Source organism: Xanthomonas dyei (genome assembly GCF_002939865.1).
Classification (GTDB): Bacteria; Pseudomonadota; Gammaproteobacteria; order Xanthomonadales; family Xanthomonadaceae; genus Xanthomonas; species Xanthomonas dyei.
The window spans coordinates 1-57,671 of sequence record NZ_MDEE01000018.1 but is presented as its reverse complement, the minus strand read 5'-3'; the positions used below and the strand labels follow the sequence as shown (position 1 = coordinate 57,671).

Below are 57,671 nucleotides of genomic sequence, written 5' to 3'. Positions count from 1 at the left end.
AGGCTCTGCTCGGGGGCGAGCACGCGCACTTGCGGCGGGCGGTCCGGCAGCACGTCCAGCCGGTGCAGTTGGCGGTCGGCGGGCGTGCCGTCGATGAGAATGCGGTACAGGTTGGCGCGCGTGGCGATCCATTGGCCCTGCCACTGGTCGCTGCTGCCCTGCCGGGTCAGCGGGATGAGGCGGCCGTCGGTGAGCCGCAACGCGACGTTGCGCGGGGCCGGGCTGACCTGCAGTTGCCAGTCCAGCCGGGTGCCGGCGGGCACGCGCGCATCCAGGCCGGGCAGCCGCGCGGCGGGCAGGCCAGTATAGGCCGGCGGTGTGCTGCGCAGCTGCGCCTGACGCAGCGTCGCGGCGCCGCTGCTGGCACGGGCAGCGGCCACGCGGTCGGCGGGGGCGGCCGGCGGCAGCGCCCGCGGTGGCCACAGCAGCAGCGCGCTGCAGGCGACCAGGCCGAGCAGGCTCCAGGGCCATGCGCGACGCCATGGCCAGGCCGGGCGCAGATCGCGCGGAGTGCTGCGCAGGCGCTGCTCCAGCCGCTGACGTTGCAGTGCCTGCAGCGGGCCCAGTTGCGTGGCCGGTGCGAACAGCAGGTCGCTGCTGTCGTCCAGGTCCGGTTCGCGATCCAGCCGGCGGATCAGCCAGGTCTGGTCCAGCTGCCGCGCCGCGTGCAGCGCGATGGCGGCCAGTATCGCGACGCCCAGCAGCAGCAGCGGCACCACCGCGGCGTGTACGCCCATGCGCCAGGCACCCGCGCCCGGCAGCAGCGCCAGCGGCCACCCGAACACCAGCACCCCGGCAGCGCGACGTCGGCGTGCGGCCTGCCAGGCGCGCTGCAGTGCGGGCATGCTCATGCCGCGCTGCTCCGGCGTGGCGCGGTGGCCAGCCAACGCTCGAGCGCAAACAGCAGCAACACCGCACCGATCAGCCACGGTGCCAGCGGCCACGGTGGTGTGGTCAGCCGGATCGCGCCGCCGCGCTGCGGCTGGAGGGTCTGCGCCAGGGCGCGTTGCGGGATGGCGGGTGGCTGCAATGCGGCGTGCAGACGGGTGGGGAACTCGGCGTCCAGCAGCGCCGGCAGCTGCTGCGGTTGCAATGGCGCGGCCCAGCGCAGCAGGCGCCCACGCCCGAATGCGGCGGCGTCGAGTAACGGCTGCTCGTGGAGTTCAAGTGCAGGTTGCAGCGCGGCGGCGAGTGCCGGCGGCACCGGCGTGCGCGCATCCAGCAGCAACTGGCCACCGGCCGCCACCCAGTCCAGCACCGGCGCGGGCGGGGCGGTGGACGACAGCCATGCCACCACCGTGCCGGGTGCCCAGCGCGCCGGCACGGCATCGGCGGGCGTGCCCACCGGCAAGCTGCCCGGCAGTGCCCAGGCGGCATGCACCGCGCGTAGATAACGCAGGGCCGGTGCAGCGCTGTCGTCGGCAATTGCCTGCAAGCGCAGCGGTACGCTGGCAGGCGTGGCGGCCACCGGCGATGCACCGGGCAGCACCTGCCACTGCACCGCACGCGACAGCTGCACCCGTTGCGCATCCACCACGCCCCACTGCGCGGGTACGATCACGCTGAGCGGCGCGTCTGCAGGCAAGCTGGCATCGAGTTCGCGCAGCAGGCTGCTAACCGGTTGTGGCCTGTCGGCCTGCGCACCATTGCTGGTGGCGACATCTGCCTTGGCATCGATCGGTGCAAAGCCCGGCGCCAGCCACACCCATTGCGCATCCTTGGGCTGCGGCAGCGCGCGTGCTGCGGCCAGGTCCACACCCGGGCTCACTGCGATACGCGGGCGTGAATCCTGCTGCGCACGCAACGCCGGTTCTGCCAGCAGCAGCGCCAACGCGGCAAGCAAGAGCAGGCGCACCAGCAGCAACGGCAGCTCGTCCAGGCGCACGCGGTGGCGCGGGCGCGGCACTGCACGCAACCAGCGCAGCGCCGCGAAATCGGTGGGCCGGTGCTCGCTACGCCGCGCCAGATGGATCAGCAGCGGCAGCAGCAACGCGGCCAATGCCGCGAGCCCGGCGGGGAACAGCAACAGCAGGTTCATGCCCCTGCCTCTGCGCTGACGCTGGGTGCGAGCGCATGCATGGTGCTGCCGGTGTGCGGGTGGCTGTGGGTAGGGTGGGTTTGCTGGCTCAGCGGCAGCAGTTGTAGCCGTAACTGCGACTCCAACTGCAATCGCAGCCGCAGCCGCAAGCCGCGCACGCGCGCGACGGTGGTCGGCGTTGTACGGATGCGAAGACGTCGCCTAGGCGACTGCAGTGGCCTGCAGAGTTGCATGGCGTGCACGTGCTCGACGTTGGTCAGCGTTGCACCCATGCAAAGACCTCGCCTAGGTAACTGCCCCCACAACTGCGATTGCAATCGCAACAGCGGTGGCATGCGCAGTTGCATGGCGTGCGCATGCGCAACGTTGGTCTGCACTGCACTCATGTGCAGGCGTCGCCCGGGTGATGCAGATACATCGCGCATGGCGCTGTACGCCGCGCTGGTATCGACATGCCACGCGCGATGCTACCCGGCACGCATGGCTGCCTCTGCGTACGTTGCCCGCTGACTGCAGGACGCGTTTGCCGCTGTGGTGGCTGCTGTACCGCCACTGCCGACAGCGAGACCGATCGCGCGCTGGAATGCGCCGTCGTCGCCCCGCGCAGGCACACGCTCATCGAGCCGTACCCTGGCCGAACAGCTGGCGCAGCGCGGCATCGGCCGGCGCGTCCAGGTAATGCACGGCATGCGCGATGCCGGCCGCGGCCCAGCGCGCCTGCCGTGCACGCTGGGCCGCGGCGAAGCGTTGCAGGTAGTCGTTGCGCATCGCCGCGCCGTCGCCGAGCCGTTCTTCGCCGGTTTCCGGGTCGCGGAAGCGGTGCCCACCGCTGAATTGAAAATCGCGTTCGTCGCAGGTGAGGACCTGCAGCTGCAGTACTTCACGGCGCGCGGCGGCGAATTTTTCCAATGCGCTCGCCAGTTCTTCATCGAACCCATCGCCGATGGACAGCAGCAGATCGTGCGCGGCGATGCGTTCCCACAACGGCCGCAGCGCTTCCAGTCCGGACCAGCGGCCGCCGGCGCGCAGGCCGTGCAGGGCCAGCCACAGCCGGTCGCGCTGACGGCTGCCGACACCGGCCGGCACCGCAACCAGGCCGCCGCCATGCAAAGCATACAGGCCGACACGGTCGCCTTGCTGCAGCGCCACTTCGGCCGCGCAGGCGGCAAGCGTCGCCATCGTCTGCAGGCGGGTGTGCTGCGGCCGCGCGCTGTCGGTCTGCCCGGCCGACGCGGTGGCATCGAGCAGCAACCAGAGCGTCAGCGGGCTTTCGCGCTCGGCTTCGCGCACGAAAAACCGGTCCGAGCGCGCGTAGAGCTTCCAGTCGATCTGGCGCAGCGCATCGCCCGGCTCGTAGGCGCGGTATTGCGCAAATTCCAGCCCGGCGCCGCGGCTGCGGCTGGCGTGCTGGCCGATCCCGTGCCCGCCCTGCGCCTGACGCGCACGCAGCTGCAAGCCGCGCAAACGGCTGCGCATATCGGCGGGAATCAGGGCCGGCAGCGGTGGATGCATGGCGCTGCGCTCAGCTCGGGAACGGCACCGCGCGCAGCAGCGCGGCGACCACATCATCGGCACTGCGTTGTTCGGCTTCGGCAGCGAAGGACAGCAGCAACCGATGTCGCATCACCGGCGCCGCAAGCGCCAGCACATCGTCGCGCGTGGCGGCCAGCCGGCCATGCAGCAACGCGCGCGCCTTGGACGCCAGCACCAGCGACTGCCCCGCACGCGGGCCGGCGCCCCATTTGATCCATTGCCGCACGTCATCGCTGGCCTGCGGGCCGGGACGGCTTGCCCGCACCAGGCGATTGATCCAGGTCAGCAGATCCGCGCCCACATGCACCTGCCGCACTTGCCGCTGCAGCGCCTGCACGCTGGCCGCATCCATCACCCTGGGCACCTGCGCGCTTGCGCTGCCGGTGGTCTGGCTGAGGATGTCGCGCTCTTCCTGCTCGCTGGGGTACTCCACGCGCACATGCAGTAAAAAGCGGTCCAGCTGCGCTTCCGGCAGCGGGTAGGTGCCGGCCTGCTCGATCGGGTTCTGCGTGGCCAGCACGAAGAATGGATCCGGCAACGCATAGGTGGTGCCGGCATAGCTGACGGTACGCTCGCTCATCGCTTCCAGCAGCGCGGCCTGTGTCTTGGGCGGGGTGCGATTGAGTTCGTCGGCGAGCAGCAGGTTGGTGAAGATCGGCCCCTGCTGAAAGCGGAAATGCCGGTGCCCGGTACCGTGGTCTTCTTCCAGCAGCTCGGTGCCCAGGATGTCGCTGGGCATCAGATCGGGGGTGAACTGCACGCGGCGGAATTGCAGTTCCAATGCCTGGCCGAGCGAGCGCACCAGCAGCGTCTTGCCCAGCCCGGGCGCGCCTTCCAGCAGGCAGTGGCCACCGGCGAGCAAGCCGATCAGCAACTGCTCCACCACCGCGGCCTGGCCCACCACGGCCTGGGCCAAAGCGGCGCGCAGCGCGCCAAGTTGCGAGAGCTGTGCAGTGAGTCTGTCTTCGTCGGGGGAGGTCATGCGGAGTCTCTGGTGATGTGGCGGCGTGCGGACGGCGGTTTGGCGCGTGCTGCGGTGTTACTGGTGGAGCTGCATTGCGTGCGCTTCCATCAAGGCAGTGCTGGTACCTGCATGCCGATGACGGTTCACGGCGGAACATGCCTTGCGTAGGAGCGTGCCCGCGCGCGAAGCTTTTTCGGTGGGCCGCATCGTGCGCTGCGCAGCATGTCAGTTAGTCAACGCATACATCACGATATTGACCGCGAATTTGGTGTTGTCTTCGGCCAGAAAACGTTTGTTGCGCCAGTCGTAATCCCATTCGCAGCCGTAATCCTTGTTGCTGTAGAGCACACCCAATCTTCCATCGATGCTGATGCCCTTGAGATAGTCGTGCACCAGATCATCGCCCCAGCCATTGAGCTCGAAGCTGGTGGCGGGCGGGCCGTCCGGGAACTTGAAGAATGCGCTGTAAAGACGATGGTTCTTCGGTAATTTCTGCAGCGCGCTCTTGCCGAACAGCGCGGTCATCTGCGCCTCGAACGAGGTAGCGAACAAGCCATCGATATCGTGGTTGCAATCGTCCACAAACACGAAGCCGCCGTTACGCACGTACTGTTCGAAATTGCGCCGCTCGGCCGGATTGAATTCCACCAGCTTGTGCCCGGACAGATAGCAGAACGGCGCTTGCAACATGCGCGGATCGGCCAGGTCGATAACGTGTTCTTCCGGGTCCACCCGCAGCTGCGTGTAGTCGATCAACGAGGTGATCAGGTTGGATGGCATGCGCGCATCCACATCCCAATCGCCGGAGTCGTAGCGCAGCCGCGTAAACCAGAAGTCGTAAGCGCCGGCCGCACGCGCCGGCCATGGCAGCGCCAAACCGGCGGCGCTGCCAAGCAACAGTTGCAGGAAATGGCGGCGCGATGTCGGAGCCGGGAGGGAATCGGGAACCGGAAGCACTCGTGAACACTCAGGTTGAGAGAAGCCGCTCTTGCTCTCCCATTCCCGATTCCCGACTCCCGATTCCCGGCTTCTACTCACACCGCATCCGACAACGAGGTAAACGTGAAATCACGCAGCCGCATCGGCGGGATCATCATCACGTAGCTGGATTCATCGCCGGCCACGCGCACCGGCTTGCCCAGTTCGTCGATGTTGTTGAGCATGATGATCGGCGATTCGTTGAAGCGGAAATTCTTCACCGGGTATTTGATCTGCCCGTTCTCGATGTAAAAGGTGCCATCGCGGGTCAGCCCGGTCAGCAGCACCGTCTGCGGATCAACCATGCGGATGTACCAGGTGCGCGTGACCAGGATGCCTTTCTCGGTGCCGCGCACCAGCTCGGCGATGTTCTTGTCGCCGCCGGCCATCAGCAGATTGCCCGGCTCGCCGATCGCACGCTTGCCGTTCTTCTGCGCCCAATAGCGCGAATACTGCAGGTTGGCGACCTTGCCGTTTTCGACGATTGACATCTTCTCGCGTGGCAGGCCTTCTTCGTCCCACGGCATCACCGCAGCACGCGCATCCCACGGGTCGGCGGTGATGTTGACGCGCGGGTCGTACACCTGCTCGCCCAGTTTGTTGCCGCCGCCCTTCTTGGACAGGAAGCTGCGGCCCTCGTCGGCTATGCGCGCATCGAAGTAGCGCATCATGAACGAGATCAAGCCGGCCGCTGCTGCCGGCTCCAGAATCACAGTGTATTTGCCCGGTTCCAGCGCCTTGGCTTCGGCCGAGTCGCTGGCCTTGCGCATCGCGATGCGGACGTCCTGCTCGGCCTTGAAGTCGGACGCGTCTTTCAGATTGCGCCCCACCCAGCCCGAGCCGCGGCCGTCTTCGGTGCGCACGGTGCAGGTGTAGTCGAAGCGTGCGTCGCGCTGATAGCCGAAGTTGCCCTTGCTGTTGGCAAAGGCGGTAAAGCTCTGGCCGTCTTCCAGGAAGCCGGCGGCGATCAATCCCTTGCCCTTGCATGGGGCGATCGAATCGGCGGCCACCTGCGCGCGGAACGCCGGGTCGATGGCGGCGGTGGATTCGCTGAAGGTGGGGCTGGCTTTGTAGGTCTGCTTGTCGACGGCCGGCATGAACTCGGGGTTTTCCGGTGCCAGCTTTGCCAGATCTTCGGCGCGGCGTACTACGCGTTCCAGCGATGCATCGTCGAACTCGTTGATGGTGGCGATGCCCACGCGCTTGCCGAACGCCACCTGCACCTGCAGATCGGTATTGTCGACAATGCCGCTGGTGGACACGTTGTTGAGCGCAAAACGGATGTTGCCGTCGATGGCGCCAGTGAGCGTGGCGGTGCACTCATCGGCCTTGGACAATTTGATGACCTTGTCCAGGATGGCCTTGGCCTGCGCTTCGGTAAGGATGCTCATGTGGGTTTCTCCTGTCAGCCGAGCGAGCGGGCGGTGTTGATGACGTTGATGCCGTCGAAACGGGCAGTGGACGAGCCGTGCGAGACCGCCGAGGACTGGCTGGGCTGGCCCTTGCCGTCGAAGAACGAACCGCCCAGGCGGTAGTCGCGCTGATCGGCCACCGCGCTGCAGGCATTCCAGAATTCTGGCGTGCGGATCTGGTAGGCCACGTCTTCGAGCATGCGGGTGATGGCGCCATTCTTGATCTCGTAGAACAGCTGGCCACCGAACTGCGCGTTGTAGCGCTGTTGGTCGATGGAGAACGAGCCATCGCCGATGATGTAGATGCCGTTTTCCACGTTCTTGATCAAATCGCTCACGCTCAGCGGCGTCTTGCCGGCAGCCAGCGACACATTGGCCATGCGCTGGAACTGCACGCTCGACCACGAGTCGGCATAGCAGCAGCCATCGGAGGCGGTCTTGCCGAGGATATGCGCCTGATCGCGGATGGCCTGGTAGTCCACCAGCTTGCCGTCGCGGATCAGATCCCACTGCTTGGTCTTGACGCCTTCATCGTCGTAACCCACCGCGCCCAGGCTGCCGGGCTGGGTCTTGTCGGCGAGGATATGCACCTTGTCGCTGCCGTACTGGAAACCGGCCTTGAGCTTGTCCAGCGTGGCGAAACTGGTGCCGGCGTAGTTGGCCTCGTAGCCGAGCACGCGGTCCAGCTCCAGCGGGTGGCCCACCGATTCGTGGATGGTGAGCCAGGTGTGCGACGGGTCCAGCACCAGGTCGTACTTGCCCGGCTTCACCGACGGCGCCTTGAGTTTTTCCTGCGCCTGCTTGGCGGCGGCGATGGCATCTTCCTTCATGTCGTAGGACAGGCCGTAGTTCACCACGCCATTGGGCGAGACGAACTTGCCCGAGGCTGCGCCATCCAGATATTCGTAGCCCAGTCCCATCGGCGCGGACAGCCCCTCGCGGGTGCGGAACTTGCCGCTGGCCTTGTCGATGGCGGTGACGGTCAGCGGCGCCCAGATGCGATGCACATCCTGGTCGATGTAGGAGCCATCGGTACTGGCAAAATACTTTTGTTCGTTGACCACGAACAGCATCGAGTTGACGAAGCTGGCGCCGGCCGCGGTGGCGGCGGCATTCACGCCCAACAGCAGGTCCACCTTGTCCTTGATCGGCACCTCCATCGCGTTCTTGGTGATCGGCGTCTTCCAGCTGACCTCGCCAACACCGGGCGTGGGTGCCAGCTGCACCGGCGTGCCCTGCACCTTGGCATTGGCCTTGGCGATGGCAGCCGCTTGCGCAGCGGCCTTGGCCACGCCCTGCTCGGTCAGATCGTTGGTGGCAGCAAAGCCCCACGCACCGCCCAAGATCACGCGGATCCCGGCACCGATGGATTCGGTGTTGACCACGTTCTGCACCTTGTCTTCGCGGGTGATCACGAACTGGCGCAGATAGCGGCCGATGCGCACATCGCAATAACTGGCCCCGGCCTGACGCGCGGCAGTGAGCCCGGCATCGGCCAGGCGCTTCTTGCGGCCCACATCGAAGGGCGTCAACAACTGTTCGGCGGCAATCGCCTTGCCGAAGTAGGCCGGCACGATCAGCCCGCCCATGGTCAGCCCGGTCAGGGCCAGGAAATCACGTCGCTGCACGGCAACTCCCCAATAGTCCCGCGCGGCGCGCAGGTGGTGTGGTGACGCGCAGACGGCTCTGCACGCGGTATCTCCGATTCTTGCCGGGCGAAGAATGCGGCGTCAAATGACTTTCGGCAGGGGGGTGTGGGTAAGCGATGTCCCACATGACGTCAGTGACGCGGCGGATCTGTCTTGAAACGTGGCGAACACGACTGGCTGCACATGCGTGCTACATCATCGCCGCGACACGCGGTTGATCGATGCCGCACGCGTTTGTCCTGTTGACGATCGCGCCTTCCGTGAAGATCGCAGCGTTGTGCGCAGTAGTTGTCTTACATGTTCCAAACAGCTTGAACACGCAGTGGGTATTCCAGTCGCGCAGTGATAGGGCTGCGCTTTGGCTGCAGGGCCCTTGCCCGCCTACCATCGCGGGACACGCTGCAAGTACGTCCATGTAAGCTCTTTGGCGGCATCCATGCCGCCAAAGGTCCCGCGACGGTAGGCGGGCAAGGACCAGTGAAGAGGGTCGGTGTGTTGGTTTTCAACAAGCGATCGATCAACGTGCCGGTGCGGTGTCCTTACCGCTTGCGGGACCCTGTGGCGGCATGGATGCCGCTACGGAGCGTCCATGGACGGATTTACAGCGTGTCCCGCGAGCGGTGAGGGCACCGCATCCCCGACGCACCAGGCATTTGACGGCATCCAAGATGCGGTATGTCTCGACGTCTCTGTGCTTCTGAGCCTAGTGACCACAGTGAATGTCTCAGTCGCGCACTGCTACGGCTGCGGTTTCGCTGCATGGTCCTTGCCCGCCTACCATCGCGGGACACGCTGCAAGTACGCCCATGTAAGCTCTTTGGCGGCATCCATGCCGCCAAAGGTCCCGCGACGGTAGACGGGCAAGGACCAGTGAAGAGGGTCGGTGTGTTGGGTTTTCAACAAGCGACCGACCACCGTGCTGGTGCGGTGTTCTTACCGCTTGCGGGACCCTATGGCGGCATGGATGCCACCACGGAGCGTCCAAGGATGGATTTACAGCGTGTCCCGCGTGCGGTGAGGGCACCGCGCCCTCGACGAACTGTGTCGGTTTGGGTGCCCAACGGAACCATCGAGCGATGGAGGCACGCCGTGTTTCGTAAGATCTGAGGGCGGCACACCAAGCCCAACAAAAAATCCGTGCCGTCAACTGCTTTCAGTCCCACACGTTCAGCCCAACGAACGCGCGGTATTGATCACGTTGATGCCATCGAAGCGTGCGGTGGCCGAACCATGCGACACCGCCGACACCTGGCTCGGTTGCCCCTTGCCATCGAAGAACGAGCCGCCTAGGCGGAAGTCGCGCGCGTCGCAGACCGCGCTGCAGGCGTTCCAGAATTCGGGTGTACGGATTTGGTAGGCGCCGTCTTCCACCAGCCGCGTGACCTGGCCGTTTTCGATCTCGTAGAACAGCTGCCCACCGAATTGCGCGTTGTAGCGCTGCTGATCGATCGAGTATGAGCCGCGGCCATGGATGTAGAGCCCGCGCTCGACGTTCTTGATCATGTCCGCCACTGCCAGTGGCGTCTTGCCTGCGGCCAGCGACACGTTGGGCATGCGCTGGAACTGCACGTTGGACCACGAATCGGCGTAGCTGCAGCCGTCGGAAGCGGTCTTGCCGAGCAGATGCGCCTGATCGCGCGTGCATTGGTAATCGACCAGGATGCCGTCCTTCACCAGGTCCCACTGCTTGGTCTTGACGCCCTCATCGTCGTAGCCCACTGCACCCAGGCTGCCTGGCTGCGTCTTGTCGGCGACAAAGGTCACCGCGTCGCTGCCCCAACGGAACTTCGCATCGCGCTTGTCCAGCGTGGCGAAACTGGTGCCGGCGTAATTGGCCTCATAGCCCAGCACACGATCGAGCTCGAGCGGGTGGCCCACCGACTCGTGGATGGTGAGAAACAGATTGCTCGGGTCAATCACCAGATCGTACTTGCCGGCCTTCACCGAGGGCGCGGTGAGCTTGGCGCGCGCCTGCTTTGCGGCGGCAATGGCGTCTTCGCGCGCATCGTAGCTTTTCCCATAACCGACCAGTCCGCCAGGCAGTGCGTGCTTCTCGCGCGCATCGCCGTCCAGATACTCATACCCCATGCCCATCGGCGAAGACAGCCCGTCGCGGGTACGGAATTTGCCGCTGGCCTTGTCCACGGCGGTCACGGTGAAGGGCAGCCACAGCCGGTGCACGTCCTGATCGATATAAGAGCCATCGCTGCTGGCGAAATACTTCTGCTCGTTGATCGCGAACATGCGCGAGGCCACGAAGGTGGCACCGGCGTTGAGCGCAGCCGCATTGACGTCCATCAGCAGCGCGACCTTATCTTGCAGCGGCACTTCCATCGCGTTTTTCTTGATCGGCGTCTTCCAACTGACCTGCCCGGCCGGCGTCACCGGCGCCAGCTGCACCGGCGTGCCGCCCAGCCGCGCATTGGCCTTGGCAATCGCCACCGCTTGCCGCGTGGCGGCGGCCACACCATCGCTGGTCAGTGTGTTGGTCGCGGCAAACCCCCAGGCGCCATCAGCCAGCACGCGCACGCCAACGCCACTGGATTCGGCGTTGACCACGTTCTCCACCTGCGCCTCGCGCGTGATCACGAACTGGCGCAGATACCGGCCCACGCGCACATCGCAATAGCTGGCACCGGCGGCCTTGGCGGTGGTCAATGCGGTATCGGACAAGCGGCGGTTGCGCGCCGCATCCACCGGGCTGAGCAATTGTTCGGCAGCGATCAGGCGCGTATGCGGCAGCAGCAGCCCGGCGGCCCCGATGCTAGACAGGGTGAGGAAGGTACGACGGTCCACGGCGGTTCTCCATTGAAGGCGCGCGACACGACCCCCGCCGTGCCAGCCCACGAGACTGGCCGCTGTGGGCGTTGGCGGTCAAGGGGGCAGCGCAGGCACCGCGCCTGGCAGCTTCACCTGCAGCGCCGTCATGTCCGCCGCGTACCCCATGGTGTTGGGAGCGTGCCAGGGTATTCTCAGGAGCTTGTGACCAACCCCCACAACGACGAGACATCGAATCTATGGGGGGGGGCGTCAGCTCTTGGCGCCGGCCTACGGGCAATGCCGCCTGGCGGCAGCCAAGACCACTAAAAAAACCGCAGAAATCGCATCGTGCGCAATCACGTCGTGGGTCGTTGATACGCAGCAGGTTGGAAGTGAGACGTTGGGTGCATTGCTGGCCTTCCCTGGCCGCGATAACGCTCGCTCAATGCAAAGCGGATACACCGGCACCGTCAGCATGGCGGGGGTACCAAGGCGTTGCGGGCATGTGAGACTCGGTAGCCGTTACCGAAGAGACCGAAAGGTTGTTTGCAGATGATCGATAAAGGCCAGTGGGTTCTCCATCGCAGCAAAATGTCCGCCACGCTCCGCTTCTCCGAAAAAGCGTAGATCCGCAAAGCGTCGCTCTGCCCAGCGCCGGGAAACGCGCACCTGCTCGCCCGCAAACATGCTGATGCCAGTCGGCGTTGGCATTGGATGCGAAGGCATCTGCGTCCTGGCTTCATGCGCGGCTTCCCAATACAGACGTGCAGAGCTGGGTCCTGCGTTGGGGAGCCAATACAGCATGATGTCATCGATGAGGTGGTCCAAGGCGAACACGTTCTCCGGTTCGCCGTCGCTTTGGGAGACGTCCTGGAAGAGTGCATAGATCCATGCAGCCAGGCCCACCGGAGAGTCCGCCAAGCTGAAGCCTACCGACTGCGGTCGGGTGCTTTGCAGCGTCATGTAGCCGGAAAATTCGGTGTAGTAGCGTTTGGCGTCGTCGAGCATCTTCTGCTCAGCCGGTGTGGCGTGTGCGATCTCCTCCTCGCTAGGCGCGAACATCAGCATGTTCAGATGGATACCCACCAGGCCGGGTGGCTGCATGAATCCAAGCGCTGTGGTGATCGCACTGCCCCAATCGCCGCCCTGTGCGGCCCACCGCTCGCCATAACCCAAACGGCGCATCAGCTCGACCCATGCCGCAGCCGTGCGACCGACTCCCCAACCACGGGTCGTTGGCTTTGCGGAGAAACCAAAACCCGGCAAGGATGGGATGATGAGATGAAAGGCGTCCGACGCCTGCCCGCCATGGGCGACCGGGTCACTCAACGGGCCGATGACCTCGCGGAATTCGAGCACCGATCCTGGCCACCCGTGCGTCAGGAGCAAAGGAAGCGCGTTTGGCTCCGGCGAGCGCACATGCAGGAACTGGATCTCCAGCCCATCAATCGTCGTGCGGCTGCTGTTCCAGCCGTTCAATAACCGCTCTGTCGCACGCCAGTCGTAGCCGGACTGCCAGCGCTCCACCAGGCGCCGGATGGGCTCGCTCTGTGGGCCTTGGCTGTGGTCCTCGACTGTTTCCCTGCTTGGCCAACGCGTTTGCTCAAGGCGCTGTGTGAGGTCATCCAGCTGTGATTGGGCAACCTGGATGTGAAACGGTGCAATGACATCGCTCATCTCACGACTCCCGTACATACGTTTTGGCCAGTGTCTGGCGGGCTGTTTGCCAGGAGCGCGCACCGTAGCGATCGTTATCCAACGGGACCAATTTGCCGCGTCCGCTCATCATGTCGCGTAGATACTGCATGCCCTGCCAGGGAGGGAAAGGAGCATCGCTGGCGGGCGTGAGCGCACGCACCGCACCAATGATTGCCGACATCGTCCCGAGCCCGCCGGGTCTGAGCGTGCGATAGCGCTCGCCGGTGAGTTGGGTGAGCAGTTGCGCGATGTCGTTCGGCGAAATGCTGTTGCCGGCAATGCGCAGGTCGCGTGGTGCAGTGGAATCCAGTGCGGCCGCCGCGGTGTAACTGGCGACGTCATCTTTGGCGGTGAAATCCAGCTGCTGGTGTGCGTCGCCAAAATGCATGACACGACGGCCCGGTACCACGAGGCGCGCACTGCCCTCAAGCAGTTCCAGAAAACCGCCGCACAGCACCGAGGTGGCCGCGATCGGTGTGGCATCCAGTTGGTCTCTGAACCGGCGCCGCAAATCCAGGTTTCGATTATCGCCCGGCCGTGTCTTCGTATAGTCCAGTGAGAAATCAGACGGGATGAAGCGAGGGACGCCTGCGCTGACCGCTGCATGCAACAGCTTTCCCTGTTGACCCAGCATGACGTCTTCCAGACCGTTGAGCGCAGAAACAACGCACGCCGCATTCTCGAGCGCTTCTCGTAACGCGCTGGCGTCGTCTATCTCGACGTATTGAACCTTGATGTTCCTGTCTTGCAACGCCGCAACACGGTCCTTCCCGGCACCTTGCCGAACAAGCGCAACCACAGTGGCCCCCTGTTCTTTCAGGGCAAAAGCGATGCGGCAACCAAGGTCGCCGGTGGCGCCTGCAACAACGATTTGGGATGTCACCTCTGTCTTCACCATTTGCCTCTCGCTTGGGTCTTTTTGCGCCAACAACGGCAACGAAAACTGCGACAGAAGCAGAAGGCTTTCTGTCACGCAGCACCTGCGCCATTCGCCTGTTTGGCAGACCATGCAGCGAATAACTGAACGATAGCGTTCAGTTGATGGGAATGCAAGCGACGTGTAACTTTTCGTCCATGAACGCGGTCAAGCAAAAATCAAAAGGCGGACGGCCGCCGCTCGATAAGGCCGGCGATGTCCAGCGGCGCTTACTCGATGCGGCACTGACACTGTTCCTGGAGCGCGGCTTCGAGGACACCTCGTGTGAGGACATCGCGCGACTGGCAGGCGCGGGCAAGGCAAGCTTTTACGCGCGCTACGCCAATAAAGACGCCATTTTTGAAGCGGTCATCCGTCGCGATGTCGACACCCAGCCACTGCCCGCCGCAGCCGGTGTGCCCATGGGTCTGGAGGGGCGCCTGAGACACGCAGGCCAGGGGATGCTTGCGCATGCGTTACACCCCCAGACGGTGGCCATGATGCGTTTGGTCGTCGGCACCTCCATTCGGGCGCCAGCGCTTGCCGCTGACGTCAACCGGATTGGCTGGGAGGGTGGGGTGCGGCGCGTGCATCTGGCGATCCTCGACGGCCCGGATCAACCTGCCAATCCGTCTGCGTTGGCAAGCCACTTCGTCGATCTGGTCTTTGCCCCGCATCAACTGCGCGCGCTGCTCGGCGAGCACCCGGACAGCCTGATCGCTACCGCATCGGACCGTGTGGAGTGGGCGCTTGCGCTACTCAAAGATGCCGGTCAGCTGGAGACCGGACGTGCTTAGCGACACCTTTGAAATCGCAGGAAGCTCCCCGACCGAACCACCAGAACTGCGCGACCTCCCCGACGTGTATTGAGGGGCAACGTCACTGATATCCGGTGACGCCGAGGGTCTGGGCAAACGCCAGCAGGCCCACCGTGAGAGCGGCAAATCCGCGGTTTCATCATGTGCTGCGCAATCTGCCGTTGGCATAAACGCAGACACCCGCACGAGGCGGGTGTCTTGCATGGATCAGTGTTGCGTGTGGCCTGGGCCGGAACGTCAGCCCTGCACCTGATCCGCATCCAGGTGATACCGCGTGGCCTGCGCCACTTCATTCTTCGAGCCCAGGAACACCGGCACGCGCTGATGCAGTTGCGTGGGCTGGATGTCCAGGATGCGTTCGCGCCCGGTGGTGGCCGCACCGCCGGCTTGTTCCACCAGCATGCTCATCGGGTTGGCTTCGTACATCAGGCGCAGCTTGCCGGGCTTGGACGCGTCCTTCTTGTCCCAGGGGTAGATGAAGATGCCGCCGCGGGTAAGGATGCGGTGCACGTCGGCGACCATGCTGGCGATCCAGCGCATGTTGAAGTCCTTGCCGCGCGTGCCGTCCTTACCGGCCAGCAAATCGCCCACATAAGCCTGCATCGCCGGCTCCCAGTGGCGCTGGTTGGACATGTTGATGGCGTATTCGGCGGTGTCTTCGGGCACGCGCATATCGGCCTGGGTCAGCAGGAAGCTGCCTTCTTCGCGCTCCAGGGTGAAGGCGTGGGTGCCGTGGCCGAGCGTGAGTACCAGCATGGTGCTGGGGCCGTAGATACAGTAGCCGGCGGCAACCTGCTGGGTGCCCGGCTGCAGGAAGTGTTCGTCGCCGGGCTTTTCGGTGCCCTTGGGCGCGCGCAACACCGAGAAGATGGTGCCCACCGAGACGTTGACGTCGATGTTGGAGCTGCCATCGAGCGGATCGAACAGCAGCAGGAAATCGCCGCTGGGATATTGGTCGGGCACCGGCTGGCTGTGGTCCATTTCTTCGGAGGCGCACGCGGCCAGATGGCCGCCCCAGGCATTGGCTTCGAGCAGGATGTCGTTGCTCAGCACGTCGAGCTTTTTCTGCGCCTCGCCCTGCACGTTGCCGGTGCCGGCATCGCCGAGCACGCCGCCCAGCGCGCCCTTGCTCACGGCGATGGAAATGCGCTTGCAGGCGCGCGAGACGATGGTGATCAGCTGGCGCAATTCCGCATCGATACGGCCGGCGTGTTGTTCTTCGATCAGGAAGCGGGTCAGCGAGGGGCGCGACATGGGGGCGGGCAGCCTGTGCAGGAAGTGGGCCGCCATTGTCGCCATTGCGCCGTTAGATTTCGATCACTTGCTGCGCGTTCTGTAGCGTGGTTGATCGAATATGTGCGAAGTGAAGGCCGGTGTTGGATGGGCGTGCTGGCCCCCATCCGCCCTTCGGGCACCTTCCCCCGCAGGCGGGGGAAGGCAGCGGCGTCTGCGGGCATAAAAAAACCGGGAGGCGTGTGCGCTCCCGGTGCTTGGTTTGTGCGGGTCGACCGATGCGGTCAACCGCATCGTTGGCCGCTTACGTCCGGCTGACGGTGGCCACGGCCTGGGCCACGTAGTCCAGATTGCGCTGGCTCAGCGCGGCCACGCAGATGCGGCCGGTGCCCACGGCGTAGATGGCGAACTCGTCGCGCAGGCGGTCCACTTGCGACTTGGTCAGGCCCGAGTACGAGAACATGCCGGCCTGGCGCTGGATGAACTCAAATTCCGGCGAGCCCAGCGTGGCCAGCCGCTCGACCAGGCCGGCACGCAGGGAATGGATGCGCTCGCGCATCTCGGTCAATTCCTGCTCCCATACATCGCGCAGTTCCGGGCTGGTCAGCACGCCGGCCACCAGGGCGGCGCCGTGCGTGGACGGGCTGGAATAGATGGTGCGGATGATGCGCTTGACCTGCGATTGCACGGCCTTGGCTTCGGCCGCGGTGGCCGAGACCACCGACAACGCGCCCACGCGCTCGCCATACAGCGAGAACGACTTGGAATACGAGCTGGCCACCACGTAGCTGTCGATGCCTTCGGCAGCGAGCAGGCGCACCGCGTAGGCATCGGCCTCGATGCCCTTGTCGAAGCCCTGGTAGGCGATGTCCACGAACGGGAACAGGTTGCGCTCTTTCAGCAGGCCGGCGACCTGCTTCCACTGGTCCTTGGTCAGGTCCGCGCCAGTGGGGTTGTGGCAGCAGGCGTGCAGCAGCACCACTGTGCCCGGTGCGAGTTTTGCCAGATCGGCCAGCATGCCGTCGAAATTCAGACCGTGGGTCATCGCGTCGAAGTAGGTGTAATCCACCACCTCGAAGCCGGCCGCGCCGAACACCGCGCGGTGGTTTTCCCAGCTCGGGTTGCTGATGGCGATGGTGGAGGTGGGCAGCAGCTTCTTGAGCAGGTCCGCGCCCACGCGCAGCGCACCGCTGCCGCCGACGGTCTGCGAGGTCGCCACGCGCCCGGAGGCCACCAGCGCCGATTCGGCACCGAACAGCAGCTCCTGGGTGGCCTTGTCGTAGGCAGCCAGGCCGTCGATCGGCAGATAGCCGCGCGGTTTGGCGTCCTGCGCGAGCTGCTGCTCGATCTTGTGCACGGCGCGCAACAGCGGGATGCGCCCGTTTTCGTCGTAATAGATGCCCACGCCCAGATTGACCTTATTGGGGCGGCTATCGGCGTTGTAGGCCTCGGTCAGGCCCAGGATGGGGTCGCCTGGAACCTGTTCTACGTTTGCAAAGAAGGACACGGCATGACTCACTGAAGGACGAAAGAGTGGGGTACTTCCGGATCGTTGGCCGCTGCTGGGCCAAACCACTTCATCGTAGCAGGGCGTGGCGGGCGTAGCATGCTTGGTTCCGCACGCAATGATACGGCCACAGGATCGATGAGGGACACTACGCACATGCCCAGACTCACTTTGTTGGCCGCCGCGTGCGGCTTGTTCGTTGCGAGCGCCGTCGCGCCCGCCCTGGCCGCCGAGCCCGCGCCCCAGCTGCTGCCGGCCGTGCAGGTGGATGCCGCGCGCGTGCACGGGGTGGACGACTTCGACTTGCCTGCCTCGTTCACCGTGGTGTCGGCCGACGACGACAACCGCCGCGGCGCGCAGGTGTCCGAGCTGCTGGACGGCATCCCCGGGCTGGTGGCGCGCGACCGCCAGAACTACGCGCAGGACACCCAGCTGTCGATCCGCGGCTTCGGTGCGCGCTCCACCTTCGGCGTACGCGGCGTGCGCCTGCTGGTGGACGGCATCCCGGCCAGCATGCCCGATGGTCAGGGCCAGTTGTCGCACTTCAACGTGCTGGGCGCCGAGCGGGTGGAAGTGCTGCGCGGGCCGTTTTCGGCGCTGTACGGCAACTCTTCCGGCGGCGTGCTGCAGCTATGGAGCGCCGACGGCAAGCCGGATGATCCATGGCGGCTGCGTGCCACCTACGGCAGCAATGCCACCGTCAATGTGGGCGCGCAGTTGCTCGGCCAGCAGGGCGCGGTGCACTACAACCTGGCCGCCAATCACTTCGAAACCGACGGCTTCCGCGACCATAGCCGCGCCAAGCGCGACTCGGTCAACGCCAAGCTCGGTTTCGATCTGGCGCCCGGCAGCCGGCTGGATCTGGTGCTCAATTATCTCGACGCGCCCGATGCACAGGACCCGCTGGGTCTGACCCGCGCGCAATTCAATGCCGACCCGCGCCAGGCCACGTCGGTGGCCACGCAATTCAATACCCGCAAATCGGTGCGCCAATCGCAGGCCGGGGCGATCTTCACCCAGCAATTGGACAGCCAGACGCTGCGGCTGATGGCCTATGGCGGGCAGCGCAGCGTGGAGCAGTTTCTGGCGGCGCCGGTGGCGGTGCAGCGCAACCCGCTGCACGCCGGTGGCGTGATCGATCTGGACAGCAATTACGAAGGCGCCGACGCGCGCTGGGCGTGGCAGGGACAGGCGCTGGGCCGGCCGCTGCAGCTCACCGTGGGCGCCAATGTCGATCGCCAACGGCAGCACCGCACCGGCTACGAAAACTTCGTTGGCGCCACGTTGGGCGTGCAGGGCGCGCTGCGCCGCAATCAGCGCGATCAGGTCGAAAACGTGGACCAGTTCGCGCAAGCCTGGTGGCAGTGGAGCGACCGCTGGTCGGCATTGCTGGGCGTGCGGCATAGCCAGGTGCGTTTCAAGTCGGACGATCACTACATCGTGGGCCGCAATCCCGACGATAGCGGGCGGCGCGATTATTCGGCGACCACGCCGGTGGGCGGTATCGTGTTCCGCGCCACCGACGATCTGCGTTTTTACGCCTCGGCCGGACGCGGCTTCGAAACGCCTACCTTCAACGAGCTGGGCTATCGCAACGATGGCGGCGCCGGTCTGGCGCTGGATCTGGGCTCGGCCACGAGCCGCAACTACGAAGTCGGCAGCAAGTGGCGCGCGCAGAGCGGCGCGGCGCTGCAGGTGGCGTTGTTTCGCGCCGACACCGACGACGAACTGGCGGTGGCCAGCAACACCAACGGCCGCAGTACCTTCCGCAACATCGGCGCCACCCGCCGCCAGGGCGCCGAGCTCAGTTGGCAGCAACCGCTGGGCGCCACCCAGCAGGTGCAGCTGGCTTACACGTTTGTCGACGCCACCGTGCGCGATGGCTATCTCACCTGCGCCAGCAGCGGTTGCGCCACGCCCACCGCACCGGTGGCCAGCGGCTCGCGCCTGCCCGGCGTGCCGCGCCAGCAATTGTTCGCGCGTTGGCAGTGGCAGCCGGCGCAGTGGCAATTCGCCGCCGAAGCGGTGGCCTCCGACGCCACCGTGGCCAACGATCTGGCTACCGAACGTGCGCCCGGCTATGCGTTGGTCAATCTGGAAGCCTCGCGCCGCTGGACCACTGCGCGAGGTGCGGTGCGTACGTTTGCGCGCATCGACAACGCGCTGGACCGGCAGTACGTGGGCTCGGTGATCGTCAACGACGGCAACGGCCGCTATTACGAGCCGGGTCCGGATCGCACCTATACGGTGGGGCTGCAGTGGGATTTTGGTGGCTGAGCAGGCCGCAGGCGGTGCGCGTCCAACAACGCGCCCGCCCCCCGTAGGAGCGCACCCGGGCGCGACGAAGCCGTCTCGCTAACGCACGGGTTGCCATCGACACGCCACACCTGTGCCCACCACACCAGGCCACGCCATGCGCGTCATCGATCACGCCCCCGCAGACTGGTTTCTCCTGCGCGAGGACAACCATTACTGGCTGGACATCAACTGCACGATGTCGGCCACCGGCTTCTCGATCCTGCTGTCGTTGAACGCAACAGAGCGCGCAGATGTGTTGGCAGACGCGCGCACCGCCTGCACGCAACTGGCGGCCCAGGTACAAGCCAGACCACACGCCTATGCCGTGCGCGATAGCAGCGCGCTGCATGGCAACCGCGTGCTTGCGGCAGTGCAGGCATGGCGCGCCGCAGGCGGTACGGCGGCGGCTTGACGCAGCGTCGCGCTAAGCGAAGAAGGCTGTCGTCACTCCCCACACGCGTGATAGCGTTGTTTACTCAACCACTGCATGGAGCGCAACGATGACGGCCTGGAAGCAAGCCTTGGTGTTTTCGGCGACGGTGGCGTGTGTGCTGGCCTGCAATGTGGCCAGGGCAGACCATATGGACATGCGCATCGTGCACGACTACCCCGCCGGTGCCCCGGCCATCGCACAGATCCATGCCTGGCTGCTGCAGCAACCCAGGCCGAGTGATCAAACCAGGCAGATGCCGCCGCCAGCCGCTGCCGATTTGGGCACTGTTCGCGTCAGCACCGTCCTTTTCGACAGGCCCGTGGGCACACGCATCGATGCAGGCACCGCGGCAGTGCCTTTGCCGTCGCAAGGCCGCCCGCGCGATGAAGTCACTATCGATGCATGCAACGCCGGTCAGCGGCATCGCTGGGTCTATGTGTGGCAGCAGACGCCGGCTGCCGCATGGCAGCTGCGCACCTATCAGATGAAAACCGTTGCCGACTGTGCTGCACCGCCGGATGCGGCGATGCCGCTCACATCAGCTGCAAAGACCCCCTGATTCCCCGGCAGTGGCTTAACAATCATCGGGTCAGGCACCAGGAGCATGGCCGTACCGCACCACAGGTAGCGTGCAGACCAAACCGGGCAGCGATCTCGCGATCTGGCGGCGATGTCAGTCACGCCGATGCCGGCCGGTGAGGGCGTCCTGCCGCGCGCCGGTATCGTCCAACCGCGACCGCTTGCCGTCCACTGCAACACGGCATGAGGTGATGTCCCATCACTCGTGCGATGACGCGCTGCAGCGCATTTCAAAGGTAATGCGTTTCTCGCTGACCGTTTTTCGGATGACGCAGCGCAACAGTTTCTACGCCCACATTGCGCTAGCACCGCGGCAGGTATACACGTGGCATCGATCTCTCAGCAGGAGCCCACGATGAACGCGCAATCTGCAACCAAACCGCTCAATACCGACCCGCAGTCCATCTTCAAATCGCGTTACGACAACTACATCGGCGGCGCGTGGGTTGCGCCGCACGGCGGCCAATATTTCGACAACACCACGCCGATCAGCGGCAAGGTGTTTACCTCGATTGCGCGCTCCACCGCGCCGGATATCGAAGCGGCGCTGGATGCTGCGCATGCGGCAAAAGAGGCCTGGGGCAAGACCTCCACCACCGATCGCTCCAATGTGCTGCTCAAGATCGCCGACCGCATCGATCAGAATCTGGAATTGCTGGCCTATGCCGAAACCTGGGACAACGGCAAACCGGTGCGCGAAACGCTCAATGCCGACGTACCGCTGTGCGTGGATCACTTCCGTTATTTTGCCGGTGCGATTCGTGCGCAGGAAGGCGGCATTTCCGAGATCGACAGCGACACCATCGCCTACCATTTCCACGAGCCGCTCGGCGTGGTGGGGCAGATCATTCCGTGGAATTTCCCGTTGCTGATGGCGTGCTGGAAACTGGCACCTGCACTGGCCGCCGGTAACTGCGTGGTGATGAAGCCGGCCGAACAGACGCCAGCGTCGATCCTGGTGTTGATGGAGGTCATCGGCGATCTGCTGCCGCCCGGCGTGCTCAACGTGGTCAACGGGTTTGGGCTGGAGGCCGGCAAGCCGCTGGCCAGCAACCCGCGCATCGCCAAGATCGCCTTCACCGGCGAAACCACCACCGGCCGGCTGATCATGCAGTACGCCAGCCAGAATCTGATTCCGGTGACGCTGGAGCTGGGCGGTAAATCGCCCAACATCTTCTTTGCCGATGTGATGGCCGAAGACGATGATTTTCTCGACAAGGCGGTAGAAGGTTTTGTGCTGTTTGCCTTCAACCAGGGCGAGGTGTGCACTTGCCCGTCGCGCGCGCTGATCCAGGAATCAATCTACGACACGTTCATGGAAAAAGCGCTCAAGCGCGTGGCCGCGATCAAGCAGGGAAATCCGCTCGATCCCAACACCATGGTCGGGGCGCAGGCATCGAGCGAGCAGCTGGAAAAGATCCTGTCGTACATCGACATCGGCAGGCAGGAAGGCGCGCAAGTGTTGATCGGTGGCGAGCGCAATATGCTCGATGGCGACTTGGCCGAAGGCTTCTACGTCAAGCCCACGGTGTTCAAGGGCCACAACAAGATGCGCGTGTTCCAGGAAGAAATCTTCGGCCCAGTGGTGTCGGTCACCACCTTCAAGGACGAAGCCGAGGCGCTGGCGATTGCCAACGACACGCTCTACGGCCTGGGCGCTGGTGTGTGGAGCCGCGATGCGTCGCGGTTGTACCGCATGGGCCGCGCGATCCAGGCCGGGCGGGTGTGGACCAACTGCTATCACGCCTATCCCGCGCATGCCGCGTTCGGTGGCTACAAGCAGTCGGGTATCGGCCGCGAAAACCACAAGATGATGCTCGACCATTACCAGCAGACCAAGAACCTGCTGGTGAGCTATTCGCCGAAGGCACTGGGGTTCTTCTGAGCCATCCGGGCGCACAGGCAGCGCGACTTGCCTGTGCGTCAGCTGTACGCGACACACGGCGCGTGCAACACGGCACGAAGGCTGCCGAATTGTTGGACGCCGCCAACCGTGTCATGCGTGCATGCGCCCCTGTTTCATCGAGGGGCGCATTGCGCCCGGGATGGCGGCCCGAGGTCATTATGGGAGAGAAACGATGCAAGCTGCTGCCGAAACCGACTTGCCATTGCAAGTCATGGCCACGCTGCCAGCATTACAGTTGATCGATACGCTGCGTGCGCGGCACGGCGATCTGCTGTTCCATCAATCCGGTGGGTGTTGCGATGGCTCGTCGCCGATGTGCTTTGCGGTAGGCGACTTCATCGTTGGCGATCGCGACGTGCTGCTGGGCGAGATCGGCGGCGCATCGTTCTACATCAGCGCGCCGCAATTCGAGTACTGGAAGCACACCCAGCTGATCATCGATGTGGTGCCGGGCCGTGGCGGCATGTTCTCGCTGGAAAATGGCGAAGGCGTGCGCTTTCTGGTGCGCTCGCGGCTCTTCAGCGATGACGAATTCTGCCGTCTGCAGGCGGCGGGGCGGGCCTAGCGTCGCCAGACTCGCCCCGCGACCGCGCCGGTGTCAGCGCTCGGGTGCCGGTGTGCTGCCCGGGGTCTTGGCAGGGGTATCGTCATCGGCCGGGATCAAGCGGCCTGGTGCATCGCCTGCACCGCGATCCTCATACTGCTCGGCATCGCGCTTGCCGTGCTGTTCGCCCGGTTGGGTGGGTTGGTCGCGTAAGGGGTCGCGGGACATGGCGCCGCTCCTGGTGTCTGGATGGGCTGCCAGTTCAGCGCGTGCGCGGTGAAGGGCACGCAAATCGCACGATATAAGCGGATTTCTCACGTCTGGATCACGGCAGCGGCGCTACTGATGTGGGCCATCAATGCTGCACCGTGGAGCAGACCATGCGCCCCCAGGACCGCCGTCCCGACCGTCGCCTGTTCAGTGCACAGGTGGAGCCTGCAGCGCCCAAGCGGACCCATCGCAAGCGACCGCCGCTTGATGCCGTCGGTGTGGCGCAGGACTTCCAGTGCTACAGCCTGGCCGATTACCAGCGCCGCCGCCGGCGGGGCGGGCCGACCTGGCGCGATCTGTCGCCGGCCTATGCGTTCGCCCGCCTCACCCACGCTGCAGACTGGCCGCGCGGCAACGATGCGTACTGCGAGCAGGCGCTGGCGGCGCAGTGGGACAGCATGCGCGGCAACTCGCGCCTGGACTGGCCGCATGCGCGCACCATCGTCGAAGACGCGTGGCTGGCGCTGGACCATATTCCCGAGGCAGCCATCCACGGAGCGGCGCACTGATGGCACGACCGATCTGGACCGGAACCCTCTCGTTCGGCCTGCTCAACGTGCCGGTGGCGTTGATGTCCGGCGAGCGCAAGGTGGACCTGCACTTCCGCATGCTCGACTCGCGCGACAAGAAGCCGATCCGCTTCGAGCGCGTCAACGCCGATACCGGCGATGAAGTGCCGTGGAAGGAGATCGTCAAGGCGTTCGAGTACGACAAGGGCAGCTACGTCATCGTCGAAGAGCAGGACATCCGTTCGGCGTCGCCGGAAAGCCACGAGACGGTGGAGGTGGAAACCTTTGTCGATGCGGCCGACATCGACCCGCGCTATTTCGAGAAGCCCTACATCCTGGTGCCAGGCAAGAAGGCCGAAAAAGGCTATGTGTTGTTGCGCGAAACGCTGCGCGACACCGGCAAGGTAGGTATTGCCAAAGTGGTGATCCGCACCCGCGAATACCTGGCCGCGGTGATGCCGCAGGGTGATGCGTTGATCCTGTTGCTGCTGCGCTATCAACAGGAAGTGGTAGACCCGCAGGACTTCAAATTGCCGGCCGGTGCGGTGGGCGAGTACCGCATCACGCCCAAGGAACAGGAGATGGCCAGGCAGCTGATCGAGTCGATGTCCGGCACCTGGCAGCCGGAGGACTATCACGACGAATTCCGCGGCAAGCTCGAGAAGATCCTGCGCAAGCGCATCCAGGACAAGGGCGGCACCACGCAGGTGGATGTGGAGCCCACCCAGCATGAAGACGCCACCACCAATGTGGTGGATTTCATGTCCTTGCTGCAGAAAAGCCTGCAGGCCAATACGCGCACACCGGCCAAGAAGACCAGCAACGCTGGCTCGAATGCAGTACCGGCCAAAAAGGCTGCAACCAAGAAGGTCGCCAAGAAAGCCACCCAGAAGACGGCGAGCAAGGCGACCAAGAAAACCGCTGCAAAAGCCGCACCGCGCCGCAAGGCCGGCTAGCCGATGGGCCGGCACGATAACGCCACCAAGCGCAGCCCAACGCAGTCCACTTGGCGCACGCGTGCACTGGAGTTGGATGGCGCACGCGCTGCGCGGTGTCCGACAGACTTGCGTGCGCAGCTCACGCTGTTGCGCGAGCAGGCCCCAGACGGCGATGGATGGCTGCACGAAATCAAATGGGATGGATATCGCCTGCTGGCCGACCTGGTCGATGGCCGTGTGCAACTGCGCTCGCGTAACGACCAGGCATGGACCGACCGCTTCCCGCAGGTAGTGAGCGCGCTGCAGGCGTTGCCGGTGCGCGACGCGCGGCTGGATGGCGAGCTGGTGGTACTGGATGCGCAGGGGCGTAGCGATTTCTCCGCATTGCAACGGGCGCTGGATGGCAGCGCGCGGCAACCCCTGCGCTATCTCGTGTTCGATCTGCTCGGTGTGGCCGGCGTCGATCTACGCGATACGCCGCTGCTGCAGCGCAAACAGCTGCTACGCGCATTGCTAGGCAACACACCGGGCACGTTGGCTTACAGCGACCATGTGATCGGGCGCGGGCCGGAGGTGTTCGCGGCCAGTGCCGACAAGGGCTGGGAAGGCATCGTCAGCAAGCGTAGCGATGCGGCGTATCGCGGCGGCCGCGGTGCGGATTGGGTCAAGACCAAGCACGAAGACAGCGACGAGTTTGTGGTGGTGGGATACACAGATCCCAAGGGCGCACGCAGTGGCTTCGGTGCGTTGCTGCTTGCACAACCGGACGGCAAGGCGCTGCGTTACGTGGGCCGCGTGGGCGCCGGTTTCGATGACGCATTGCTGGACAAGATCACCACGCAACTGCGTGCGTTGCACAGCGACACCGCCACGTTGGAACTGCCATCGCATCTGCCGGGCCGTCCGCGCGACGTGCACTGGGTGCGGCCGGCGCTGATCGCCGAAGTGGCATTCCGTGGCTGGGCCAAGCAAGGGTTGTTGCGGCAGGCTGCGTTCAAGCGGCTACGGCAGGACAAACCGATGATCGATCTGGGTGGCGACCGCGCTGCACCCACCAAGCGCGCGACCAAGACACGCGCTTCAGCAGCGACATCGAGCGTGGCGACGCGGGAGACCGCGAGCAAAAAAGTCTCCACGACCACGAGCAGCGTTGCGAGCACACGCACACGCGCTGACGAGACAGCGTCCAAGAGCAGGACATCCGTGGCATCGAGCGTCACCACCACTGCATCGGCCACGTCGAAGAAGACAGCGGCGGCGCTGTCCACCGACGGTGTCACCATCACCCATCCCGAGCGCGTGGTGTTTCCTGCGCTGGGCATCAGCAAGGGCGAGGTGGCGGCCTACTACCGCGCCGTGGCGCCGCTGGTGTTGCCGGAGGTTGCGCGCCGGCCACTGTCCTTGCTGCGCTGCCCCGATGGCGTGGGCGGCGACTGTTTCTTCCAGAAGCACCAGGGCCGGCAACTGGGCGCGCATATCGAGGCGATTGCGCTCAAGCAGAAAAGCGGCACTGAGGATTATTTGTATATCGAGGATGCGGCCGGCTTGCTCGAGCTGGTGCAGATGAACACGCTGGAGCTGCATCCGTGGGGGGCGTGCGTCGACGACCCGGAGCATCCGGACCGCCTGGTATTCGACCTGGATCCGGGCGAACAGGTCGCCTGGTCCGCCGTGGTGGCCGCCGCGCGCGACATCCGCACCAAGCTGCGCGCGGCGGGACTGGAAAGCGCAGTGCGCTTATCCGGCGGCAAGGGGCTGCATGTCGTCGTGCCGGTCGTGCCCGATGTCAGCTGGGAGCAGGCGCGCGATTTCTGCGAGGCATTCGCGCAGGCGCTGGCCACGCAGGCACCGGAGCGTTACGTGGCCACCATGAGCAAGGCCAAGCGGCATGGGGTGATCTTTGTCGACTGGCTCCGCAACGGCCGCGGCAACACCAGCGTGTGTTCGTGGTCGCTGCGCGCGCGCGACAAGGCCACCGTCGCGGTACCGCTGCACTGGGAAGAACTCGGCAAGATCAGCGGGCCGGATGCATTTCCGATCGACAAGGCCGTGCAACGTGCCAAGCGTCAGCGTAGTGACCCGTGGGCGGAGGTGCTGGCAGTGAAGCAACGGTTGCCGACAGGCGAGGGCAAGCGCTAACGATTGATATGGCGCGCAGTCGCTACGCAGAAGCAGTGCGGCGTAGGAAGTACGCGTACTTCCCGATGTCGAAGCATCGTGCCCGCTCAAGCAAAGACTGCAGCCGTGTTATGGCCCGCTGAAAGAAGGGCGAACAGCGGTGGCAGGCAACGCCGCCATTGCTTATTGCTCGGCATGCACGCAGCAAAACCAATACAGCCAAGCGCTTTTACCGATTCCCAATTCTCCATTCCCGATTCAAGGCGACGCAGCGTTCTCGCGCGTCACCCGGCTCAACGCATCGCCACTGATCTCGGCAATCGAATGCGTGCCGGTCAGCGTCATCGCCACGCGCATTTCCTTCTCGATCAAGCTCAGCAGATTTTCCACGCCGGCCTGCCCGCCGGCCGCCAGCGCGTAGACGAATGCGCGGCCCAATAACACCGCATCGGCACCGAGCGCGAGCATGCGCACCACATCCAGCCCACTGCGGATGCCCGAGTCGGCCAGGATCTTGAGCTGCCCCTTCACTGCATCGGCAATGGCCGGCAACGCGCGTGCGCTGGACAACACGCCATCGAGCTGGCGCCCGCCGTGGTTGGACACCACGATGCCGTCGGCGCCGAAGCGCACCGCATCGCGCGCATCGTCCGGGTCCAGGATGCCCTTGATCACCATCGGCCCGGTCCAGAACTCGCGGATCCATTCCAGGTCTTTCCAGGCGATCGACGGGTCGAAGTTGGCGCCGAGCCAGCCGATGTAGTCCTGCAAGCCGGTGGGGCTGCCGCGATAGGCCGAGATATTGCCCAGATCATGTGGTTTGCCGAGCAGGCCCACGTCCCACGCCCAGCGCGGATGCGTCACCGCTTGTAGCATCCGCCGCAGCGATGCATTGGGCCCGCTCATGCCCGAGTGCGCATCGCGGTAGCGCGCGCCCGGTGTGGGCATGTCCACGGTGAATACCAATGTGGTGACGCCGGCCGCCTTGGCGCGCTCCAGCGCGTTGCGCATGAAGCCGCGGTCCTTGAGCACGTACAGCTGGAACCACATCGGCCGGCCGATGGCCGGCGCCACTTCTTCGATCGGGCACACCGACACCGTGGAGAGGGTGAACGGGATCCCGCGCGCGGCCGCCGCACGTGCGGCCTGCACTTCGCCGCGCCGCGCATACATGCCGGTGAGCCCGACCGGTGCCAAAGCCACCGGCATCGCCAGGGTTTCGCCGAACAGCTCGGTGCTCAGGCTCAGGTCGGACATGTTGCGCAGCACCCGCTGGCGCAGCGCGATATCGGCCAGATCCGAGACATTGCGCCGCAGCGTGTGCTCGGCGTAGGCGCCACCATCGATGTAATGGAACAGGAACGGCGGCAAGCGCGCCTGCGCGGCGGCACGGTAATCGGAAGCGGCAGAGATGATCATCGAAGACGGACGACAGCTGCGGGGTAGCCGCTGAGTGTAAGGCGATCGGTGTGTTGCGGGGATGGGCGGCGGGCCTGTTGGTAGCAACGCGTGTCTTGCAACGGCCACGCTGTTCGTCAGGGTGGCGATGGCCTTGCCGTTCGCAACGCGCCAGGCGTCGCGCGGTGGAGATGGCCGTCAGCGGTCATAGGACGCAAGCGCGGTCAGCTCATCAGCGGCGCTATGCAGCCGCCACAAAATGCCCGTGAAATCCCAGCGGAATCGCGTAGGGCAGCCATGCCTGCGCAATCGGCCCGGCATCGATGTGCTGTGCGTCCAGCACCATCAACCCGGTGCATGCGCGCTGGGTGTCGAGCACCGTTCCCACCAGCCAGCCCTGGTCCGGGCGGGTGCTGCCGGGCTTGGCGACGAACACATGTTCTTCGGCCAGCACGTGTGGGCCGTAGCGATGCACCTGGCGGCGGTCGCGTTCCAGGTCGTAGCCGGCCACGGCATTGAGAAACGGCGACTGGTTCGGGCCATCGATGCACGGCGCGTACAGACGTGCGCCCTGCGTGCGTGGGGTGCGGTGGTCGAACAGCGGCAGTTCCAGGTTGTCCACCGGATGCACCTGCCAGTGCGCGCGGCCACTGGCCAGATCCAGATGCAGGCTGCGTAGCTGCACCGCTGCCGGCGCGGCGTTCGGGTCGCCGTGCATGGCCGCACGCATCGGCGAGCTGGCTTCTTCCGGATCGGTGTGCACGATGGCGCGCACCACGATGCGGTCGTGCTGCGCGTAGGCATCGGCAAAGTGGTAGGCCACCGCAAAGTCGGCCTCGAACCAGCGCGGTTGGTCCAGTGCATCCTTGGGCACCACCGCAATCCGGCAGGGCGCATCCGGGGTGAAGCGCATTTGCTCGAAAAACGCGCCGTCGCCGTCCAGCCGCCGATACGGCGCCATGACCAGGATCAGATGGCGATCGGTCATCGCAAAGCTGTGCATGTAGGCGGGCGCGTCGGTCTGCAGCAGCTGCACGTTGCGCAACGTGGCATCTGCGCCCAGGTGCCAGAGCACCACGCCGGTGGAGCCCACCACGCTGATCGAACCGACATTCCAGACGCTGCCATCGTGGTCGGTCAATGGGTGCGCAGAAAACGGCATCGCAGCCAGATCTTCGCGCCAGGTGACCGGGCCGATGGTGCTTAGCGCGTCCGGGTCCAGTTCGATCGCCGAGCCGGCTTCCCATAGCGCGAATAGGCGGCCATTGAGCATCGTCACCGAGATGTTGGCGGTGTTGACGTCGTCGTTGTTGCGCGCCGGCTGCATGTTCGGCACGGAGGTGCCGGCCGCGCGATACAGAAAGCGCCCGGCCTGCTGCTCCTGGGTGAACTTGTGGGTGGCCACCATGCGCCCGCGGTGCTGCACCTGGCCGCCGCCCAGCCGCCAGCGGTGCACCATGCCGTCGCCGTCGAACCAGTGTTCGTAGCGGAACCCGGCGCGCTCGGTCCAGGCCGGGCCATTGCGATACAGGCTGCCTGCCAACCCCTCGGGCAGTGCGCCCTGCAGCGTTGTGGTGGCCGGCCCCAGGGTGGGGCTGGTGACGCTACGCCAGCCCAACAGCCACGGCGTGCGCTGCAACTGCGCCTGGAACGCGGCCGCTTCTGCGGCGTGTGCAGGCAGGCTGCGCAAGGCAAAGCCGCCCAGCGCAGCGCTGCCGGTGGCGGCCAGTAACGATTGCAGGAAGCGGCGGCGGTGCATGCATGGCTCCTTTCGCGCTTGGGCCTCAGCGCATCTGCACGCTGAGGCGTTTGCCGCTGGCCGGCAGGTCGAAGACGATCTCGTCGAAGCCGGGTTTACGCATGCCGGTGGGGTTGTTGCTGAAGCCGTAGCCTTCCACCGGCATGCCGATCAGGTTGGTGTCCAGCTTGCCGTTGGCGTTTTCGTCGTGATTGACCATCACCGCGTAGCGCCCGGGCGCCAGATTCTTGAACTGGATATGCGGTGCGCTGCTGGTGATCGGCACCGTCTGCGCCTGCACCGGGGGTTGGGCGTTGTCCAGTTGCGCGGCGGTGGCGATCACCGCAATCCGTAACTGGCCCTGTTGCGAGCGCAGTCCGCTGATACCCACGTCCAGATCGGCGGCGTTGACGGCAGCGCTGCCAAGCAGGCTGACCAAGGCGACAACGGCGTAAGTGCGGGCAAGCATGCAACTCTCCTGGCAACGATGGGGGATGCGGCGCGCGCAGCCCGATGGTACGCAGCGCGCCAACCCGGCAGCGGTGGCGGCCGTCGCAGATCGGCCGATGCGCAGCGACACCAGACAGTGCGGCACTGCTCCCGCGTGCATGTGGCGCAGGCCGAACCGGTGTGCGAGCGCGCGAAGCCCTGCAGCGTTGCAGGCGCTGCTGCCAACTCACCACACCAGCGGCAGCAAGCGGCGGCTCTGCGCGGCATAGGCCGGGTAGGCAACCGGGAAGGCGCGTTGCAGTGCGGCTTCTTCGATCCGGATGCGATGCAGGAACGCCAGCGTCACCGGCACCACGATCGCCGCCACCGACAACGCATTGCCCATGCCCAGCGCCAGCCCGTAGAAGGCCATCAGCGCGCCGGTATAAGACGGATGACGCAGCAAACGATACGGCCCGCTGCGCACCAGTTGGTGGTCCGGCTGGATGGTCACATCCACCGTGAACCAGCGTGCCAGCACCTGGATGGCCCACACCCGCAACGCCAACCCGCCGCCGATCAAGGCGCAGCCGGCCCACTGCAGCGGCGCGTGCCAGCTCTGCGGCCAGTGCGCCAGCCCGCTGTAGGCCAGCGCCACCGCAATGGCCACCGCCGCATACAGCACCCGCCACAACTGCTGCAGCGTGCCCTGATCGTGCGCGCCGCCATCGCTGGCGCGGCGACGGCGGCTGAGCAGCACTTCATAGCCGCCCCAGATCAGATTGAGTGCGAGAAACAGACTGGAAGCAGACATGGCGTGACTCCGTGGCGATGGGGTGGGTTGGTGATGCCAGTGTGCGCAGGCGCTGCGCCCGGCACAGGGGCCGCAGGTCATCGATCCCACCTGCCGGAAGTCACTTTCTGCAGGCGCACCATTGCCGAGCGGCCACGCGGCGGTCAGCATCGCCGCATGACATCCCTCCTGCGCGACATCACCAAACCGCTGAACCTGGCCGGCATGCTCACCATCGCGGCGGTCATGCTGTCGTTCGGTCCGGAACTCTCACCGTCTGCGCGATGGCGCTGGGCCACCTTGATTGGCTTCACCCTGGTGTTCCTGTTGCGCTACCTGCTGCCGCCACGGCCGCTGCCGCAGCATGGCGCCCTGTTGCTGCAGGCACTGCTGGCGGTGGCCTTGGTCTGGCTGGAGCCGCGCACCGGGACCTCGCCGGTGTTGCTGGTGCTGGTGGTCGCGCAGGCGGCGATGCGCTGGCAACCGCCGCAGGTGCTGGCGTTGATGCTGGCGATCAATGCGGCCATGTATGCGGTCTTCGTGCAGGCGCACGTCCCGCGCCCACTGCTGATGGTGACCATCTACACCAGCTTCCAGGCCTTTGCCGCGCTGACCGCCAACTACGCGCGCAGCGCCGAGCGCGCGCGCGATGCGCTGGCCTACGTCAACGCCGACCTGCTGGCCACACGCGCGCTGCTGGCCGACAGCGCACGCGACGCCGAACGCCTGCGCCTGGCGCGCGAGCTGCACGATGTGGCCGGGCACAAACTCACCGCCATGCGCATCAATCTGCGCCTGCTCAGCGCCGACCCCGCGTTGGCGCAGCGCGACGACATTGCGGTGCTGGAGCAGCTGTCTGCCGAACTGCTGGCCGACATCCGCAACGTGGTGCAGTCCATGCGCGACGACCGCGGCCTGGACCTGCAAACCGCGTTGCGCGCGCTGGCCGCACCGTTCCCGCGCCCGGCGCTGCGCCTGCGCATCGACCCGGACGTGCGCATCACCGATGCCCGCGTGGCGGAGTTATTGCTGCGGCTGGTGCAGGAGGCGCTGACCAATGCGGTGCGGCATGCCGATGCCGATGAAGTCGCGGTACATCTGCACTGCGAGAACGCGCAGCTGCGCGTGGACATTCAAGACGACGGCCGCCGCGCCGAGTGCATCCGCGAAGGCAACGGCATCATCGGCATGCGCGAACGCCTGGCGTCCCTGCAAGGCCACCTCGATCTAGGCCTCACCCCCACGGGCGGCATGCATCTGACTGCGAGCGTTCCGCTATGAGTTCACTTCGAATCGCCCTGGCCGACGACCAGATCCTGGTCCGCGCCGGCTTGCGCGCCTTGCTGCAGCAGCAAGGCGTGGAGGTGGTCTGCGAGGCCGACGACGGCCAGGCATTGCTGGATGCGCTCAGCGTCACCGCGGTGGATGTGGTGCTCAGCGATATCCGCATGCCCGGCGTCGACGGCATCCAGGCGCTGGAGCAACTGCGCGCCCGCGGCGACCGCACCCCCGTGCTGCTGCTGACCACCTTCGACGACAGCGACCTGCTATTGCGCGCCACCGAAGCCGGCGCGCAGGGCTTCCTGCTCAAGGACGCCGCCCCGGAAGACCTGCGCGATGCCATCGCCCGCGTCGCCGCCGGCGAAACCCTGCTGCAACCGGTCAGCACCGACCCGGTGCGCGCGCGGTACCAGTTCCGCGACCAACAGGCGCCGAGCGAGACCTTCAGCGAACGCGAGGTGGCGATCCTGCGCCTGCTGGCCGGCGGCTATTCCAACAAGGAAATCGCCCGCACCCTGTTCCTGGCCGAAGGCACGGTCAAGAACTACGTCTCCACCATCCTGGAAAAGCTCGGCACCCGCGACCGCACCCGTGCGGTGCTGAAGGCGATCACCTTGCGGGTGATTTGAGGGCGGGGAGTGGGGGTTGGGATTGGGCAGAGCGCTGTCCCGGGGCTGGTGACGGGTGGGATTGGGGATTGGTAAGCGCGCTATCGGGGGCGGCGTGAGGTCGGGATTGGGGTTGGTAAGCGCGCGACCGCGAGCGGTTTTAGGGTGGGATGGGGGAGTTAGCAGTGGGGGGAAGACCGCTACCGGGAGCGGCCGCCGGCAAGCCGTGCAGCCTTCGCGAGTCATTCGCGCCAGCCAACCGCCTGCACTATCTCCGGGCGCGGATCGCAGGCAACGTTGGCCACCGGCCGGCGCCCATGCGTGCCGCGTCATCCGGACAGCGTAGGAGCGGACCCGGCCGCGACCGGCTTCACCGATATCGGTAACGCCTATTCGCGGCCGGGTCCGCTCCTACGACAGCCTTGCGCATTCGGGAGATGGGGCGAGCTGAGGTTGGTCGGTGCCAAAGACTTTCACCGATGCCGTAGCAGACGTCAGGCGCCAAGCAGCAGCTGATGTAATCAGGAGCTCAAAGCCTCTCTCCTGCGGGAGAGGGACCGGGCAAAGCCACCCGCGGAATCTGACGACACGGAGCTTCGCCTCAGCCTCGCCCATCCCTGCGGAGCAGCTTCGTGCAAAGGGAGAAGTAACAGCCCGCAGCCAGTCCGCATGGCTCGGTGCCAGCGACCAGCTACTCCAGGTTTACCCCTGGGTTGACCTAACAGCGTGACCAAAAAGCCACTTTTCCCACAGGTCACGCAGCTGTGGCGAAGGCAGGCAGCGACGCCAAGCACGCCGGTCCGTCAACCAGCTCGCACTCCGCACGGCTGCTCTATCTAGTTGTTTCAAGAAGGGTTTCCAGAATCCGTCAGCCCCCAACAGCAACCGTAAGGTTGCCGTCAGGTCTGGCGAGCGGCCACGCACCAAGGTGATCCGGCGGCCACTGGCGCCGCCCGGAAACGCGCCGCGCTCCGGTCTGCTGCGGAGTCCGTCATGCGCCATACCCGATCTCTTGCCGTGCTCTTCGTTCTATTCGTCATGGTGGCTTGGTCGGGACCGACGCAGGCCGAACTTCCCGCACCCTGGGCCCAGGCCGCGTTGCTGACCAAGCCGTCGGCGGTCGACCCTGTTCTGCGCATGGTCTTTGGTCCTGGCGAGCTGGACAGGCAGCGCGCCGCAGCCCGCGTCTGCGATAAAGATGCCTGCAATCCGCTCGGCCCCGACGCGTCCCCGGCCTGGTTATGACCAACGCAGGGAACGAGCAACCACCGGCAGGCAAACAGCGGTCTGTCTGGGTTGCCGGGAACCGGCGGACCCATAACGTCTGTTCAATCACGTGAACCGGCACGACAGTGCGCTCCCGGTGCCGACCGCATTTCTGACCGACTGGCACCTCGGCATCCAATGCCGTCTGTGTGACGGCTTCGGTGCAGCGCTTGCCCCAATGACCGCATCGCGGCTCAGCGCCTGGATGGCCGCACGCATTGCGTGCGCTTTTCGCTCCACCGTTCAACGAACCCGAGCGGCACATCGCTCGGCAGCAACCCACCGGACCGCGTGCAGCACCAGACCAAGAGCGGCGAGGAACTGACTGTGCGACTCCCAGACGCGCGCGGCCGGTACTCAGAATCGGGCACGTACCACGCTCTCGAATGCCGGTCCCTGTGCGCCGTCCACACCCGCCTGGCAGCCGCTTGCTAGGTCTTGTTAGCCGTTTTCATCGACGGGCGGACGTTCCTGCGGGTTGATCTTTGGATCGTTACCGACCTGGGGATCGCAACTGAACCAGACTTTATTTCCTTTCTTGTCCTTGCGGGTTGGGTCTTCAACGATGAGGGTCAGAAAGATCAGTGTGGGGACGCTATTGGCGTTGATGACCTCGACGCTGCGGCCGCCAGCGGCAATCACGGGTTCACTGATCTGTTTGAACGCGTCGGTCGTCAGCAGACTCTTGATCTTGAAATGCTTCGGAACAACGGTTTCATCGAAGTGATACGTCAACGTGGATATGCCGTCGTCCTTGTCGACAATCAGCAGATCCGGAGCAAAACTGTAGAAATATTCGCCAGCGCCCGTATTCCCGCCGAATCCCACACGTGCAACCGTGAGCTTGATGCTGAAGTCCGTCATGACTTGTCCTGTTCCTTGAGAGGCGGGGCATAGAAAGAGACAAACCCCGGGTGGCGGTAGCCCGCTTGGTACAGCCATCCGAGCTGTTGCGTAACAGCAGTGCGCTGGCCCAGATGCACTTGGGCGCGAATCCAGGGGTCGAGCAGGTTCTTGTCACGGCTGTTGCCGATGTCCTTGCCAAACAGCGTCACCGCGCGCTGCCATGCCACACGGGCGCCATTGTCATCGCCCGCTGCTGCGCGTTGTTCGCCCTGCCAGACCAGTGCAAGTGCCAACGTCGAGATGGCTGACAGGTCGTCCGGCTTGGCGCGATGCAGTGCCTCCACGCGCGCCACGATCTGATCCAGGCTGCCAGCATGCGCGGCCTGTATGTGGTGCAAGCGCAGCGCGATGATGGCATCCAGCAATTCCCAGTCGGGCAGCGGCTGCGCCTGCAGCAGCAGGCTGGCCATGATGTGACGCGCCTGACCCAATTGCTGCCTGGCCTGCGCGGACTGCCCGTCCAATGCGGCGATCCAGCCAGCCTGCGTATAGGCATGCCCCAGATCGCTGCGCCAGGTCTGATTGTCCGGCTGCAAGGCCACCAGCGGCTGCAGGATGCGTACGCTGTCCTGCGCGTCGCGCTGCGCCTGGGTCAGATGACCCTGCACCAACGCCAGATTGGAGACGCGGATCAACGACACCGCCAGGCGACGCTGCCAGGCCTGCGCCTGCGGGTCGCTGTCCACCAGCACGCGCAGCATTGCGATCTGTTCGCGATATCCCTGCTCTGCAGGCGCCAGCAAGCCCTGGTTCTCCTGCGCCAGGCTCAGCCCGGACAAGCTGTCGATCAATTCATAACGCAGCGATGTGTTGCCCGGGGTGCGCGTCACCAGCTCCCGCTTGAGCGCGATGTCGCGCGCAAAAAATCCGATCGCCGTTGCGACATCGCCCTGCGCGTTGGCCAGCATGCCGAGATTGTTGAGCGCGTACGACAGTTCCAGCTGCCAGTGAGGATCGGCCGGTACGCGGCGCACCAACCACTCGCTCGCGGCCAGATATTGCGACCAATGGGTATGCGCCAGCGCGAACTGCTTTTTGCGATAGGCCATATTCCCCAGCCAATACGCCGCCTGGCCGGTTTCCGCATGTGCATCCAGCATGTCGGGTGCGCGCAGGCGTGCCTGCTCGGCGGTGGCGGCCGCACGCGTAAACGCCGCCTGCGCTTCGTCCAGCTTGCCCTGATTCATCAGCACTTCGCCGGTGGTGCGCAGGGCGCGGGCGTGGTTGATCAGATCGCCCGGTTGCATGCTGGCGTTAGGCAGATCTTCCAGATAGCGCAGCGAGCGGCTGCCCACGCTGTCGAGCAGCTTGAGATTGCCCACCGTGCGCAACTGCTCGGCCAGATCGCCCAGCATGTAGCTCACCAGTTGCTGGGCCTGATCGCGGCGCTCTTCTGCCACTTGCTGGGCCTGGCGCGCCTGCCAACCGAGCAGCAGCGATGCGCTGGCCAGCACCACCAACAAGGTGGCGGCTGTCGCATACAGGCCGCGGCGGCGTTGCTGCGAGCGCTCGCAGGCATGCAGGAACGCCACATCCACCGCATCCAGATCCTGCGGCATGCGCCGCGCGGCTTCGCGCGCTTCGCTCAACGGGCGCCCGCTGTTGAGCAGGTGATCGGTGCGCCGGCCCTCGCTTGCCCAACGCTGCGCGGCCAGCTGCAGGCGCTTGCGTGCCTGCAGCAATCGGCGGTTTTCGTGGATCCACTCGGCCGCGCGTGGCCATTGCCGCAGCAAGGCTTCGTGGGCTACCGCGAACCCCGGCTCGCCGGCCACAAGTTCGCTGACGAACAGTCGCGCATGCACGAAGGCATCGACCAGCGCATGCGCCGCACCGTCGGCCGGCAATGCCGACCAGGGTGCACGGCGTGCGGTCACCGCAGCGCTGTCGGGGTGGATGACGCTCAGCTGTGTCAGCACCTCGCCCAGTGCTGCCTGCGCGGCGGCCGGCAACGCACGAAAGGTCGCTTCGGCGTGATGCGCCAATGCGCCTTCCAGTCCACCCAAGGCGCGATACGCCGCAAACGTCAGCAAGCCATCCTCGCTGCGCTGCGCGTGCTGCGCGTGCAGCGCATGCAACAAATGCTGCAACAACGGCAACGCATCGGGCTGGCGCGCGGTGGCGTCGCGCAATACATCGTCCAGGCGGCTGACGCTGTCGTGCTCTTCTTCGAAGCGCAGCCCGGCCATCGCTGCCGGCACGCGAATGATCTGGCCGATCTCGCCATCGCGCGGCGGCAGCAGATCCACATGCCCGTCGCCGCGTTTGAGGTCGACGATGTCCGGCAAGGCATCGATCAGCCGCGGATAAAAGTCGCTGCGGGTCAGCAGTAACACCGCCACATGCGCGCTGTTGCACAGTGCCTGCAATACAGCGGCCAGCGCGCTGCGGTCGGCATCGGTGATGCCGGGCGTGGCCACCATGGCTTCGGCATGGTCGATCACCAGCAGCAGATGCCGTTGGGTCTGCGCGCTATCGCGTACCGGGGCGCTGTACCGTAGCGCTTCGCCGATTGCGGCATGCAGCGGGGCAGGGTGTTGCAGCCACTCGGCAAGCCGTGCCAGTTGCGCGGGCGAGAACACCGCACGCTCGGCGATTGACCACGCGCCGAGTGCGCGCGCGAGCGTGTCGTGCACATCGCCGCCGCGGCATTGCGCCAGGTTGCAGTACGTCACCGCCACCGCTTCCAGCCCATCCAGCCCGCCGGCGTGCGACAGCAACGGCACCACGCCGGCCCGCAACAACGAGGTCTTGCCGCAGCCGCTGGCCCCGCTTACCAGCACCAGCCCGCGCTGGCTGTGCAGCTGCGCGCGCAACGCCGCAACAACTTGTGCAATTGCGTGGCTGCGGCCGAAAAACACCTCTGCGTGCGTCGGGTCGAACGCCTGCAGGCCCACGTACGGGCTGCCCTGCGCCCACGACCCGGTGCCGATCACCGCGCCGCGATACTCCTGCGGAAACACCACCTTGGGCAGCAACCGATAGCCGCGTTTGCGGATGGTTTCGATAAAGCGCGGCTGGCGGCTGTCGTCGCCCAGCTTGCGGCGCAGCTGCGCGATGGTCTTGTGCACCGGGTTATCGCCGTAAAAGCTGCCGTGCCACACCTCGATCAGCAGCTGCTCGGCGCTGATCACTTCGCCGGCGCGCTCGGCCAGTGCGATCAGCACTTCCATCATGCGCGGTTCCAGCGTGATGGTCTGGCCGTCGCCGATCAGCGTCAGCCGTTCCGGTTCCACCAGCAGCGGGCCCAGGCGGAACCGCGGAACGGAGCTCAGCTGCGTGACGCGCTCGCTACGAAGAGACATCGTTCGGATACCGGTCGTACAACTGGAAGGGGCCTGGACAATCGCCAACAGACACGGCACGGCAGCACCTGAAAATAGCACAGCTGTTGCGGCAGCAATGGCCCGATGTCGCGCTTCCCACACGGCTGCGCGTGCGCGCAAGGCGGCGTGTTGGAGCGTGGCGCGATGGTGGGAAGTGGGGCGATGCGCGTGCCGGCCGGTTGCCGCGCGCGGGGTGCGCTGCCTTCCATACAGCAGCGTGTGTTGCGCATCAGGCTGTTTCGCATGCGGTGCACCGATTAAGATGCCGCCAGCATCTTGCTGACCAGGAGTCCACGTTGATCATCCATCCCAAAGTGCGCGGCTTCATCTGCACCACCACGCATCCGCTTGGCTGCGAGCGCAATGTGCTCGAGCAGATCGCCGCAACGCGCACGCGCGGCGTGCGCAACGACGGCCCGAAGAAAGTCTTGGTGATCGGCGCGTCCAGCGGCTACGGCCTGGCCTCGCGCATCACTGCCGCGTTCGGGTTTGGCGCGGACACGCTGGGCGTGTTCTTCGAAAAACCCGGCACCGCCACCAAGGCCGGCACCGCCGGCTGGTACAACTCGGCGGCCTTCGACAAACACGCCAAGGCCGCGGGCCTGTACAGCAAGTCGATCAATGGCGATGCGTTTTCGGATGCGGCGCGCGAAAAAGTGATCGAACTGATCAAGACCGAGATGGGCGGCAGCGTCGATCTGGTGGTGTATTCGCTGGCCTCGCCGGTGCGCAAGCTGCCGGGCAGCGGCGAAGTGAAGCGCTCGGCGCTCAAGCCGATCGGCAACACCTACACCGCCACCGCCATCGACACCAACAAGGACGCCATCATCCAGGCCTCGATCGAGCCGGCGACCGAGCAGGAGATCGACGACACCATCACCGTGATGGGTGGGCAGGATTGGGAGCTGTGGATCGACGCGCTGGAAGGCGCCGGCGTGCTCGCCGATGGCGCACGCAGCGTGGCCTTCAGCTATATCGGCACCGAAATCACCTGGCCGATCTACTGGCACGGCGCGCTCGGCAAGGCCAAGGTCGACCTGGACCACACCGCGCAACGCTTGAACGCGCGCCTGGCCGCCCGCGGCGGCAGCGCCAATGTGGCGGTGCTCAAGTCGGTGGTGACCCAGGCCAGCGCGGCGATTCCGGTGATGCCGCTGTATATCTCCATGGTCTACAAGATCATGAAGGAAAAGGACTTGCACGAAGGCACCATCGACCAGCTCGACCGCCTGTTCCGCGAACGCCTGTACCGCGAAGATGGCCAGCCGGCCGAGCTGGATGACGAAAACCGCCTGCGCCTGGACGACTGGGAACTGCGCGACGACGTGCAGGACGCCTGCAAGGCGCTATGGCCGCAGGTCACCACCGAGAACCTGTTCGCGCTCACCGACTACGCCGGCTACAAGCACGAGTTCCTCAAGCTGTTCGGCTTCGAGCGCCACGACGTGGATTACGACGCCGATGTGGCGACGGACGTGAGCTTCGATTGCATCGAGCTGGGGTGAATCGGGAATCGGGAATCGCGAGAGCGGTAGCTGCGCGCTTGGAATTCCCGGTCTGTTGCCTTTGAAAACGGCCTGCAGGTCATGCCGGCCGTTTTACGCGGGGCCGGCCGTGGTGGTGCGCGGCCCTGCGGCGGGATGTGCTATCGCCGCGCATTGATGCGGCGCGCTGCCGCGGTGTTGCGGCGCGGCTCCCGGCGACTGATTCGACGCGCTCGGTGACGCCTTCATTGCCAACCCGGTGGATGGCGCAACGTCGAGCCACCGTCTCCTCATCCGCCCTTCGGGCAGCGTGTTCCAGCTTCTCCCGAGCCAGCAGGGAAAGAATCAGTCCGCGTGTTGCTCATCGCTTCCAGAGACACGCAGCATTGCTTCAGTGATACCGCCACCACTCCCGAACGATCACTCCCTAATCCCGGCACCCAATGGACAAACTCATCGCCCATCTCGTCCTGGCGTTTGTCGTCAGTGTCGTCTGCGCCGTGCTGTTGCGCTTTAGTCGGTTGCACAGCGCGCTGAAAGCCGTCATCAATCTTCTGATCACCATAGTCGCGGTGTGCGTCGTAGTGATGCAGGACGGCTCCGCGCCTCCCTGGCAGAACGCACTGCCGATCGCGGCGTTTTTCAGCGTTCCGGCATCGGTGTGTGTGGTGGTGGTGAGCGCCGCCATGGCATGGCTCGCGAACAAGCGCCGCGCACGCGCTAGGCGTGTGGCACCGATCTGAAGTGGAGCGGGGAACAGATGCAGCTGGCGGCCTCATGGTCGCCCAGCAGTTTCGTTAGTCGCTGCTGGTCGGTTCGCACCGCGGCGCGCTTCATGCGCTGCAGCGTTTCAACCGATGAGGCGACCAGCTTCAGCTCTTACGATTCCCCATTCCCCACTCCCGATTCACCGCTTCACATCGAACCGCGCATCGCCCACACAGGCCTGCACATCGGCCACCGAGAGCGGATTGAAATCGCCGGGAATCGAGTGCTTCAAACAACCGGCAGCCAGGCCGAAGCGCACCGTGTCGTCCAACGACCAGCCTGCGATCAGGCCGTGCAGCACGCCGGCGGCAAACGCATCGCCACCGCCGATGCGGTCGATGATGGGGGTGAGTTCTTCGCTGGGCGCGCGGGCCACTGCGCCCTCGCGCGGCACCAGCATCGCGCCCAGGCTGTGGTGGTCCACGTTATGCGCGATGCGCTGCGTGCAGGCCATCAACTGCAGCTGCGGGAATGCGGCAAACGCCTGCTGCGCGGCTGCTTCCACGCGCGCTTCCAGCGTGTCCTGCGGGAACTCGCCACCGAGCACCACACCGATATCGCGGTAGTCGGCAAACACCACATCGGCGCAGTCGAACAGCTGACGCAGGATGCCGCGCGCATCGCCCTGCCAGCGCTGCCATAACTTGGGCCGGTAGTTGCCGTCGAACGACACCTTGACCCCGGCCGCACGCGCGGCGCGCGCTGCCGCCAGTGTGGCCTGCGCCACCTCGGCGCCCAGCGCCGGGCTCACCCCGGACAGATGCAGCCATTGCGCACCCTCAAGCAGGGCCGGCCAGTCGTAGGCATCGGCGGACGCCAGCGCAAACGCCGAATCGGCGCGGTCGTAGACCACTTCGCTGGGGCGATGGATCGCGCCGGTGGTCAAAAAGTACAGGCCCATGCGGCCGTCCACCCGCCGCACATGGCGGGTATCGACCTCGTGCCGGCGCAGCTCGCCGAGTACCGCGGCGCCCAGCGGGTTGTCGGCCACGGTGCTGACCATGGCCACGTCGTGGCCGAAATGCGCCAGCGACACGCCGACGTTGGCTTCTGCACCACCGCAATGCACGTCCAGTCGCGGCTGCTGCAACAGCAGCTCATGACCAGGCGCCCCCAGACGCAGCAACAACTCTCCAAAACACAGGATGCGGGCTCGACTCATGCGGCAGTACCTCGGCTGTGTGGTGCGTCACGGGGCGGGGGACCGGTGGCGCGTTACGATGACCATCGGTGTCATTCTAGCCTTCCCGCAAGAGCGCCGACGAGCCCCACTATGCGACACGGCGTGACGGCTTGTGCCCCATTTAGGCGAATTCACTGCCCATTTCTGCTGCGCTGCAAGATGTTGAACGACGATTCAGCTGATAACGTCGTTTTGACCAGCGGTGTCATTGCCGCTCACACCCCCGCATTTCACATTGTTCATGGACCCTTGGGAGGGGAGGACATGCAATTTCGGACCACCAACCGGAAGACACCGGTTACCTTGCTGGCGTTATCGATCGGCCTGGCGCTGAGCGGCCACCTGGCAGCACAAGAAACCACCCAAGCGCCTGCAGAACCGGCCGTGGACCTGGACACCGTCACGGTGACCGGCTATCGCGCCTCGGTGGAAAAAGCCCTGGACATCAAGCGCGGCGAAGCCGGCGTGGTCGATGCGATTGTCGCTGAAGACATCGGCAAGTTCCCCGACCTCAACCTGGCCGAGTCGCTGCAGCGCATCCCCGGCGTGGTGATCACCCGTGAGGCCGGCGAAGGCCGCGCCATTTCGGTGCGTGGTCTGGGCCCGGAGTTCACCCGCGTGCGCATCAACGGCATGGAAGCGCTCACCACCGTGGGCGCCGGCGACCAGAGCGGTGGCACCAACCGCGGCCGCGGCTTCGACTTCAACGTGTTCGCCTCGGATCTGTTCTCGCAGCTGATCGCGCGCAAGACCGCCTCGGCCGACGTGGAAGAAGGCTCGTTGGGCGCCACCGTCGACCTGCGCACCGCGCGTCCGTTCGACTACAACGGCTTCACCTTCGCTGCCAGCACCCAGGCCGCTTACAACGCGATGGCCGAAAAGGCCAACCCGCGGGTGGCCGGCTTGATCGCCAATACCTGGGCCGACAACACCTTCGGCGCCTTGCTGTCGGTGGCCTACACCGAGCGCGAAGTGCTGGAAGAAGGTTCCAACACCGGCCGCTGGGCCAATGGCCCCAGCAACGGCGGTTTCAGCGCCACCTCGCCGTTCGCCGCCGCGCGCTCGGCCGATGTCTACCACCCGCGTTTCCCGCGCTACACCCAGCAGATCCACGACCAGCAGCGCCTGGGCATCACCGGCTCGCTGCAGTGGAAGCCGTCCGATCGCACCACGCTGTCGCTGGACATGCTGTATTCCAAGATCGACGCCAAGCGCGACGAGCACTACATCGAAGCGATCTCCTTCAGCCGCAACCGCGACGGGCTCACCCCGCGTCGTGCAGTGCGCGACGGCAAGCCGGCCACCATCGTGCGCAACGGCGAGATCCGCAACAACGCCTTGGTCTACGGCGAATTCGACAACGTCGACATCCGTACCGAAAACCGCCACGACGAGTGGAACACCGAGTTCAAGCAGATCAGCTTCGACATGGAGCATCGTTTCAACGATGCCTTCAGTGTCAATGCCCGGGTGGGGACCTCGCGCTCTGCGCACGAGAACCCGATCCAGACCACCATCATCATGGACAAGTACGACGTCGACGGGTACAGCTACGACTACCGCGGCAACAACCGCGCGCCGGTGCTGAACTACGGGATCGACCCGACCAATCCCAATGGCTGGGAGCTGGCCGAAATCCGTTTGCGCCCGCAGTCGGTGGATAACGACTTCGACACCGGGCAGATCGACTTCAACTGGAACATCAGCCCCGGCTTCCGCCTCAAGGGCGGCGTGCTGGCCAAGAACTACACCTTCAGCACCGTCGAACTGCGCCGCGCCAACGAGCTGTCGGTGCCCAACTTCGCCAACGGCACCACCATCGTGCCGGCAGACCTGACCGAACAGGCCGGGCTCAAGGGCATCAACGGCAGCCCCAATGCCTGGGTCGTGCCCAACCTGGATGCGGTGGCCGATCAGTTCGGCATCTACAGTAACAGCGGCACCTTTGCAGTGGCCCCGCGCGTCAACAACAGCCGCAGCGTCGAAGAAAAAGACCGCGGCGTGTGGTTGATGGGCGAGTTCTCCACCGATCTGGGCTCCATCCCGCTGTCGGGTAACTTCGGCGTGCGTTACGTGCGTACCGAGCAGGAGTCCACTGGCTATGCGTTGATCAACAACGCACCGGCGCTGACCACCGTGGGCCGCAAATACAACAACACGCTGCCCTCGTTCAACCTGGTTGCCGAGCTGATGCCCGACCTGCTGCTGCGCCTGGGTGCGGCCAAGGTCATGAGCCGTCCCGGCCTGGGCAGCCTCACCCCCGGCGTCACCGTGGCGGTGGCCGGCGGCTCGCGCACCGTGGCCGGCGGCAACCCGGATCTGGACCCGATCGAAGCCACCAACGTCGACCTCGGCCTGGAGTGGTACTTCAACGAAGGCGCCATGGTCGGTGTCGGCCTGTTCTACAAGGACATCGAAAGCTTCATCCAGACCGCGCGCGAAGTGCGCCCGTACTCCAGCAGCGGCCTGCCGGCCGAATTGCTGGCCGGCACCGGCGCCACCGTCAACGACGACTTCGCCTTCAGCATCCCGCTCAATACCCCGGGCGGCGAATTGAAGGGCGTGGAAGCCAACTACACCCAGCCCTTCACCTTCCTGCCGGGCAAGTGGGCCAACCTGGGCGTGCAGCTCAACTACACCTGGGTCGATTCGCAGATCCAGTACCTGGCCAGCAGCGGCGCGCCGGTGATGAAGAACGATCTGCTCGGGCTGTCGCGCTCGTCGTGGAATGCCACCTTGTTCTACGAAGGCGAATCCTTCGCAGGGCGCGTGTCGGCCACCAACCGCGACGACTACCTGACCCAGGCACCGGGTTCGGAAGCCGGCTTCAACGTCGATGGCGTGCACGGCATGACCGGCACCACCATGATCGACGCCTCGCTGCGCTACAAGATCAGCAAGCAGCTGGAGTTGAGCCTGGAAGGCATCAATCTCACCAACGAAGCCTCCGACGAGTGGGTGTCCTCGCCGCGCACCGGCCAGTTGCCGCTGCAATACGGTGAAACCGGTCGCCAGTTCCTGCTCGGCGCCCGCTACAAGTTCTAAAAGCGTGTCCGCCCGCTGCGCACACGCGCAGCGGGCCTGATTCCAACGCCTGATCGCGATGACGTCTTGCGCCCGGTTTTTCGGGCGCGCATGCAACGCGGTGGGCGGGATGTTTCGTGCGACGCCGATGGCCTTGGGGGGCTGAGCGCGTCTTTGCAGCCAGTGCCAGGGAGAGAGCCGCATCATGCAAGCCCGTTCGTGTCGTCCTGCCCACGCGGCAGGCGCCCGCCTGTCCGTCGCGCGTCTGTCGGTGGCCATTGTGCTGGCCTTGCACGGTGTCGGCGCTGCCGCGCAAACCGTCGGTTCGCCCACCACGCCCACCGATCCGGTGGATCTGGACCGTGTGCAGGTCAAGGCCAGCTATCGCGAAAGCCTGCAGCAATCGCTGGACGCCAAGCGTTACAGCGTGGAGCAGGTGGATGCGATCTATGCCGAAGACATCGGCAAGTTTCCCGATCTGAATCTGGCCGAATCGATGCAGCGCATCGCCGGCGTCTCCATCGACCGCGAAGGCGGTGAGGGCAAGCAGATTTCCGTGCGCGGCCTGGGCTCGGATTTCACCCGCGTGCGCATCAACGGGCTGGAAGCGCTGGCCACCGCCGGCAGCGGCAGCGATGGCGTCAACCGCAGCCGTGGTTTCGACTTCAATACCTTTGCCTCCGAGTTGTTCAGCCGCGTCACCATCAGCAAGACCCAGTCGGCGCAGATGGACGAAGGCTCATTGGGTGCCACCGTCGATTTGCGTGGCTCGCGCCCGTTCGACTTCGACGGCTTTGAGGCCGCTGCGTCCACGCAATACGGCTACAACGATCTCTCGCGCGAAAAAGACCCGCGCTTCTCCGGCCTGATCAGCAACATCTGGGCCGATGGTCGCGTCGGCGCGTTGATGTCGGTGTCCTACAGCGAGCGCCATCTGCGCGAAGAAGGCTACAACCCGGTGCGCTGGGAGCACGGCAACTACCGCAACTCCAACCAGAGCACCGCCACCAACAACGGCACCTACGGGTTCTGCTCGCCAGTGGGCTACAACCCGCAAACCCCGCGCAACCCGTTGTCGAATGAAACGCGCGCCGGCGTGGGCTCGCAGGCCAACCAGGACCGCAACAACGGCTGGGGCAGCTACGGCATCAGTGCCACCAGCTGCGGCACCGGCATCGCGCGCCCGGCCAATACGCCCGAAAACATCCAGGCTTACGAAACGGCCACCGATGCGTGGATTCCGCGTTACCCGCGCTATATCCGCACCGATCAGGAGATCAAGCGGCTCGGTGTTACTGGCGCACTGCAATTCAAATTCAGCGACGACACGCTGCTCAATGTCGACCTGCTGTACTCCAAGTTGGACAAGGACCAGCGCGAAGATTCGGTTGGCGCCAACCTGCACCGCACTGCCAACTTCGGCGGCAAGACCCAGATTGCGGTGCGCGAAGCGCAGGTGGACGAGCAGAACCGCCTCACCTACGGCGTGTTCGACAACGTCGATTTCCGCACCGAATCCAGCACCATCGAAGAATCCACCGAGTTCAAGCAGGTCAACCTGGACCTGGCGCACCGCTTCAACGACCAGGTGCGCCTCAACGCATTGGTGGGCCACTCGACCTCCGATTACGAGCGCCCGGTGTTTTCGCTGGTCAGCTTCGACAACACCAACCTCGACGGCTTCGTGCTCGACCGGCGTAACGGCGGCGACTACCCCAGCATGACGTTCCCGTTCGATGCGGGCAATACCAACAACTGGCAATGGCTGGGCTACGGCGCGGTGCCGGTCAACAGCAACGGCACCGCGCGCGGCACCAACATCAGCGAAGTGCGGCTCAACCCGCAGTCGGTCAGCAACACCTTCGACACCGCCAAGCTGGATCTGGAATTCAACATCAATTCCACCTTCACCTTTCGCACCGGGCTTGCCTACAAGAACTACGACATGGACACGTCGGAGTCGCGGCACATCTCCTACGGCCGCCTGGCGCAGGCGTTGCCCGCAGGTGTGGGTGTCAACGAGCTGAGCACCAATCTGGATGGCTTCGGCCGCAGCTTGAACGGCAATTTTCCCACCACCTGGGTGATTCCGGATTTCCAGAAAGTCGCCGACCTGCTCAACATCAATTGCAACTGCGATACCGGCGTGCCCGGTGGCGATTACCGCCTGGCCGATGTCGGCCATTTCGGCTCGTCCAACAACAATTTCGCGGTCAACGAAAAGAGCCTGGGCACCTATCTGCAGCTGGATTTCAATACCGACCTGTGGGGTCGCGCGCTGCGCGGCAACCTGGGCGTGCGCTACGTGCAGACGCAGATCGCCGCCAGTGGCTATGCACCGTGCACGGCCACCGCCTCCGGCGCCATCTCGCCCAACTGCGAGTCGTTCTTCGGCGTGGCCAGCGCCACCGCCAACCCCGGCGAGCGCCTGCTGGTGCCCACCACCGTCAATCACAACTACCGCGATGTGTTGCCCTCGTTGAACCTGTCATGGGACGTCAGCGATGAGGTGGTGCTGCGCTTGTGTGCGGCCAAGACCATGGCACGCCCCACGCTGGCCTACCTGTCGCCCAGCGTCAGCGGCGGCCCCACCCAGTTCTTCGACGACGGGCGCTTTTTCTCGATCAATCTGGGCAATCCCAAGCTCGACCCGTTCCGCTCCACCAACTACGACCTCAGCGCCGAATGGTATTTTCGCGAAGGCTCGCTGCTGTCGGCGGCGGTGTTCTACAAGGACATCCAGAGTTACGTGCAGCGCACCCGCGTGCTCACCACCTGGGAAGCGATGGGCTACTCGCTGGATCTGCTGCCCGCAGGCTTCACCCCGGACACCATCTTCAATGTGCAGAGCTACTTCAACACGCCCGGCGGCCCGCTCAAGGGCTTCGAGCTGACGTATCAGCAGGCCTTCGATTTCCTGCCCGGCTTCTGGCGCAACTTCGGCGTGCAGCTCAACTACACCCAGGTCGATTCCAAGATCAATTACCTGTTCAGCACGGCCGGCAACAGCAATACCAGCATCACCACCACCACCACCGAGCGCGACCTGCTCAATCTCTCGCCGCACTCCTACAACGCCACTGTCTATTACGACGACGGCCGCTTCAGTGCGCGCGTATCCACCAGTTATCGCGATGGCTACATCAACAACATCCTCGCCCAGGAGGACGTCTACGACCTGGACGGCAAGCGTCTGGTCACCGCCGATGTCACCGGCAAATACAGCGTTGAAAACGTCGATTTCAACATGTCCTACAAGCTCAACGATCACCTGTCGCTGACCTTCGAGGCGATCAACCTGCTCGACACCCCCGACCGTCGCTACGTCGATTCCACGCTGGAACTGCCGGACAAATACACCGTCACCGGACGCCAGTACTACGTCGGCGCGCGCTACAAGTTCTAACAGGAGCACAGCAATGCAATTGCATCGCAGGATCGTGTTACGCAACCTCGCCGCCACCGCCATGCTGGCGGGGCTGTCGCTCTGCAGCACGCTGGCCCTGGCCGCCGACCCGGTCTACACCGTGGCCAAGCAGGGCAGCGCCGGCTACCGCACCGTACAGGCCGCCATCGACGCCGCCGTACAGGGCGGCAAACGCGCGCAGATCAACATCGGCGCCGGCACCTACCAGGAACTGATCGTAGTGCCGTCCAACGCACCGGCGCTCAAGCTCATCGGCGCCGGCCCCACCCAGACCATCATCACTTACGACAACTACGCCTCGCGCATCAATCCGGCCACCGGCACCGAATACGGCACCTCCGGCTCGTCCAGCGTCATCATCGCCGGCAACGACTTCACCGCCGAAAAACTCGCCTTGGGCAATCACGCAGGCCCGGTGGGGCAGGCAGTGGCGGTACGTGTGGATGGCGATCGCGCTGCGTTCCGCAACGTGCGCTTCCTCGGTTACCAGGACACGCTGTACCTGCGCGGCGCCAAGCTGTCGTACTTTTTGGATTGCTATGTGGAAGGCACGGTGGACTTCGTGTTCGGCGCCGGCACCGCGCTGTTCGAAAACGTGCAACTGCATTCGCTGGGCGATGGCTATCTCACTGCCGCCTCCACCCCGCAGGAAAGCGCGCGCGGCTTCGTGTTCCGCAATGCCCGCGTCACCGCGGCCAGCGGTGTCTCGCGCGTGCACTTGGGGCGCCCGTGGCGGCCGTATGCCAGCGTCAGCTTCATCAGCAGCCAGCTGGGCGCACACATCCTGCCCGAAGGCTGGAACAACTGGGGCAACACCGCCAACGAGGCCACTGCCCGCTACAGCGAATACCAGAGCAGCGGCAACGGCGCCAACCCGTCGCGCCGCGTGAAGTGGTCGCGCCAGCTCACCGCTGCGCAGGCCGCCGCGCTGGACCGCAACACCATCCTGGGCAGCTGGAGGCCGTTCTGATGATGCGCTTATCGACACTCGCATTCACCACCGCGTTGCTGCTGGCCCCGCTGTCGGCCATGGCCGACAAGATCGCCGACAACATGTTGCTGCTGCAGACCGCGTCTGGTGGCTGGTCCAAGCAGTACAAGGGCGTCGCGGTGGATTACACGCGCACCTTTACCGCCGCCGAGATCGCCGAGTTGCAACAGCCCGGGCGCAAGGACGACGCCACCATCGACAACAAGGCGACCACGTCCGAAATCACGTACCTGTCCACCGCCTTCAAGAACGAAAAGAACGCCAAGTACATCGCTGCCGCACGCCGTGGCGTGGATTACCTGCTCAAGGCGCAGTACGCCAACGGCGGCTGGCCGCAGTTCTACCCGGACTTGTCGTCCTACCACCATCAGATCACCTACAACGACGATGCGATGGTGCGCGTGCTCAACCTGCTGCAGGACATCGGCGAGGGCAAGGGCGACACCGGCGCGCAACTGCGCGGCAGCCACTGCGCACGCGCAGTGCAGGCAGTGGCCAAGGGCCTGGAATGCGTGCTCGCCACCCAGGTCAAGATCGGCAGCACGCTCACCGTGTGGGGCGCGCAGTACGACGAGGTCACGCTCAAGCCGGCCAAGGCGCGCGCTTACGAACTGGCCTCGTTGTCGTCCAGCGAGTCGGTGAGCATCGTGCGGTTTCTGATGCGCCAGCCCAACCCGTCGGCCAAGATCAAGACCGCCGTGCAATCGGCCGGTGTCTGGTTCGACACCCACCGCATGCGCGATCTGGCCACCAAGAAAATCGACGACCCCACCCAGGAAACCGGCAAGGACGTGATTCTGGTCGCGCAACCCGGTGCCTCGTTATGGTCACGCTTCTACGACCTGCAGAATCAACGCCCGTTGTATGCCAACCGCGACGGCAAGGCCTTGACCGACTACATGCAGGTGCCCAACGAACGCCGCGTGGGCTATGCCTGGCATGGCACCTGGCCGGACAAGTTGTTGAAGGACGAGATTCCCAAGTGGAAGGCCGCAAACGGGCTGTAGTGGACGCAGCGATCGCACCACCGCACGCGGCGCAGGCTGGCGCGCGCAGCACGCAGGCACGGCATGTACTCTCGTACGTGCCGGCCCGCGTGCTCGCCGCCAAGCATGCGCCGCGTGCCGCGTTGCGGTGGCATGCTGCAGTGTCTGTCGCCCATGCGGTGCGGCAGTGGTTTTGAAACAGACGAGGTGCGTGTGCTGAAGGTTTGGATGGGTGTGTTGTGTCTGATCGCGCTGCCGGCAAGTGCGGCCACCCCCACGGCTCCGGAGTTGCTGTTCCGGGTCTCGGCCGATCGCAGCCTGGAGGCCGATGTGGCCCGCGGCGATCGCGTCCCCAACTTCCGCGACAAGATCACGCTGGTGCCCACCGGCAAACGCGGCAATGCCATCGAATGGGCCGACGACGGCGTGCTGTCGTGGAATGCGCCCGGCAACCTGTACACCCAGCGCGGCACGCTCGGCTTTTTCTGGCGTGCACGTTACCCGGTCGGCGAAGCGCCGTTCGTGATCTTCCGCGTCGGCTACGCCGACCACACCAGCTGGGACATGGCCTGGCTGCGCATCGACTGGAACGGCCACGGCTTCGATGCCTTCGTCACCGATGCCAACCTCGCGCGCACCCGCGTCTCCTTCAAGCTGGATAAAGCCCCCAGCGCCAGCGCGTGGACCCATATCGCCTTTGCCTGGGACGAAACCCGTGGCGTGCGCCTGTACGTGGACGGCAAAGAGGCTGCACGCGTGGACTGCGGTGCACCCTGCACCAACGGGGGCGCGCTCGATTACGATGCCGCACTCGACCAGTTCGGCCTCGCCGGCCGCGTGATGTCGCCGCATCAGGTGCAAAGCCGCTACAACTTTTTGCGCGGCAGCGATTTCGACGAGATCCGCATCTACGACCGCATGCTCGACGCCAACGGTGCCGCCGCACTGGCGCGCCTGCAAGAGCCCAGCACCGCCGAGCCACCCACCCAGGCCGCGCAGAGCGCTGCTTTTCTGCACCGCTTCGGTTGGGACAACGGCCACGCACCGCCCGTACTGGACGCACCGGTCACCAGCATCCGCAAGGTGGAATTCACCGACGCGCGCGACCTCAAGCAATGGATGTGGAAGGCCACCGACGGCATCGCCGAAACCACCTGGCCCGGCGTCTACAACCGCTCGCGTCTGCCGGGGCGCAACGACTATTTCCAACTGCCCGATTGGAACACCTACGTCGAAGGCGGCAAGGCGCTGGACCTCACCCTGCCGGACGAGCCGGTCAACCGCATCGAGCTGCGCGGCGCCGCCTACGGCCAGGCCACCTATGCCGCGCCCAACTCGCCAGCGCAGCCGCTGTTCGAGCGCAAGCAAGGCGTGGTGCGCAGCGTGGACCAGTTCGCGCCACGCCGTGGCGGCACGCTGCGCTTTGCCAACACCGCGCAGGAAACCCCCATCCAGGAAATCTGGGCCTACAACGTGCAACCGGGCGAGGTGCCCAAAGGCAGCGCGCAACTCAGCTACACCGTGCGCAGCGATATCCAGCCCGACTACGACAACCTCGCCCCGCTGCGTGACTATATTGCCGGCCGCTACCCGCTAAACGAGCGCCAGACCGTTATCGCGCTGCCCACCAAGGCACCGGCCCGCAAGCGCCCCAGCGACAAGACCGTTGCAGGCGCGCAGCACCCCATCGTGCACATCCTGGTGCCCTCCAGCCTGGGCGACCCGCCGCCAGACCAGGCGCTGATGCGCAGCTGGTCGTACGGCTGGGAAAACATGCACGACGGCCTGGACGGCATCGCCATCACCCTGCCGGCGCTGAACCTGCCGGCCACCCACAACGGCAGCATCCCGCTCAACATCCGCATCAAGGACCCCATCTGGCCCGCACGCGACATGATCGATGTCTCGGTCGCGGTCACCCCCGGCCAGCCGCGCACGCTGTGGCTGGACCTGCGCGACCGCATCTTGAGCAACGACAGCCTGATGCTCAGCATCGCCGCCGCCGCGCCCGGCTTCGATGCCAACGCACTCGACGGTACCCAGTTGCAGCTGGTGTTCAAACCACGCGCCGAGGCCATCACCGAGCACGTCGCCGACCGCTTCAACCAGGTCAAGGACAACTGGGGCTTTTTGGTCGAAGAACACACCACCTCCAAGCGCCAACTGCTCTACAAGCGGCTGGACGCCGACATCACCGACCTGCTGCGCGTGGACCCGGACAACGCCCTCGGCCGCGAATACTGGAACGACATCAGCTACGCCAACCAGGGCACGCTGCCTGTCGAGATGCCTGCAGTGCCCAAGGGCGTGCCCGCCTGGGCGTTCTGGCAGCTGCAAGACCTCAGCGCCACGCGTCGCTACATCCGCTGGTGGATCGACCAGCGCCAGGTGGCCTACGGCGATTTCGGCGGCGGCATCTCCGACGATTCGGACCTGGTGCAGCAATGGCCCGGCGTCGCCCTGATGGGCGTGGACCCTGACATCCTCAACGCCTCCATGCTGGCGCTGTCCGATGCCAACTACCGCGACGGCATGTTCACCAACGGCCTGTCCACCATCGAAACCGACGAGCTGCATTCCTACGAGGAGGGCATCAACCTCAACAGCGCCCTGCTGTATCTCAACTGGGGCGACCCGCGTACCGTCGAGCGCCTGATGGAAACGGTGAAAGCCTTCGACACCATCATCCAGGTCAACCCGCAAGGCCACCTGTTGTTCGCCAGCAACTGGTTCGGCGGCCGCAAGGTCTACCGCGAGCCCAACTGGCAATGGCAAAAGCCGTATTCCTTCCCCATCGTGCACCCGGCCATCATCCTGGGCGGCTTTAATGCCGACCCCAACAGCCGCCGCATCGTCACCGGCCTGGCAGACGGCTATCTCGCCCATGCCTACACCAACGCCAAGGGCAACTGGGCACTGCCCAACGAGATCAACTGGCAAACCGGCAAAACCCGCGGCGGCGAACTGTTCGAAGGCAGCGGCGGCGCCGACACCTTGCATACCTTCTGGGCCGCCTACCGCTTCACCGGCGACGCGCGTTATCTCAAGCCGATTAACTACCGCGTCGCCAACAGCGGCCCCAATGGCCTCTCCCTGCTCAACGAAAACTTCCTCGACGTCATGGGCAAGCGCAGCGACTGGAGCGGCAAGCTGGTTGATGCCGCAAACAAAGACGATGGCAGCGCCCCGGACTTCCCGCACTTTGTTGCCTGGGAGCAAACCGGTAATCTCGATTATCTCGCCGCCATTTACCGCAGCGAGGCCAGAGAGAAACTGCAGAACTTCTACATGAACACCGAAGGCCACTGGTGGAGCGACCGCGTGGAATCCCCCACGGTCAACCTGCAACGCGCCCGCCTGGGCGGCGTCGCCCTCAAGCGCAATCAAACCTATCCCGGCCACACCGTCAGCTGGCGCTTTGCCGATCCAGAAGCCGCCACCCAAGTGGCCATCGCCATCCCCGCACCCCGGCAAGACCGCTTCACCGTCATCGCCTACAACACCTCCAGTAAACCTCAGCGCGCCAGCATGACCGGCTGGAACGTCGCCCCAGGCCAATGGCGTATCACCCAGGGCGTGGACCGCGATGGCGACGGCAAGCTCGACAGCCCAGCCAAAACGCGGGAAGTGGCCTTCGAAAAAAGCACCTCCATCGACATCGACTTCCCCGCAGGCCGCACCACCATCCTGCAGCTCGAACGCATCGCAGCCACCACCCCGGTCGAACTACGCCCGGACCTGGGCATTGGGCATGGCGATGTGCGCGTGACCGCAGACGCCATCGAAGTGACCGTACATAGCCTCGGCCATGCCGACGCACCGGCCGGGTTTGTGGTACTGGAGGATGGGCGTGGGAAGGAGCTGGCAAGAGCCGCCTTCCCGGCGCTCGCCGCACCACGCGATCTGCAGCCAATCACCACCCAGGTACGCCTGCCGCTGCCCAACTCCGCAAACCTAAAAACCGCACAACTACGCGTCATCACCAATGGCAACGTCGCAGAGATTACCGGCCTCAACAATACGCTGCCGCTGCCAATCCCAACCACCGCACCAACGACAAAAAACAGCCCATAACCAACTCACCAATCCCTTCTCCCGCACGCGGGAGAAGGTGCCCGAAGGGCGGATGAGGGCAAAGCCGATAAAGCCAACGACCACTCGCGCAAGCGCATTGACGCAACCCAAAAACTCGGCGAGGATCAAAACACGCAGCATGTAATGCAGCCGCAAAGCCACACATTTCTTCAGGGGGAAGAAACAATGTTGAGCAAGGCATGGAGCATCGTGGCACTGACTGTGGCCGCACTCGGTTTGTTTGCCCCAGCAGCGCAAGCGCACGTCAGGGCCGCCGGTGCGCACCACACCGCCAGTCACGGCGGTCACTACAGCGCAGGCCACGGCGCCTCGCACAAGGGTGGCAGCTACCGCAGCACAAGTACCAGCAACCACTATCGGCATCACAAGTCCTAGCAGGCCTCAAGCCAGCGCCACTCGGAAGTGCTGCGTAATGCAAGAACTAGGATGCGAAGAATGCGCTATCAAAAACTCCTGAAGCTGCTCGCCGGCCTTGCCGGCGTCATGCTCGCGGCGACAGGCGCCTTGCTAGTGGCGCTGGTTGCAGCAGGCCAGGTACGTGAAGGACAGACGGGCGCATTGATCAGCGGAATTGGATTTCTGGTAATGGCCACTCACTGCCTACCAACTCATTCGAGCCGACGTCGCTCAGAAAAGCGGCTTAATTCCAGCGTTAGGGCGCATGCCTGCCCCGATCGCAACTTGTGAGATAGAGTTGACCTAGACTGAACTTCCACAGGGGGAACAAATGCAAGCCACGTACTATCAGTACTACTTCACGAAAGGAAACGGTCAGAAAAAGTATTGGGCAGATCTGCGGCCATTCCTTCAGAAGTACTGCTCATGGAAGACGCCCGTTTTCAAATCCAAGTTTGAGCATGCGGGAGAGCGCCTCTATCTAATTCATACAGTTGGCGACCAGTACTTGTTCTTGCACACGTTAGACAAGGAGATCATCAAGAAGATCGACTCAAAAAATCTAACACTAGGCGATCTAAAGACTTACCTCGCTGGAGACTCGGCCGGCTTCGCGTCATATCTCAATTTCCGCGAAGATTTCTTTGGAATTGCTTGCAAAATCCTTTCTCCGCGCGGCGCAACCTTTTCAAGTTACATAAACCAAGTAAGTGAGTCCCTGAAGCTTCCTTACAAGTTCCACACCGTTGCGCTAACCCATCAGATGCAGCGAAAAGACATTTCCAAGTTAAGTCGTGTCGGGAAAATTACCGTGGAACTACAAAGAGACAATCAACTTCACGAGGACCTGGTTGAGTTCATAAGCGGCAAGACCGGACAGAACTATGCAGAGGTAGGCCCTATCGAGATAACGATCAGGCCAGAAAAAAGACTCGGTAATATAAAAGCCATACTGCAGGGTGTCTCATCACAAATCGGACAGAAAGGCGTGACCGATTTTGAAGCCCGCGCTGTCACTGCTATCGCAGACAAGGTCATAGACGTCTATCTCGTTGGAGAAGGAGCGGTTCGCCACCCAATAAGTGGCGACACTGACGCTAAGATCCAAAGAGATTTCGACAAGCAGATGAACAAAAACGCGCTTCTTCAAGAGAAGCTGAAGGAAATGAGGTCAAACGCCAATGTACAGAAAGCTACGTTTGCTGACCTTGATAATCCTACTAAGCCACGGGCTTAGTTATTGGATCACGTTTCTTTTACCTAATGGCGTTGCAGAAACCATCAACGCCGTCCCTGGGCGCATTGAGTCACTAGCTGCTCTCCTTGCTAGCTTCGCTTTCACTATGCTCGGGTTCCTGGCAGCGGTGCTTGCTTTGTTCGGAATCATGTCAGGGTCATCGCTACTCGCTCGGTACAAAAAACACGGGCACTTAGCAACCCTGCTGCTAGTGATCGGCATAACAATGGTAGAGCTTGTTCTGACATTTGCATCCTCTATATCTCTGTACTTTCAACCACTCACAGACAGCTACGCTCGATTCTTAGCTTGGCTCATCACGACAAATTTTGTGATGCTGCTACTGAGCACGTTGCCTGTCGTTATGCTCGTCAAAGGCACGCTAGACAGCATCAACGATGAGTAGCCATGCGGCCTAACAGTTCATTCAAGCCGATTTTTCTTTGAAACTTTGCTTAATTCCAGAGTTAGGACGCACTGTATGACATCAACGGCATCCATGGAAGAAGTGCATACCAGCTACGTGACGTTGATGGGGGGTGAGCTTGGCTTGGCATTCGCCACTCTCCACCGCAAACTGATCGAACTACACATAGTTTGGCAGCAGTATCGACAGCTGTTCGGATCTGACGCAGAGACAGTGGCACTGCTTAACCGGACAGCCGGACTTTTCTTCAAGATAGTTCAAGACGAGATTTGGGACAGCGTTCTACTTGGCATATCCCGGCTTACTGATCCACCTGAGACTCGTGGCAAGAAGAACTTGACCATCAACTCTTTGCTACCTCTAATTGACGATGCCACATTAAAAAAAGAGTTGGAAGAACTTTGCAAAGCTGCACTCGATCAATCGAAATTCGCAAGAGATCATCGAAACAAACGCATTGCTCACCAAGACCACGCATACGCCACTGATAGAGCAGCAAACCCACTTGACGGCATCAGCCGTGAGCGTGTCGAGTCCATGCTCGCCGATCTTGGCAAGATCATGAACCGTCTAAACCTGCACTTTAGAAACTGCACTACGATCTATGAAGGCTTCGTTGATGATAGCGGCGCAAGAGTGCTTATTTCAAAGTTGCGCAGATTTGAGCGATTCAAAGATGAATCGGGTTCGCCGAACAGTTCTTTCAAGCCGAAGCCCCTTAGGGAAGGTCTGAATAACGATGCCTGAGAGTGCGGAATGTCCGCATCGTTCCGGAGAGTCTCGTTTGGATCTTCGGAGTTTCGCCATTTC

The 57,671-nt window shown here is 64.4% G+C and carries 42 protein-coding genes, 1 other RNA gene and 1 pseudogene (1 of these 44 running past the window's edge); 24 read left to right on the top strand and 20 right to left on the bottom strand.

Annotation, left to right across the window (positions count from 1 at the left end):
• The 10 genes from XdyCFBP7245_RS13220 to XdyCFBP7245_RS13160 form a co-directional block, all read right to left on the bottom strand.
• Positions 1-851 carry the 5' portion of a hypothetical protein gene (locus XdyCFBP7245_RS13220; RefSeq protein ID WP_170068640.1) on the bottom strand. It extends 1,405 nt beyond the left edge of the window, so 851 of the gene's 2,256 nt are visible here — the first part of the coding sequence; its start codon is at positions 849-851; its stop codon lies beyond the left edge, outside the window.
• Positions 848-2,038 carry a BatA domain-containing protein gene (locus XdyCFBP7245_RS13215; protein WP_104616056.1) on the bottom strand — a complete coding sequence of 397 codons (1,191 nt, stop codon included), beginning with the start codon at positions 2,036-2,038 and terminating at the stop codon, positions 848-850. The genes XdyCFBP7245_RS13220 and XdyCFBP7245_RS13215 overlap by 4 nt, the downstream gene beginning before the upstream one ends.
• Before the next feature lie 615 nt (positions 2,039-2,653).
• On the bottom strand, positions 2,654-3,550 hold the full coding sequence (locus tag XdyCFBP7245_RS13205) for a DUF58 domain-containing protein (RefSeq protein ID WP_104616054.1): 897 nt from the start codon (positions 3,548-3,550) through the stop codon (positions 2,654-2,656).
• A 10-nt stretch (positions 3,551-3,560) separates the two neighbouring features.
• Positions 3,561-4,553, bottom strand: coding sequence for an AAA family ATPase (locus XdyCFBP7245_RS13200; protein ID WP_104616053.1), 993 nt, complete (start codon positions 4,551-4,553; stop codon positions 3,561-3,563).
• A 207-nt stretch (positions 4,554-4,760) separates the two neighbouring features.
• Entirely contained in the window at positions 4,761-5,411 is a 651-nt protein-coding gene (locus XdyCFBP7245_RS13195) for a DUF4159 domain-containing protein (RefSeq protein WP_386261510.1), read from the bottom strand.
• 158 nt (positions 5,412-5,569) lie between these two features.
• Positions 5,570-6,904, bottom strand: a complete 1,335-nt coding sequence (locus tag XdyCFBP7245_RS13190) for a TldD/PmbA family protein (protein ID WP_104616051.1) — start codon at positions 6,902-6,904, stop codon at positions 5,570-5,572.
• 14 nt (positions 6,905-6,918) lie between these two features.
• Positions 6,919-8,553, bottom strand: coding sequence for a TldD/PmbA family protein (locus tag XdyCFBP7245_RS13185; protein WP_170068639.1), 1,635 nt, complete (start codon positions 8,551-8,553; stop codon positions 6,919-6,921).
• A gap of 1,188 nt (positions 8,554-9,741) precedes the next feature.
• On the bottom strand, positions 9,742-11,370 hold the full coding sequence (locus XdyCFBP7245_RS13170) for a TldD/PmbA family protein (RefSeq protein WP_170068638.1): 1,629 nt from the start codon (positions 11,368-11,370) through the stop codon (positions 9,742-9,744).
• A gap of 486 nt (positions 11,371-11,856) precedes the next feature.
• A complete protein-coding gene (locus tag XdyCFBP7245_RS13165; RefSeq protein ID WP_104616049.1) occupies positions 11,857-13,011 on the bottom strand; it encodes an epoxide hydrolase family protein in 1,155 nt (384 codons plus the stop codon).
• A 1-nt stretch (position 13,012) separates the two neighbouring features.
• Positions 13,013-13,930 carry an NmrA family NAD(P)-binding protein gene (locus XdyCFBP7245_RS13160; protein WP_267191115.1) on the bottom strand — a complete coding sequence of 306 codons (918 nt, stop codon included), beginning with the start codon at positions 13,928-13,930 and terminating at the stop codon, positions 13,013-13,015.
• A gap of 176 nt (positions 13,931-14,106) precedes the next feature.
• Between XdyCFBP7245_RS13160 and XdyCFBP7245_RS13155 the strand changes: the two genes are divergently transcribed.
• Positions 14,107-14,745: a TetR/AcrR family transcriptional regulator gene (locus tag XdyCFBP7245_RS13155; RefSeq protein WP_104616048.1), complete on the top strand. Its 639-nt coding sequence runs from the start codon at positions 14,107-14,109 to the stop codon at positions 14,743-14,745.
• A gap of 258 nt (positions 14,746-15,003) precedes the next feature.
• Here XdyCFBP7245_RS13155 and XdyCFBP7245_RS13150 read toward each other — a convergent pair whose 3' ends face one another.
• Together XdyCFBP7245_RS13150 and XdyCFBP7245_RS13145 are read right to left on the bottom strand one after the other, a co-directional pair.
• Complete coding sequence (locus XdyCFBP7245_RS13150; RefSeq protein WP_104616047.1) at positions 15,004-16,020, bottom strand: class 1 fructose-bisphosphatase; 1,017 nt, start codon at positions 16,018-16,020, stop codon at positions 15,004-15,006.
• A 283-nt stretch (positions 16,021-16,303) separates the two neighbouring features.
• Positions 16,304-17,506, bottom strand: coding sequence for an amino acid aminotransferase (locus tag XdyCFBP7245_RS13145; RefSeq protein WP_104616084.1), 1,203 nt, complete (start codon positions 17,504-17,506; stop codon positions 16,304-16,306).
• A gap of 156 nt (positions 17,507-17,662) precedes the next feature.
• On the opposite strand from XdyCFBP7245_RS13145, the gene XdyCFBP7245_RS13140 reads away from it, so the two are divergent.
• The 5 genes from XdyCFBP7245_RS13140 to XdyCFBP7245_RS13120 all read left to right on the top strand — a co-directional run bounded on the left by XdyCFBP7245_RS13140 (position 17,663) and on the right by XdyCFBP7245_RS13120 (position 23,287).
• Positions 17,663-19,783, top strand: a complete 2,121-nt coding sequence (locus tag XdyCFBP7245_RS13140; protein WP_170068637.1) for a TonB-dependent receptor family protein — start codon at positions 17,663-17,665, stop codon at positions 19,781-19,783.
• A 136-nt stretch (positions 19,784-19,919) separates the two neighbouring features.
• Positions 19,920-20,216: a hypothetical protein gene (locus tag XdyCFBP7245_RS13135; protein ID WP_104616045.1), complete on the top strand. Its 297-nt coding sequence runs from the start codon at positions 19,920-19,922 to the stop codon at positions 20,214-20,216.
• 88 nt (positions 20,217-20,304) lie between these two features.
• Positions 20,305-20,796: a hypothetical protein gene (locus XdyCFBP7245_RS13130; protein WP_104616044.1), complete on the top strand. Its 492-nt coding sequence runs from the start codon at positions 20,305-20,307 to the stop codon at positions 20,794-20,796.
• 375 nt (positions 20,797-21,171) lie between these two features.
• Positions 21,172-22,701 carry an aldehyde dehydrogenase gene (gene adh, locus XdyCFBP7245_RS13125; protein ID WP_104616043.1) on the top strand — a complete coding sequence of 510 codons (1,530 nt, stop codon included), beginning with the start codon at positions 21,172-21,174 and terminating at the stop codon, positions 22,699-22,701.
• A 193-nt stretch (positions 22,702-22,894) separates the two neighbouring features.
• Positions 22,895-23,287 carry a DUF779 domain-containing protein gene (locus XdyCFBP7245_RS13120; RefSeq protein ID WP_104616042.1) on the top strand — a complete coding sequence of 131 codons (393 nt, stop codon included), beginning with the start codon at positions 22,895-22,897 and terminating at the stop codon, positions 23,285-23,287.
• A gap of 33 nt (positions 23,288-23,320) precedes the next feature.
• Here the strand turns inward: XdyCFBP7245_RS13120 and XdyCFBP7245_RS24170 are convergent, their stop codons facing one another.
• Positions 23,321-23,494, bottom strand: a complete 174-nt coding sequence (locus tag XdyCFBP7245_RS24170) for a hypothetical protein (RefSeq protein WP_170068636.1) — start codon at positions 23,492-23,494, stop codon at positions 23,321-23,323.
• A 152-nt stretch (positions 23,495-23,646) separates the two neighbouring features.
• Between XdyCFBP7245_RS24170 and XdyCFBP7245_RS13115 the strand changes: the two genes are divergently transcribed.
• The 3 genes and pseudogenes from XdyCFBP7245_RS13115 to ligD form a co-directional block, all read left to right on the top strand.
• Positions 23,647-24,045: a hypothetical protein gene (locus XdyCFBP7245_RS13115; RefSeq protein WP_104616083.1), complete on the top strand. Its 399-nt coding sequence runs from the start codon at positions 23,647-23,649 to the stop codon at positions 24,043-24,045.
• Positions 24,045-25,001, top strand: a complete 957-nt coding sequence (gene ku / locus XdyCFBP7245_RS13110) for a non-homologous end joining protein Ku (RefSeq protein WP_104616041.1) — start codon at positions 24,045-24,047, stop codon at positions 24,999-25,001. The genes XdyCFBP7245_RS13115 and ku overlap by 1 nt, the downstream gene beginning before the upstream one ends.
• Before the next feature lie 51 nt (positions 25,002-25,052).
• A pseudogene (gene ligD, locus XdyCFBP7245_RS13105) lies at positions 25,053-27,122 on the top strand (DNA ligase D); the annotation flags it as partial.
• A gap of 237 nt (positions 27,123-27,359) precedes the next feature.
• Here the strand turns inward: ligD and lldD are convergent.
• The 4 genes from lldD to XdyCFBP7245_RS13085 all read right to left on the bottom strand — a co-directional run bounded on the left by lldD (position 27,360) and on the right by XdyCFBP7245_RS13085 (position 31,480).
• Positions 27,360-28,520, bottom strand: a complete 1,161-nt coding sequence (gene lldD, locus XdyCFBP7245_RS13100; protein ID WP_104616039.1) for an FMN-dependent L-lactate dehydrogenase LldD — start codon at positions 28,518-28,520, stop codon at positions 27,360-27,362.
• 220 nt (positions 28,521-28,740) lie between these two features.
• Positions 28,741-30,258 (bottom strand): carotenoid oxygenase family protein, encoded by a 1,518-nt coding sequence (locus XdyCFBP7245_RS13095; protein WP_104616038.1) that lies wholly within the window; start codon positions 30,256-30,258, stop codon positions 28,741-28,743.
• 25 nt (positions 30,259-30,283) lie between these two features.
• Positions 30,284-30,706, bottom strand: a complete 423-nt coding sequence (locus XdyCFBP7245_RS13090) for a DUF2141 domain-containing protein (RefSeq protein WP_228324556.1) — start codon at positions 30,704-30,706, stop codon at positions 30,284-30,286.
• 207 nt (positions 30,707-30,913) lie between these two features.
• On the bottom strand, positions 30,914-31,480 hold the full coding sequence (locus XdyCFBP7245_RS13085; protein ID WP_104616037.1) for a methyltransferase family protein: 567 nt from the start codon (positions 31,478-31,480) through the stop codon (positions 30,914-30,916).
• A gap of 33 nt (positions 31,481-31,513) precedes the next feature.
• Between XdyCFBP7245_RS13085 and XdyCFBP7245_RS13080 the strand changes: the two genes are divergently transcribed.
• The 4 genes from XdyCFBP7245_RS13080 (at position 31,514) to XdyCFBP7245_RS13065 (ending at position 35,061) form a co-directional block, all read left to right on the top strand.
• Positions 31,514-32,740 carry a sensor histidine kinase gene (locus XdyCFBP7245_RS13080; protein WP_170068643.1) on the top strand — a complete coding sequence of 409 codons (1,227 nt, stop codon included), beginning with the start codon at positions 31,514-31,516 and terminating at the stop codon, positions 32,738-32,740.
• Positions 32,737-33,369 carry a response regulator transcription factor gene (locus tag XdyCFBP7245_RS13075; RefSeq protein WP_104616036.1) on the top strand — a complete coding sequence of 211 codons (633 nt, stop codon included), beginning with the start codon at positions 32,737-32,739 and terminating at the stop codon, positions 33,367-33,369. The genes XdyCFBP7245_RS13080 and XdyCFBP7245_RS13075 overlap by 4 nt, the downstream gene beginning before the upstream one ends.
• A gap of 972 nt (positions 33,370-34,341) precedes the next feature.
• Positions 34,342-34,593 (top strand): hypothetical protein, encoded by a 252-nt coding sequence (locus XdyCFBP7245_RS13070; RefSeq protein WP_104616035.1) that lies wholly within the window; start codon positions 34,342-34,344, stop codon positions 34,591-34,593.
• 397 nt (positions 34,594-34,990) lie between these two features.
• Positions 34,991-35,061: non-coding RNA, sX9 sRNA (locus XdyCFBP7245_RS13065), on the top strand.
• On the opposite strand, the gene XdyCFBP7245_RS13060 is transcribed toward XdyCFBP7245_RS13065, so the two are convergent.
• Entirely contained in the window at positions 35,056-35,478 is a 423-nt protein-coding gene (locus tag XdyCFBP7245_RS13060; protein WP_104616034.1) for a hypothetical protein, read from the bottom strand. The two genes, XdyCFBP7245_RS13065 and XdyCFBP7245_RS13060, sit on opposite strands and share 6 nt — an antisense overlap.
• Entirely contained in the window at positions 35,475-38,822 is a 3,348-nt protein-coding gene (locus tag XdyCFBP7245_RS13055; protein ID WP_104616033.1) for an nSTAND1 domain-containing NTPase, read from the bottom strand. Before XdyCFBP7245_RS13055 ends, XdyCFBP7245_RS13060 begins: the two co-directional genes overlap by 4 nt.
• Positions 38,823-39,139: 317 nt before the next feature.
• On the opposite strand from XdyCFBP7245_RS13055, the gene fabV reads away from it, so the two are divergent.
• Positions 39,140-40,348: an enoyl-ACP reductase FabV gene (fabV, locus tag XdyCFBP7245_RS13050; protein WP_104616032.1), complete on the top strand. Its 1,209-nt coding sequence runs from the start codon at positions 39,140-39,142 to the stop codon at positions 40,346-40,348.
• Positions 40,349-40,770: 422 nt separating this feature from the next.
• A complete protein-coding gene (locus XdyCFBP7245_RS13045) occupies positions 40,771-41,070 on the top strand; it encodes a hypothetical protein (RefSeq protein WP_104616031.1) in 300 nt (99 codons plus the stop codon).
• Between the two features lie 164 nt (positions 41,071-41,234).
• On the opposite strand, the gene XdyCFBP7245_RS13040 is transcribed toward XdyCFBP7245_RS13045, so the two are convergent.
• Positions 41,235-42,257, bottom strand: coding sequence for a sugar kinase (locus XdyCFBP7245_RS13040; protein ID WP_104616030.1), 1,023 nt, complete (start codon positions 42,255-42,257; stop codon positions 41,235-41,237).
• Positions 42,258-42,542: 285 nt separating this feature from the next.
• Here XdyCFBP7245_RS13040 and XdyCFBP7245_RS13035 point away from each other — a divergent pair, with 285 nt between their 5' ends.
• The 9 genes from XdyCFBP7245_RS13035 (at position 42,543) to XdyCFBP7245_RS12990 (ending at position 57,608) form a co-directional block, all read left to right on the top strand.
• Positions 42,543-45,323 (top strand): TonB-dependent receptor, encoded by a 2,781-nt coding sequence (locus XdyCFBP7245_RS13035; RefSeq protein WP_104616029.1) that lies wholly within the window; start codon positions 42,543-42,545, stop codon positions 45,321-45,323.
• 184 nt (positions 45,324-45,507) lie between these two features.
• Complete coding sequence (locus XdyCFBP7245_RS13030; protein ID WP_104616028.1) at positions 45,508-48,708, top strand: TonB-dependent receptor; 3,201 nt, start codon at positions 45,508-45,510, stop codon at positions 48,706-48,708.
• 13 nt (positions 48,709-48,721) lie between these two features.
• Positions 48,722-49,699 (top strand): pectinesterase family protein, encoded by a 978-nt coding sequence (locus tag XdyCFBP7245_RS13025; RefSeq protein ID WP_104616027.1) that lies wholly within the window; start codon positions 48,722-48,724, stop codon positions 49,697-49,699.
• A complete protein-coding gene (pelA, locus tag XdyCFBP7245_RS13020) occupies positions 49,699-50,727 on the top strand; it encodes a pectate lyase (RefSeq protein ID WP_104616026.1) in 1,029 nt (342 codons plus the stop codon). The genes XdyCFBP7245_RS13025 and pelA overlap by 1 nt, the downstream gene beginning before the upstream one ends.
• 186 nt (positions 50,728-50,913) lie before the next feature.
• A complete protein-coding gene (locus tag XdyCFBP7245_RS13015) occupies positions 50,914-54,780 on the top strand; it encodes a LamG-like jellyroll fold domain-containing protein (protein ID WP_104616025.1) in 3,867 nt (1,288 codons plus the stop codon).
• A gap of 186 nt (positions 54,781-54,966) precedes the next feature.
• Positions 54,967-55,176 (top strand): hypothetical protein, encoded by a 210-nt coding sequence (locus tag XdyCFBP7245_RS13010; RefSeq protein WP_170068635.1) that lies wholly within the window; start codon positions 54,967-54,969, stop codon positions 55,174-55,176.
• Between the two features lie 60 nt (positions 55,177-55,236).
• A complete protein-coding gene (locus tag XdyCFBP7245_RS13005) occupies positions 55,237-55,488 on the top strand; it encodes a hypothetical protein (protein WP_104616024.1) in 252 nt (83 codons plus the stop codon).
• Between the two features lie 40 nt (positions 55,489-55,528).
• A complete protein-coding gene (locus tag XdyCFBP7245_RS13000; RefSeq protein WP_104616023.1) occupies positions 55,529-56,434 on the top strand; it encodes a hypothetical protein in 906 nt (301 codons plus the stop codon).
• Positions 56,435-56,915: 481 nt separating this feature from the next.
• On the top strand, positions 56,916-57,608 hold the full coding sequence (locus XdyCFBP7245_RS12990; RefSeq protein ID WP_104616021.1) for an AbiU2 domain-containing protein: 693 nt from the start codon (positions 56,916-56,918) through the stop codon (positions 57,606-57,608).
• Positions 57,609-57,671: the final 63 nt, after the last annotated feature.

Bases quoted from the DNA above. Each gene is read 5' to 3' on its own strand.
- XdyCFBP7245_RS13215 (WP_104616056.1), bottom strand. From the start codon at position 2,038: ATGAACCTGCTGTTGCTGTTCCCCGCCGGGCTCGCGGCATTGGCCGCG.
- XdyCFBP7245_RS13205 (WP_104616054.1), bottom strand. From the start codon at position 3,550: ATGCATCCACCGCTGCCGGCCCTGATTCCCGCCGATATGCGCAGCCGT.
- XdyCFBP7245_RS13200 (WP_104616053.1), bottom strand. From the start codon at position 4,553: ATGACCTCCCCCGACGAAGACAGACTCACTGCACAGCTCTCGCAACTT.
- XdyCFBP7245_RS13190 (WP_104616051.1), bottom strand. From the start codon at position 6,904: ATGAGCATCCTTACCGAAGCGCAGGCCAAGGCCATCCTGGACAAGGTC.
- XdyCFBP7245_RS13165 (WP_104616049.1), bottom strand. From the start codon at position 13,011: ATGAGCGATGTCATTGCACCGTTTCACATCCAGGTTGCCCAATCACAG.
- XdyCFBP7245_RS13160 (WP_267191115.1), bottom strand. From the start codon at position 13,930: ATGGTGAAGACAGAGGTGACATCCCAAATCGTTGTTGCAGGCGCCACC.
- XdyCFBP7245_RS13155 (WP_104616048.1), top strand. From the start codon at position 14,107: ATGAACGCGGTCAAGCAAAAATCAAAAGGCGGACGGCCGCCGCTCGAT.
- XdyCFBP7245_RS13150 (WP_104616047.1), bottom strand. From the start codon at position 16,020: ATGTCGCGCCCCTCGCTGACCCGCTTCCTGATCGAAGAACAACACGCC.
- XdyCFBP7245_RS13140 (WP_170068637.1), top strand. From the start codon at position 17,663: ATGCCCAGACTCACTTTGTTGGCCGCCGCGTGCGGCTTGTTCGTTGCG.
- XdyCFBP7245_RS13135 (WP_104616045.1), top strand. From the start codon at position 19,920: ATGCGCGTCATCGATCACGCCCCCGCAGACTGGTTTCTCCTGCGCGAG.
- XdyCFBP7245_RS13130 (WP_104616044.1), top strand. From the start codon at position 20,305: ATGACGGCCTGGAAGCAAGCCTTGGTGTTTTCGGCGACGGTGGCGTGT.
- adh (WP_104616043.1), top strand. From the start codon at position 21,172: ATGAACGCGCAATCTGCAACCAAACCGCTCAATACCGACCCGCAGTCC.
- XdyCFBP7245_RS13120 (WP_104616042.1), top strand. From the start codon at position 22,895: ATGCAAGCTGCTGCCGAAACCGACTTGCCATTGCAAGTCATGGCCACG.
- XdyCFBP7245_RS24170 (WP_170068636.1), bottom strand. From the start codon at position 23,494: ATGTCCCGCGACCCCTTACGCGACCAACCCACCCAACCGGGCGAACAG.
- XdyCFBP7245_RS13115 (WP_104616083.1), top strand. From the start codon at position 23,647: ATGCGCCCCCAGGACCGCCGTCCCGACCGTCGCCTGTTCAGTGCACAG.
- ku (WP_104616041.1), top strand. From the start codon at position 24,045: ATGGCACGACCGATCTGGACCGGAACCCTCTCGTTCGGCCTGCTCAAC.
- lldD (WP_104616039.1), bottom strand. From the start codon at position 28,520: ATGATCATCTCTGCCGCTTCCGATTACCGTGCCGCCGCGCAGGCGCGC.
- XdyCFBP7245_RS13095 (WP_104616038.1), bottom strand. From the start codon at position 30,258: ATGCACCGCCGCCGCTTCCTGCAATCGTTACTGGCCGCCACCGGCAGC.
- XdyCFBP7245_RS13090 (WP_228324556.1), bottom strand. From the start codon at position 30,706: ATGCTTGCCCGCACTTACGCCGTTGTCGCCTTGGTCAGCCTGCTTGGC.
- XdyCFBP7245_RS13085 (WP_104616037.1), bottom strand. From the start codon at position 31,480: ATGTCTGCTTCCAGTCTGTTTCTCGCACTCAATCTGATCTGGGGCGGC.
- XdyCFBP7245_RS13080 (WP_170068643.1), top strand. From the start codon at position 31,514: ATGCCAGTGTGCGCAGGCGCTGCGCCCGGCACAGGGGCCGCAGGTCAT.
- XdyCFBP7245_RS13075 (WP_104616036.1), top strand. From the start codon at position 32,737: ATGAGTTCACTTCGAATCGCCCTGGCCGACGACCAGATCCTGGTCCGC.
- XdyCFBP7245_RS13070 (WP_104616035.1), top strand. From the start codon at position 34,342: ATGCGCCATACCCGATCTCTTGCCGTGCTCTTCGTTCTATTCGTCATG.
- XdyCFBP7245_RS13060 (WP_104616034.1), bottom strand. From the start codon at position 35,478: ATGACGGACTTCAGCATCAAGCTCACGGTTGCACGTGTGGGATTCGGC.
- XdyCFBP7245_RS13055 (WP_104616033.1), bottom strand. From the start codon at position 38,822: ATGTCTCTTCGTAGCGAGCGCGTCACGCAGCTGAGCTCCGTTCCGCGG.
- XdyCFBP7245_RS13045 (WP_104616031.1), top strand. From the start codon at position 40,771: ATGGACAAACTCATCGCCCATCTCGTCCTGGCGTTTGTCGTCAGTGTC.
- XdyCFBP7245_RS13040 (WP_104616030.1), bottom strand. From the start codon at position 42,257: ATGAGTCGAGCCCGCATCCTGTGTTTTGGAGAGTTGTTGCTGCGTCTG.
- XdyCFBP7245_RS13035 (WP_104616029.1), top strand. From the start codon at position 42,543: ATGCAATTTCGGACCACCAACCGGAAGACACCGGTTACCTTGCTGGCG.
- XdyCFBP7245_RS13030 (WP_104616028.1), top strand. From the start codon at position 45,508: ATGCAAGCCCGTTCGTGTCGTCCTGCCCACGCGGCAGGCGCCCGCCTG.
- XdyCFBP7245_RS13025 (WP_104616027.1), top strand. From the start codon at position 48,722: ATGCAATTGCATCGCAGGATCGTGTTACGCAACCTCGCCGCCACCGCC.
- pelA (WP_104616026.1), top strand. From the start codon at position 49,699: ATGATGCGCTTATCGACACTCGCATTCACCACCGCGTTGCTGCTGGCC.
- XdyCFBP7245_RS13010 (WP_170068635.1), top strand. From the start codon at position 54,967: ATGTTGAGCAAGGCATGGAGCATCGTGGCACTGACTGTGGCCGCACTC.
- XdyCFBP7245_RS13005 (WP_104616024.1), top strand. From the start codon at position 55,237: ATGCGCTATCAAAAACTCCTGAAGCTGCTCGCCGGCCTTGCCGGCGTC.
- XdyCFBP7245_RS13000 (WP_104616023.1), top strand. From the start codon at position 55,529: ATGCAAGCCACGTACTATCAGTACTACTTCACGAAAGGAAACGGTCAG.
- XdyCFBP7245_RS12990 (WP_104616021.1), top strand. From the start codon at position 56,916: ATGACATCAACGGCATCCATGGAAGAAGTGCATACCAGCTACGTGACG.